Annotated in this window: 47 protein-coding genes (1 of these 47 cut by a window edge); 24 read left to right on the top strand and 23 right to left on the bottom strand. The window is 71.0% G+C overall.

Features of this window, described 5'->3' with window-relative positions; translation table 11 throughout:
• Positions 1 to 138: 138 nt before the first annotated feature.
• The 3 genes from IM778_RS00750 to IM778_RS00740 all read left to right on the top strand — a co-directional run bounded on the left by IM778_RS00750 (position 139) and on the right by IM778_RS00740 (position 5783).
• Positions 139 to 4380, top strand: a complete 4242-nt coding sequence (locus IM778_RS00750; RefSeq protein ID WP_228484668.1) for an Ig-like domain-containing protein — start codon at positions 139 to 141, stop codon at positions 4378 to 4380.
• Positions 4381 to 4456: 76 nt separating this feature from the next.
• Entirely contained in the window at positions 4457 to 5065 is a 609-nt protein-coding gene (locus IM778_RS00745) for an SGNH/GDSL hydrolase family protein (protein ID WP_194410207.1), read from the top strand.
• 31 nt (positions 5066 to 5096) lie between these two features.
• Positions 5097 to 5783, top strand: a complete 687-nt coding sequence (locus IM778_RS00740; RefSeq protein WP_194410206.1) for a GntR family transcriptional regulator — start codon at positions 5097 to 5099, stop codon at positions 5781 to 5783.
• On the opposite strand, the gene IM778_RS00735 is transcribed toward IM778_RS00740, so the two are convergent.
• The 7 genes from IM778_RS00735 to IM778_RS00705 form a co-directional block, all read right to left on the bottom strand.
• Positions 5764 to 6603 carry an amidohydrolase family protein gene (locus IM778_RS00735; RefSeq protein ID WP_194410205.1) on the bottom strand — a complete coding sequence of 280 codons (840 nt, stop codon included), beginning with the start codon at positions 6601 to 6603 and terminating at the stop codon, positions 5764 to 5766. The genes IM778_RS00740 and IM778_RS00735 overlap by 20 nt on opposite strands.
• Before the next feature lies 1 nt (position 6604).
• Positions 6605 to 7552 (bottom strand): aldo/keto reductase, encoded by a 948-nt coding sequence (locus tag IM778_RS00730; protein WP_194410204.1) that lies wholly within the window; start codon positions 7550 to 7552, stop codon positions 6605 to 6607.
• Positions 7522 to 8313 carry an RraA family protein gene (locus IM778_RS00725; protein ID WP_194410203.1) on the bottom strand — a complete coding sequence of 264 codons (792 nt, stop codon included), beginning with the start codon at positions 8311 to 8313 and terminating at the stop codon, positions 7522 to 7524. The genes IM778_RS00730 and IM778_RS00725 overlap by 31 nt, the downstream gene beginning before the upstream one ends.
• Positions 8314 to 8360: 47 nt before the next feature.
• Positions 8361 to 10295: a DUF8034 domain-containing protein gene (locus tag IM778_RS00720; RefSeq protein ID WP_194410202.1), complete on the bottom strand. Its 1935-nt coding sequence runs from the start codon at positions 10293 to 10295 to the stop codon at positions 8361 to 8363.
• Position 10296: 1 nt separating this feature from the next.
• Positions 10297 to 11244 (bottom strand): carbohydrate ABC transporter permease, encoded by a 948-nt coding sequence (locus tag IM778_RS00715; RefSeq protein ID WP_194410201.1) that lies wholly within the window; start codon positions 11242 to 11244, stop codon positions 10297 to 10299.
• Positions 11244 to 12185 carry a carbohydrate ABC transporter permease gene (locus IM778_RS00710; RefSeq protein WP_194410200.1) on the bottom strand — a complete coding sequence of 314 codons (942 nt, stop codon included), beginning with the start codon at positions 12183 to 12185 and terminating at the stop codon, positions 11244 to 11246. The genes IM778_RS00715 and IM778_RS00710 overlap by 1 nt, the downstream gene beginning before the upstream one ends.
• Positions 12186 to 12261: 76 nt before the next feature.
• Entirely contained in the window at positions 12262 to 13521 is a 1260-nt protein-coding gene (locus IM778_RS00705) for an ABC transporter substrate-binding protein (protein WP_228484667.1), read from the bottom strand.
• Between the two features lie 91 nt (positions 13522 to 13612).
• Here IM778_RS00705 and IM778_RS00700 point away from each other — a divergent pair, with 91 nt between their 5' ends.
• Positions 13613 to 16036, top strand: a complete 2424-nt coding sequence (locus IM778_RS00700) for a glycoside hydrolase family 95 protein (protein ID WP_194410198.1) — start codon at positions 13613 to 13615, stop codon at positions 16034 to 16036.
• A 54-nt stretch (positions 16037 to 16090) separates the two neighbouring features.
• Entirely contained in the window at positions 16091 to 16702 is a 612-nt protein-coding gene (locus tag IM778_RS00695) for a zinc-binding alcohol dehydrogenase (protein ID WP_194410197.1), read from the top strand.
• Here the strand turns inward: IM778_RS00695 and IM778_RS00690 are convergent.
• Positions 16588 to 17100 (bottom strand): hypothetical protein, encoded by a 513-nt coding sequence (locus IM778_RS00690; RefSeq protein WP_228484666.1) that lies wholly within the window; start codon positions 17098 to 17100, stop codon positions 16588 to 16590. The two genes, IM778_RS00695 and IM778_RS00690, sit on opposite strands and share 115 nt — an antisense overlap.
• Before the next feature lie 87 nt (positions 17101 to 17187).
• Positions 17188 to 20331, bottom strand: a complete 3144-nt coding sequence (locus tag IM778_RS00685; protein ID WP_194410196.1) for an HtaA domain-containing protein — start codon at positions 20329 to 20331, stop codon at positions 17188 to 17190.
• A gap of 144 nt (positions 20332 to 20475) precedes the next feature.
• On the opposite strand from IM778_RS00685, the gene IM778_RS00680 reads away from it, so the two are divergent.
• From IM778_RS00680 to IM778_RS17660, 3 genes are read left to right on the top strand one after another with little or no spacing between them, the layout of a single operon-like run.
• Positions 20476 to 21657 carry a heme/hemin ABC transporter substrate-binding protein gene (locus IM778_RS00680; RefSeq protein ID WP_194410195.1) on the top strand — a complete coding sequence of 394 codons (1182 nt, stop codon included), beginning with the start codon at positions 20476 to 20478 and terminating at the stop codon, positions 21655 to 21657.
• Positions 21654 to 22727 carry a FecCD family ABC transporter permease gene (locus IM778_RS17665; RefSeq protein WP_228484665.1) on the top strand — a complete coding sequence of 358 codons (1074 nt, stop codon included), beginning with the start codon at positions 21654 to 21656 and terminating at the stop codon, positions 22725 to 22727. The genes IM778_RS00680 and IM778_RS17665 overlap by 4 nt, the downstream gene beginning before the upstream one ends.
• Entirely contained in the window at positions 22724 to 23527 is an 804-nt protein-coding gene (locus IM778_RS17660) for a heme ABC transporter ATP-binding protein (protein ID WP_337905416.1), read from the top strand. The genes IM778_RS17665 and IM778_RS17660 overlap by 4 nt, the downstream gene beginning before the upstream one ends.
• A gap of 52 nt (positions 23528 to 23579) precedes the next feature.
• On the opposite strand, the gene IM778_RS00670 is transcribed toward IM778_RS17660, so the two are convergent.
• On the bottom strand, positions 23580 to 23948 hold the full coding sequence (locus IM778_RS00670) for a sterol carrier family protein (RefSeq protein ID WP_194410194.1): 369 nt from the start codon (positions 23946 to 23948) through the stop codon (positions 23580 to 23582).
• 81 nt (positions 23949 to 24029) lie between these two features.
• Here IM778_RS00670 and purD point away from each other — a divergent pair, with 81 nt between their 5' ends.
• On the top strand, positions 24030 to 25304 hold the full coding sequence (gene purD / locus IM778_RS00665; protein ID WP_194410193.1) for a phosphoribosylamine--glycine ligase: 1275 nt from the start codon (positions 24030 to 24032) through the stop codon (positions 25302 to 25304).
• A 195-nt stretch (positions 25305 to 25499) separates the two neighbouring features.
• Here purD and IM778_RS00660 read toward each other — a convergent pair whose 3' ends face one another.
• The gene (locus IM778_RS00660) at positions 25500 to 26402 is read right to left on the bottom strand and encodes a LysR family transcriptional regulator (RefSeq protein ID WP_194410192.1); all 903 of its coding nucleotides are present in this window, start codon (positions 26400 to 26402) and stop codon (positions 25500 to 25502) included.
• 178 nt (positions 26403 to 26580) lie between these two features.
• On the opposite strand from IM778_RS00660, the gene IM778_RS00655 reads away from it, so the two are divergent.
• Positions 26581 to 30096 (top strand): bifunctional proline dehydrogenase/L-glutamate gamma-semialdehyde dehydrogenase, encoded by a 3516-nt coding sequence (locus tag IM778_RS00655; protein ID WP_194410191.1) that lies wholly within the window; start codon positions 26581 to 26583, stop codon positions 30094 to 30096.
• An 84-nt stretch (positions 30097 to 30180) separates the two neighbouring features.
• Here IM778_RS00655 and IM778_RS00650 read toward each other — a convergent pair whose 3' ends face one another.
• Together IM778_RS00650 and IM778_RS00645 are read right to left on the bottom strand one after the other, a co-directional pair.
• Positions 30181 to 31278, bottom strand: coding sequence for a fatty acid desaturase family protein (locus tag IM778_RS00650; protein ID WP_194410190.1), 1098 nt, complete (start codon positions 31276 to 31278; stop codon positions 30181 to 30183).
• A gap of 133 nt (positions 31279 to 31411) precedes the next feature.
• Positions 31412 to 31570: a hypothetical protein gene (locus IM778_RS00645; RefSeq protein ID WP_194410189.1), complete on the bottom strand. Its 159-nt coding sequence runs from the start codon at positions 31568 to 31570 to the stop codon at positions 31412 to 31414.
• A 120-nt stretch (positions 31571 to 31690) separates the two neighbouring features.
• Here IM778_RS00645 and IM778_RS00640 point away from each other — a divergent pair, with 120 nt between their 5' ends.
• Both IM778_RS00640 and IM778_RS00635 read left to right on the top strand, forming a co-directional pair.
• Positions 31691 to 32029, top strand: coding sequence for an MmcQ/YjbR family DNA-binding protein (locus IM778_RS00640; protein ID WP_194410188.1), 339 nt, complete (start codon positions 31691 to 31693; stop codon positions 32027 to 32029).
• A gap of 217 nt (positions 32030 to 32246) precedes the next feature.
• Entirely contained in the window at positions 32247 to 33221 is a 975-nt protein-coding gene (locus tag IM778_RS00635; RefSeq protein ID WP_194410187.1) for a phosphoribosylaminoimidazolesuccinocarboxamide synthase, read from the top strand.
• Between the two features lie 14 nt (positions 33222 to 33235).
• On the opposite strand, the gene IM778_RS00630 is transcribed toward IM778_RS00635, so the two are convergent.
• Both IM778_RS00630 and IM778_RS00625 read right to left on the bottom strand, forming a co-directional pair.
• Complete coding sequence (locus IM778_RS00630; RefSeq protein WP_194410186.1) at positions 33236 to 33985, bottom strand: cytochrome c biogenesis protein CcdA; 750 nt, start codon at positions 33983 to 33985, stop codon at positions 33236 to 33238.
• Positions 33985 to 34530: a thioredoxin family protein gene (locus IM778_RS00625; RefSeq protein ID WP_228484664.1), complete on the bottom strand. Its 546-nt coding sequence runs from the start codon at positions 34528 to 34530 to the stop codon at positions 33985 to 33987. Before IM778_RS00625 ends, IM778_RS00630 begins: the two co-directional genes overlap by 1 nt.
• 175 nt (positions 34531 to 34705) lie before the next feature.
• On the opposite strand from IM778_RS00625, the gene IM778_RS00620 reads away from it, so the two are divergent.
• Positions 34706 to 36052: a uracil-xanthine permease family protein gene (locus IM778_RS00620; protein ID WP_194410185.1), complete on the top strand. Its 1347-nt coding sequence runs from the start codon at positions 34706 to 34708 to the stop codon at positions 36050 to 36052.
• A 97-nt stretch (positions 36053 to 36149) separates the two neighbouring features.
• Entirely contained in the window at positions 36150 to 36989 is an 840-nt protein-coding gene (locus IM778_RS00615; protein ID WP_194411655.1) for a VOC family protein, read from the top strand.
• A 15-nt stretch (positions 36990 to 37004) separates the two neighbouring features.
• Here IM778_RS00615 and IM778_RS00610 read toward each other — a convergent pair whose 3' ends face one another.
• The 5 genes from IM778_RS00610 to IM778_RS00590 form a co-directional block, all read right to left on the bottom strand.
• Entirely contained in the window at positions 37005 to 38018 is a 1014-nt protein-coding gene (locus tag IM778_RS00610) for a LacI family DNA-binding transcriptional regulator (protein ID WP_194410184.1), read from the bottom strand.
• A gap of 68 nt (positions 38019 to 38086) precedes the next feature.
• Complete coding sequence (locus IM778_RS00605) at positions 38087 to 39556, bottom strand: glycoside hydrolase family 1 protein (RefSeq protein WP_228484663.1); 1470 nt, start codon at positions 39554 to 39556, stop codon at positions 38087 to 38089.
• A gap of 40 nt (positions 39557 to 39596) precedes the next feature.
• Positions 39597 to 40517, bottom strand: coding sequence for a carbohydrate ABC transporter permease (locus IM778_RS00600; RefSeq protein WP_194410182.1), 921 nt, complete (start codon positions 40515 to 40517; stop codon positions 39597 to 39599).
• On the bottom strand, positions 40514 to 41545 hold the full coding sequence (locus tag IM778_RS00595; RefSeq protein ID WP_194410181.1) for a carbohydrate ABC transporter permease: 1032 nt from the start codon (positions 41543 to 41545) through the stop codon (positions 40514 to 40516). Before IM778_RS00595 ends, IM778_RS00600 begins: the two co-directional genes overlap by 4 nt.
• A 93-nt stretch (positions 41546 to 41638) precedes the next feature.
• The gene (locus IM778_RS00590; RefSeq protein ID WP_194410180.1) at positions 41639 to 42916 is read right to left on the bottom strand and encodes an ABC transporter substrate-binding protein; all 1278 of its coding nucleotides are present in this window, start codon (positions 42914 to 42916) and stop codon (positions 41639 to 41641) included.
• Positions 42917 to 43246: 330 nt separating this feature from the next.
• Here IM778_RS00590 and purS point away from each other — a divergent pair, with 330 nt between their 5' ends.
• Both purS and purQ read left to right on the top strand, forming a co-directional pair.
• On the top strand, positions 43247 to 43495 hold the full coding sequence (purS, locus tag IM778_RS00585; RefSeq protein ID WP_194410179.1) for a phosphoribosylformylglycinamidine synthase subunit PurS: 249 nt from the start codon (positions 43247 to 43249) through the stop codon (positions 43493 to 43495).
• Positions 43492 to 44199, top strand: a complete 708-nt coding sequence (gene purQ / locus IM778_RS00580; protein ID WP_194410178.1) for a phosphoribosylformylglycinamidine synthase subunit PurQ — start codon at positions 43492 to 43494, stop codon at positions 44197 to 44199. Before purS ends, purQ begins: the two co-directional genes overlap by 4 nt.
• Positions 44200 to 44301: 102 nt before the next feature.
• Here purQ and IM778_RS00575 read toward each other — a convergent pair whose 3' ends face one another.
• On the bottom strand, positions 44302 to 44733 hold the full coding sequence (locus tag IM778_RS00575) for a DUF1761 domain-containing protein (RefSeq protein ID WP_194410177.1): 432 nt from the start codon (positions 44731 to 44733) through the stop codon (positions 44302 to 44304).
• Between the two features lie 62 nt (positions 44734 to 44795).
• On the opposite strand from IM778_RS00575, the gene IM778_RS00570 reads away from it, so the two are divergent.
• From IM778_RS00570 to IM778_RS00560, 3 genes are all read left to right on the top strand, one after another.
• Positions 44796 to 45728, top strand: coding sequence for a 2-hydroxyacid dehydrogenase (locus IM778_RS00570; RefSeq protein WP_194410176.1), 933 nt, complete (start codon positions 44796 to 44798; stop codon positions 45726 to 45728).
• A 302-nt stretch (positions 45729 to 46030) separates the two neighbouring features.
• Positions 46031 to 47191, top strand: coding sequence for a sugar phosphate isomerase/epimerase family protein (locus IM778_RS00565; RefSeq protein WP_194410175.1), 1161 nt, complete (start codon positions 46031 to 46033; stop codon positions 47189 to 47191).
• A gap of 175 nt (positions 47192 to 47366) precedes the next feature.
• A complete protein-coding gene (locus IM778_RS00560) occupies positions 47367 to 50138 on the top strand; it encodes a PQQ-dependent sugar dehydrogenase (protein WP_194410174.1) in 2772 nt (923 codons plus the stop codon).
• Between the two features lie 131 nt (positions 50139 to 50269).
• Here the strand turns inward: IM778_RS00560 and IM778_RS00555 are convergent, their stop codons facing one another.
• Positions 50270 to 50788: an adenine phosphoribosyltransferase gene (locus IM778_RS00555; RefSeq protein WP_194410173.1), complete on the bottom strand. Its 519-nt coding sequence runs from the start codon at positions 50786 to 50788 to the stop codon at positions 50270 to 50272.
• Between the two features lie 94 nt (positions 50789 to 50882).
• Between IM778_RS00555 and IM778_RS00550 the strand changes: the two genes are divergently transcribed.
• From IM778_RS00550 to IM778_RS00540, 3 genes are all read left to right on the top strand, one after another.
• Complete coding sequence (locus tag IM778_RS00550) at positions 50883 to 52565, top strand: glycoside hydrolase family 13 protein (protein WP_194410172.1); 1683 nt, start codon at positions 50883 to 50885, stop codon at positions 52563 to 52565.
• Positions 52566 to 52639: 74 nt separating this feature from the next.
• Positions 52640 to 53659: a LacI family DNA-binding transcriptional regulator gene (locus tag IM778_RS00545; protein ID WP_194410171.1), complete on the top strand. Its 1020-nt coding sequence runs from the start codon at positions 52640 to 52642 to the stop codon at positions 53657 to 53659.
• Positions 53660 to 53797: 138 nt separating this feature from the next.
• On the top strand, positions 53798 to 55027 hold the full coding sequence (locus IM778_RS00540) for an amidohydrolase (RefSeq protein WP_194410170.1): 1230 nt from the start codon (positions 53798 to 53800) through the stop codon (positions 55025 to 55027).
• Between the two features lie 37 nt (positions 55028 to 55064).
• On the opposite strand, the gene IM778_RS00535 is transcribed toward IM778_RS00540, so the two are convergent.
• Positions 55065 to 56129 (bottom strand): VanZ family protein, encoded by a 1065-nt coding sequence (locus tag IM778_RS00535; protein ID WP_194410169.1) that lies wholly within the window; start codon positions 56127 to 56129, stop codon positions 55065 to 55067.
• A gap of 64 nt (positions 56130 to 56193) precedes the next feature.
• Between IM778_RS00535 and IM778_RS00530 the strand changes: the two genes are divergently transcribed.
• Both IM778_RS00530 and sufU read left to right on the top strand, forming a co-directional pair.
• Positions 56194 to 57546 carry an aminotransferase class V-fold PLP-dependent enzyme gene (locus IM778_RS00530; protein WP_194411654.1) on the top strand — a complete coding sequence of 451 codons (1353 nt, stop codon included), beginning with the start codon at positions 56194 to 56196 and terminating at the stop codon, positions 57544 to 57546.
• Positions 57543 to 57671, top strand: the 5' end (the start) of a protein-coding gene (gene sufU / locus IM778_RS00525; protein WP_194410168.1) for a Fe-S cluster assembly sulfur transfer protein SufU. 324 nt of this gene lie beyond the right edge of the window; only the first 129 of its 453 coding nucleotides appear in the window; the start codon lies at positions 57543 to 57545; its stop codon lies beyond the right edge, outside the window. The genes IM778_RS00530 and sufU overlap by 4 nt, the downstream gene beginning before the upstream one ends.

Here is a 57671-nt window from a genome sequence, read left to right as displayed (position 1 = left end):
TCGATTATAGTAGCGTCGCGACCGTCCCCCTCCGTCCGCGTGCACAGACGCGCGACGGGAATCGCCCATCAGGCCGCGATGTCGCGGCCGACGAGAAAGGTCGGAACGCTCGCAATGAAGCGAATACTCGCCACACTGATGGCTGTCGCCCTGCTGTCGATCGGAGTCCCCGTCGCAGCCCACGCCGCCCCTCTCGCCGAGACGGCGCTGTACGTCTCGCCGAGCGGATCCGACAGCGGCTCGGGCACGCTCGAAGATCCCCTCCTCACACTGGAAGGCGCCCGCGACGCCATCCGCGAGCTCGGAGGAGCCGGCGCGCTGCCCGCTGGCGGCGTCACCGTGTACCTGCGTGAGGGGACGTACCCGCGGACGTCGTCCTTCGAGCTCGGCGCCCAGGACTCCGGCACGGCCGACTCGCCCATCACCTATCGCTCCTATCCCGGCGAGACGGCGCGGCTGAGCGGCGGGGTGGAGCTCGAGCGGTCCGGTTTCGCGCCGGTCACCGACGACGCGATGCTCTCTCGCATCATCGACGACTCGGCCCACGGGCGCGTGCTCCAGTTCGACCTCGCCGCCCACGGCATCACCGACTACGGCGCCGTGAGTCGCCACGGCTACTGGAAGGCCAACGACGTCAGCGACGTGCCTCCCATGCAGCTCTATGTCGCCGGCGAGGGAATGACCCTCGCACGCTGGCCCAACAACGGGACGGTGCAGATGGGCGAGATCATCGATGTCGGACCCACCGTGAAGGACGCCGACCTCCAGGAGCGCGGCGGCACGTTCAGCTACGCCTACGACCGCCCCCAGTACTGGACCGAGGCGGAGGACGTGTGGCTCGACGGCATCTTCGGGTACAGCTGGGAGTGGTCGTACAACCGCATCGAGTCGATCGACACCGCCGCGAAGACCATCACGCTGGCGTACGGCGAGATGTCGGGCCTCATGAAGACGTGGTTCGAGGACTTCCACTTCGCCGAGAACCTGCTCGAGGAGCTCGATGCCCCGGCCGAGTACTACATCGACCGCGAGAGCGGCATCCTCTACTTCCTGCCGAATGCCGCGTTCGAGACGACGGAGGCGCCGGTCACCGTCACCATGCTCGACGAGCCGATGATCCGCACCGACGGCGCATCGCACGTCCTCTTCGACGAACTCGTCCTGGAGTACGGGCGCGCCACGGCAGCCGTCATCCTGGGCGGATCCAACGTGCAGATCGCGCACAGCGACATCCAGAACTTCACCGACGGGGGCGTGTACATCAACTCCCCCGGCCGCTACACCTATGACGGAATCCCTGTGAACCGGGGCGGCGTGGATCACGCCGTGGTGTCATCTCATCTTCGGCACATCGGCGGTGTGGGAGTCGTGCTGCAGGGTGGAGACAAGGACACGCTCGCCCGCGGCGACAACCGGGCCGAGAACTCCCACATCCACGATTTCGCGTACTACCACAAGGCCTACAACCCGGGTGTGATGCTCGACGGGGTCGGGAACATCGCGCGCGGCAATGAGATCCACGATGCGCCGCACCCGGGTCTCATCGTGCACGGCAACGATCATCTGATCGAGTACAACGAGATCTACGACATCTGCAAGACGTTCCAGGACCTCGGCGCGATCTACATGAATGCCGGAGCGACGCCGCAGCAACGGGGCACGGAGATCAGCCGCAACTACTTCCACGACACCGGCATCGGCCGCCTCGGCGTCGAAGGGATCTATCCCGACAACCTCACGATGGGACTCACCATCGAGGAGAACGTCTTCTACCGGATGGGCAACGACGCGATCAAGAACGGTTCGGGAGACCGCATCGACGCGCGCAACAACGTCTTCGTCGACACGCACATCCCGTACGACAACTACGAGATGTGGATGGGAGACCAGCCCGGCAACAAGGTCGACACCGACTACATGCCGAAATGGATCGAGCTGTTCGAGGCGAACAACGGCTTCGTCGACACGCCCTACGGCGAGAGGTACCCCGAGCTGCTCACGTTCTTCGACGAGAACCACTACTACCCCGAGAACAACCACTTCGAGCGGAACGTGGTGTGGAACCCGGGGCTCTCGCGCGCCGGCGACGTCAACGAGCACGGTGCCCGCGATGTGCACGGCCTCCTGAACTACGCCGACAACTGGGTGGCCGATCAGGATCCCGGCTTCGTCGACTGGCGCGCCGGCGACTTCCGGTTCGCCGAGGACGCGGCGGTGTTCGATCGCATCCCGGGCTTCACCGCCGTGCCGTTCGACCAGATGGGCACGCAGGGCGTCATCGGCCACCCGATCACCCCCGCGCACATCGCGGTGGACGCCGTCCATCTGCCCTCGGAGCAGCTCGTCGTGGAGCTCGGCGACACGGTCTCGTTCGCGGCGGAGGTCGTGCCGTGGAACGCGTCCAACGCCGCCGTCACCTACGCGAGCAGCGATCCCGCTGTGGCGTCTGTGGACGCCGCCGGCCAGATCACGGCACTCGCGCCCGGCCAAGCGGTGGTGACCGCGACATCGGTTGCAGACGCCGCGATCACCGACGAGGCGACGGTCGTGGTGCTCGACGGTGACGGCGTGCTGCACTTCACCGACTTCGAGTCGGGCGGCAACGGCTGGCCGGTCGACGGGAACCGCTCGATCGTCAAGGACGCCGACGGTGACCACTGGTACCACATCCTGGGAGGGGCCAACGGTCAACTGCCACGCGACTTCGGCGAATACGTCCTCGAGTTCGAGGTGCGCACACCTGCCGAGGTGCCGGAGGGCGGCGTGTTGCTCGTCTATGACCGCAGCGGCGCCACGCCCGGTGGCTATGTGCGCTACCAGCACCTGGCGACAGGTCCGAAGTGGACGATCTACGACTCGGCATGGGCGACCGTCGAAGAGGTCGTGCTCCCCGCCGCCTCGGGCTTCACGCCCGACACCGTCTACGGCATCCGCATGGTCGTCAGCCGCTCCGGCATCCAGGTGAGCGTCGACGGCGAGGTGGTGATCGAGGGCACCAACCCGGCACCGGATGCCGCGGGCAAGGTGGGCTTCTACGTCGAGAAGTTCGCGTATCTCGACGTGGACGACGTCACGATCTCGCTGGTGCCGGTGGACGTCTCGGGCATCTCACTGTCGCCCGGTGAGCTGCTACTCGCCACCGGTGAGCGGGGCGTGATCGCCGCGACGGTGACTCCGGCCGAGGCGAGCAACGCGGGGGTGGACTGGTCGACGAGCGATCCCGGAGTGGCGACGGTCGGCACCGACGGCACCGTCCGCGGCGTCGCGGCCGGAACCGCGACGATCACCGCGACGTCACAGGCGGATCCAGGCATCAGCGCCGCTGCGACGGTCCAGGTGCAGGACGTGGACTACCCGGTGATCGAGCTCGGCGACCAGCTCTCCGACGCGGCGAACTGGACCGGTTCGGGGGCGGTCGACTTCGAGGAGGGGACGATCGGCATCAGTGGCGAGGGTGTCGTCGGATACAGCGGCGAGACATTCGGTGACGGACTGCTGCGCTTCTCGTCCGAAGTGGACGGATTCGACGGCGGCTGGTTCGGCTTCGCGGTGCGCTCCGATCGTGCGGGGGACCCCGCGTGGGTCGGCGGGAACAAGGGGTACCTCGTCGTCATCAAGGAGGACGTGATCGAGGTGCAGAGCTGGAAGCCGGGCCAGACGATGATGGACGTGATTCCCAACACCGCGGTGCTGGCCGGCACCGAGCACACGATCGAGTTCGGCGCCGTGGCCGCCGCCGAAGCGGCTCCGGCGGCCGCGGCGGCGGCGGCAGCGGGCACGCAGGTGGCGCTGCGCGTCGATGGGCGCACCATCTGGAGTGCAGTGGACATGGATGCCGCGAGCCCCATCGCCGACGCCGGGTACTTGAACGTCTACCACTATGCCGAGCAGAACGCGCTGCGCCTGAAGCCCGCGGCGGCGGAGGAGCCGGTCGTCACCGGCATCGCTGCAGGCGCCGGCGAGTTCAAGGAGGTCTACCGCGTGGGCGACGAGCTCGACGTCAGTGGGATGACGCTCGCGGTGAGCTGGAGCGACGACTCCACGTCCGAGGTCCCGGTGACGCCGGCGATGGTGAGCGGTTTCGATTCCACCGCGCCGGCGGAGCGTCAGGAGCTGGTCGTGACGTATGCCGGCTTCACGGCGACGTTCGTGATCGCCGTGATCCCGGCCGCCGACCCCGGTGAGGACCCCGGCGCCGGTCCCGCGCCCGGTGACGGCGCCTCCGGCGACGGGTCCGGCGATCTCGCGAGCACCGGCGGCGGCGGCGCGTGGGCGATCGCGGCGATGCTCGCGGCCGGGCTTCTGATCGCAGGAGCCGTGTTCGCCGTCACCGGCGCACGCCGACGGCGCGTCGGATCAGCGCACCCGGTTCGCGACTGAACCACAATCGGGGTGGAGCCCATCGCGATGGGCTCCACCCCGGTCCCCTCACCCGATCACCTCCGGAAGGAACGGCATGACCGCCGCCACCCGATACGTCTTCTACGGCGACTCCATCACCGACGCCGGCCGCGACCGCGCGGACGACTCCTCGCTGGGCGACGGCTACGTGTCGCTCCTCGACGCGCGGCTGCGTCAGCGGGACGAGGCGGCGACCGTCCGCAATCTCGGTATCAGCGGGAACCGCGCCAAAGACCTGGAGGCGCGGATCGCCGACGACCTGGTCCCCGCGGGGGCAGATGTGCTGACCGTGTTCGTCGGGATCAACGACACCTGGCGACGGTTCGACTCCGCCGATCCCACCGACGACGTCGAGTTCGAGCGCTCGTACCGCGCCGTGCTGGACGCCGTACCGGCTCGCACCGTGCTCATCGAGCCGTTCCTGCTGCCGGTCCGTGGCGAACAGGAGACGTGGCTCGAGGACCTCGCCGGGAAGCGGGCGGTCGTGAGGCGGCTCGCGGACGAGTACGGGGCGGTGTTCGTCCCGCTGCACTCGCACCTCACGGCGGTGGCGTCGAGCCACTCCGGCGGCCCGGCGGCTCTGGCTCCCGACGGGGTGCACCCCACGCCTCTCGGCGCAGCGACCATCGCCGACGCGTGGACCGCTGCTGTCGGCATCCATTAACGATTGTCGATTATCGGGTAATCTGATGCCCATGACTGACGCCCTGAGCTCGATGAAGGGCCTCCAGCACGGCCTTCTGTCCGACCAGATCTACTCCCTCATCAAGACGATGATCAAGGACACGAGCCTGGCTCCCGGTGAGCAGCTGGTCGAATCCCAGCTCGCCCGCCAGCTGCAGGTGAGTCAGGCGCCCGTGCGCGACGCGCTGAAGCGACTCGCGCACGAAGGGCTGGTGACGCACGTGCGGCACCAGGGCAACTTCGTCGCGCAGTACACCGACGAGGAGGCGGAGCAGGCCAAGGTGGCACGCGCCGCACTCGAGGAGCTGGCCGGCCGGCTCGCCTGCGGACGACTCGACGATGCGACGACGCAGCGCCTCACCGACCTGATCGGCGAGATGCGCGAGGCAGCCGGCGCCCGGGAGCTGGGGAAGTTCCGCGAGCTCGACTTCGTCTTCCACCGCACGGTCATCGAAGCGAGCGGCAACGCCTACCTCCCGCGGATGTGGGACATCATCGAACCCAGCCTGCGATCGATGCACGTCCTGGGGGACCCCGAGTTCCCCGGCGACTGGACACTCGTCGCAGAGTGGCACCGCGGGCTGCTGGATGTGCTCCTCGCCGGCGACGAGACCGCCGCGGGAGAGCTGTTCCGCGCTCACGCGGCGGGTACGCTCCTCGGCGACGACGGCGACGCGCTCACCGCGCGCCGGGACTGAGCTCGATGCGATAGAGCCGCTCGGCGGTACGACGCCAGAGGCTCCGCGTGTCGGCGGCCGACAGCCCCGGCAGCGCGGCCGCCGTGCGCTCGACCACCTCGGCATAGCCGAGGGACCGCGCCGAGATCGGCCAGTCGCTCCCGAACAGCAGACGGTCCGGACCCAGGGCGTCCACCGCAGCGCCGACGACCTCTCTGAGCGCTGCGGCGTCGCGCCCGGCGACGACGCCCGAGAGCTTGGCTGCGACGTTCGGCACGCGCGCCAGTCGGGACAGGTCCCGCCGCCATGCACTGTCGGGCTGGGCGCTGCCGAGCCCCAGGTGGCAGACGACGACCGCGAGACTCGGATGCCGGCGCGCGAGCTCTGCGGTCGCTCCGAGTTGCTCCGGACGCACCAGCAGTTCGAGCACGCGGGACGAATGCGCGAGCCTCGCCGCCAGCCGATCGAGCCACCGGACATCCGAGAGGTCGGCCGCGCCCGACGGTGTCGACACACGGATGCCGCCGACGCGCGGCATCCGTGTGTCGGTCGCTTCGAGGGCGTCCTGCATGACGCCGGCCCATCTGCCTTTCGCGGCCTCGTACTGCAGCACCGCGACCGACCCCACCCCGACCCGTGTGGTCTCGTCGAGCAGCCACCGCGCCTCGCCGAGCGTGTCCCCCGCCTGAACCGTCACGGCCGTGGCGGGTGCCACGTCGCCCGCGGCGGCCGCGAAGTCGGCCGCGGTCGCGCTGCGCGCGAGACCGAGTTCGTCGCGGAACCATGACAGGTGCACGACGCCGGTGTCCCACAGGTGCACGTGGGCGTCGACGATACCCACGTCAGAGGAGGCCAAGGGGCTCCAGCTCGTGCCACAGCGCGTCGGGTATCGGCGTATCGAACCCGTCGTGGAAGGCGGCCACCTCGGCCTCGGTGCGAGCACCGATGACGACGGCGTCGACCGCCGGCTCTCGCAGCGGCCACCGGGTGGCCGCGTCGGAGAGCCGCACGCCGTGCCGCTCGCAGGCGGCCTCCAGTTCGAGAGCTCGCGCGACGACGGCCGGCTCGGCCGGTCGGTAGTCGAAGTAGGGCGCGCCCCGCGGATCGACGAGGATCCCGGAGTTGTACACGCCGGCCGCCACGAGACCCACACCGCGCTGCCGCGCCGCAGGAACCAGGGCGCCTCGAGCCGAACGGTCGAGGAGGGTGAGCCGCCCCGCCGGCATCACGACGTCGATGGGCGCCTCGCACACGTATCGATGCAGCGGTTTGGTGTGCACCATGCCGACCCCGACGGCACGCACGACGCCTTCGTCTCGCAGCTCGATCAGTGCCGGCAGTGCTCCGGCGAGCGCCTCGTCCACGTCCGCGGGGTCATGCAGGTAGAGCAGGTCGACTCTGTCGGTGTCGAGCCGCCGAAGGCTTCCCTCGAGACTGCGCAGCACGCCGTCCCTGCTGAGATCGCCGACGGTGTCGGCACCCGTCCCGCCTGCCGGGACGGTCCTGCCGTCGGTGTCGACGATGCGCCGGCCGATCTTGGTGGCGATGGACACGGTGTCGCGGTCCACGCCCGCCAGAGCGCGCCCCAATCGGACCTCGCTCACCCCGGCGCCGTAGTGGGGTGCGGTGTCGAAGAAGCGGATGCCGCGTCCGTAGGCCTCCTCGACCGTGGCTTCGGCCGCCCGTTCCGACACGGGCGCGTACAGGTTGCCGATCGGGGCGCATCCCAGTCCGAGAGAGGGATGCGCGCCTTCCGGCGTCAGCGGTCGGATCGTTTCGCGGAGCGCCACGCCTCATACTCCTCGCGTGTGTCGGGGGTCAGGGGGTAGTAGTCGCTCAGACGCGCGCCGGAGTCGAGCCGCTCGCGGCTGAAGACCTCCCACTGCTCGTGGTCCTGGGCCGCCGAGACGACCTCTCCCGCCATCGAGCGCGGGACCACTACCGGTCCGTCGTCGTCCGCGACCACGAGGTCGCCGGGCATGCACAGCGCGCCCCCCACGGCCACGGGCACGTCGTAGGCCCACGGGAAGAGCTCGGACTGCGACGCGTAGTGGGGCGTCGTGCCCGTCGACCAGACCGGGATGCCGAGCTCGCGGATGCGGCCCGAGTCGCGGATGCGTCCGTCGACGATGATGCCGGCCCCGCCCTTGCGTGCGAAGTAGCGTGCGAGGATGTCGCCGATGCACCCCGAGAACCGGCTCCCGTAGGCCTGGATCACGAGCACGTCTCCCGGCTGCACCGTCTCGAGCACCGCCCACAGGGCGGTGTGACGCTCGACGTACTCCTGCCCGAGGCCGGACGCGACGTCTTCTCGCTGCGGCATGAACTGCAGCGTGAGCGCCGAACCGACCACGCGCTGCCCCGGCGTCAGGGGACGCGGCCCTTCGACGAACGACCGCGAGATGCCGAGCCCGTGCAGCTTCGCGCACGCGGTCGCCGACGACACCCGCTCGAGCCCGCGGATCTCTTCCGCGGTGGCGCGCTCGAACGCGTCACCACGGACGGGAAGTGTGAAGGCAGGGCGCTCGAGCGCGGCAGTGGTCGGGGGCATGGGTGCTCCTTGTTCGGCAGGGGAGGGTGTCGGGGTGAGATCGACGGTCATCGGAAGGCTCCGTCGTAGGCGCCGACGGCGGGGCGATGCGCGGGGCGCGCCGTCGCCGCCGTCGTCCGGAGTGTCAGTCGCGCGCGGTGCGACGGCTCGAGGTCGACCAGCACGGCTCCGTCGTCGGCGGCACCGACGGACTCGCCGAACGGCGTTCCCGGGGTGTCGGCGTACGCGGTCGACGGGCCGGGGTGGATGCCGCCGCGTTCGCCCGCCGTCTGGATGCCGGTGAGGCGTCGTTCACCGAACCGCGACGCGCTGACGAGGACGCGCCGACGTCGCGTCATCGACAGGTTGACGAGTTCGAGGTCGATGCGGTCGTCCTCGAGGGCGGTCACGAGCGCCGCGACATCGGCGGGAAGCCCCGGCCGGTCGCGATCGGCGTCGCGATACGACACCGCCGAGAACGGCAGGCCGCCGTTGTAGAGCACCTGCGGGGTTCCCGTGATCAGCTGGCTCAGCACTTCGGTGACGACCGGGTTGACACGCTGCCAGAAGTGCAGATGGACGGTGGCGAGGTCGGGATGCTCCGACTCCATGATCGCGACGCGCCGCGCCACCTGACCGAGCGCCATCGACAGCGCGCGCTCGGGGTAGCCGGGGAGCGCACCGGCGAGGTACTCGAGCCACGGCGCCTCGTGCCCCGCCTCGGTCTTGTCGCGGAAGGGCATGACCGGTTCGGGGGTCGCCGGATGACCGGCGCGCACGCGGTCGAGGCGATCGCGGTCGGAGGAATCCCGCGTCCACCACCAGAGCCATGTGGGCAGATCCAGCTGCAGCGGCCCGAAGTCGAACCAGCCGTCACGGCCGTAGCGGTACGGGACGAGGGTCATCGGCTCAGCCGCCGCACTCCCCAGACGCGCGCGCCAGCCGCCGCTCAGACTGAACGTCCTGCTCAGGGGCGCGGTGACGGCGTTGTCGAGCGCCGTGTCGAGCACCGCGCGGATCATGTCGAGCGGCGCGTCGTCGCCGGTCACCAGCGACGCGTTGATCCCACCGATCAGCGTGCCCATGCCGACCGAGTGCAGACCGTGCGGCCACGCCCAGCCGTAATGGCCGCCGTACCACCGCCCGTCGTGAAGCCCGCCGGGGCGACCGTCCGGGGCGACGTTGTCGGGAACGAGGCCGCCGTTCGCGGACGCGCGTTCGCGCCAGCCGTCGACGTAGCGTGCGACCCAGTCAGCGGACCGCTCGTCGCCGTCGTAGAGCCAGCGGTTCACGACCAGGCTCGTCGCCGCGAGATTCACCGGCACGTCTCCCACGGCGAGGGCCTGCATCGCCTGGCCCATCGCGTCGGCGTTCGCCGCGTCGGCCAGGTCGTCCCACGCCTCGATGCCGGGCAGGTGGTGCAGCGGGAGCCCGTACGCTCGCATCTCGTGCTGGGCGGCCGAGTATGCCTGCCATTGGTCGCCGAGCCCGACCAGCGGCCCACGGGCGCCGGTGTGCGGCGCGGCGATGATGTTGCGATGCGCGTCGTAGTTGCGGTGGGCGGGGTCGGTGTACAGCTCGGCGAACCGCCGCGCCCGCTCCGCGAACCGCTCGTCGGCGGGGTCGGCGGCGCACAGCCCGTAGAAGAAGAGCAGCGATTCGCCCTGGTGGAACCAGTCGTAGCCGTTCTCGTACTCATCGGTGAGCATGCCCGCCTCGGACAGCTGCGCCGTGATCCCCTCCCAGTGCCGCTTGGACGCTGCGAGGATCTCGTCGCTTCCGCCGAGCGCATAGAACGCGGGCCAGTTGAAGAACGCCTCGTAGAAGTCGTCGACGCCGTCTCGGGAGTCGAACTCGCCGTGGAACCGGAGCCGGCCGTCCTCCTCGGCGTAGAGCTCCGAGAACCGGCGCCACGCCGACTCGATCTCGTCGAAGAGCCGCCGTTCGAGCACGGCCCAGGCCGGGAAGTCCCGAAGCGGTGTGGTGTGGATGCGCGGATTCATGTCAGCCCTTCGTCGCTCCGGCGACGAGGCCGCCGATGATGTGTCGCTGCATCACGATGAAGAAGATGATCGCGGGCGCCACCGCCAGCAGCAGCGTGGGGAACACCGTCGTGTAGCTGGTCTGGAACTCGCCCACGGCGGCGTAGACGCCGGTCGTCACGGTGTAGATCCCGGAGCTCGGTCCGAGGATGATCTGCGGACTGACGAAGTCGTTCCAGACGCTGATCGAGTTGAGCACGACGATCGTCGCGACCACCGGCTTCATGATCGGGAAGATGCACGACCAGAACGCCCGCACGCGGCCGGCGCCGTCCAGCGCGGCGGCCTCGTCGATGTCTCGCGGCACCGTGCGCAGATACGCCGCGAACAGGAAGATCGTCACGGGAAGCGTCGCCGCCGTCTCGAACAGGATGAATCCCGGGATGGTGTTGATGAGGCCGAGGAGCCGGAGCACGAAGACCACGGGGATCAGCGTGACCTGCCCCGGGATGAACAGGCCCGACACGAACACCAGCAGCAGGCCGATGTGCCACTTCGACCGACCGCGCGCGATGACGTAGGCGACGGGTGCCGACAGCGCGATGCCGAAGACGTTGACGAGCGCGACGAACAGGAGGGTGATGCCGTACGCGCCGATGACGTTGAACTTCTCGCTGGTGACGGCATCCGCGAGGTACTCGAGGGTGAACATCTCGGGAGTGATCGCGAGAGGCTGCCGGATGATGGCTTCCTGCGGCTTGAACGCGCTGATCAGCATGATGTACAGCGGCACGAGCATGATGAGGGCGCCGGCCCCGAGCAGGGTCCATTTGGCGACGGCGCCCATCGCCGTGACGCGGGACGGGCGGGGGCGCTGCCGTCGCCGGCGGCTCGATCTCGTGGCCGGCATCTCTGCGAGGAGCATCTCGGCGGCAGGAGCGGGAGTGGCTTGCGCGGTCGTGGTCGTCATCAGTCGGTCACCTTCTTCTCCGAGCCCCTCCGGGCGAGCGTGACGCCGAGCCCCAGCACGGCGGTGACGATCAGCAGGATCACGGACTGCGCGGCGCCGAGGCCCAGCTGAGCCGTCGAGAACGATCCCTTGAGCACCTGATAGACGATGGTCTGGGTCGACCCCGCGGGTCCGCCGTCGGTCAGCGCCAGGACGATGTCGTAGACCTTGAGCAGCCCGACCAGGGTGAGCACGAGGTTCACCGTCACCACGGGCGCGATGAGCGGCAGCGTGACGTTGCGGAACTGTTGCCAGCGCGACGCGCCGTCCACCGTGGCGGCCTCGTAGTACTCGACGGGCACGGATTTGATCCCGGCGATGTAGAGGATCATGTTGAAGCCGAAGCTCGACCACACGATGGTGCCGATCACTGCCGCCTTCGCCCAGCCGGCGTCGGTCAGGAAGGGCAGCGCCGCGACTCCGAACTGGTTCAGGAAGCCGTTGACGACGCCGGTGGGCGCGAGCATCGCGGACCACAGGAACCCGATGATGAGCGAGCTGATGATGTACGGGTAGAAGAAGATCGTGCGCATCGCCGTGTTGGCGCGACCCGGGCGGGCGATCAGCACCGCGACGAGCAGCCCGAGGCTGTTGCAGAGAGCGGTGCCGACGACCGCGATGACGGCGGTGAAGACGGCGGCGTCGACCGTGCGGGGATTGCGGAACGCGTACTGGTAGTTCTCGAGCCCGACGAAGTCGAGGTCGAGCGAGTACCCGTTCCAGTCGGTGAAGCTGAGCACGAACGCGAGGATCATCGGCACGATGAACATCGCCGTGAACACCAGCAGTGCCGGGCCGCCCATGATCAGGCCGGGAAGCCGGTCGCGCCACACCCGCAGCGAGCGTCGGCGGCCGCTCTCCGGCGGGGTGCCGCGCACGTGGGTCGCGGTGTCAGCCGTCATGGGTGGACCTCCGTCGGGTCGGTCCGGCCGGGTGCGGCGCTCGGTGGCGCCGCTCCCGGCCGGGTGGTCGTTCGGATCAGCGGATGTTGGCTGTGAACCACTCGTCCATGGCCTGGAGCACCTCGGCCGCGGAAGCGCCGCCGATGAGCGCCTGCGTCTGCGCGTTGATCTCCGTCGAGTAGCCGGTGGGCAGCTTGCGCTCACCGTAGCCCTCACCCGTCGGGGTGTAGTCGCTCGCGGGGGTCGCCGCGACGATCGCAAGGAGCTCCTGGCCCAGCTCGGTCATCTCGTACTCGTAGCCGTCCCGGAAGTTGCCGTCCACCTCGAGCTGGTTCTGGACGGCGGCGTCATCGGTCGTGAGGTACTCCAGCAGGTCGGCCGCGGCATCCTGGTGCTTCGAGGCCTTCATGATGACGTACGGGCTCGCGATGTTGGCGCCCATCGCCGGATTGTCGACTCCCTCGGCCGCCGGTGCGCGGAAGACGCCGATCTCAGCGGCGTCAGGGGTCTTCGCCTCCGTTCCGGCGAACCAGCTCCCCATCGGGTAGATGGCGGCGCCGCCGGCGAGGAAGTTCTGTTCGGCGTCGGGGTACTTCACCCCGAGCGCATCCTGCGGGATGTAACCTGCCGCGACCCAGTCCGCGTACCGCTCGACGGCGTCGCCATAGGTCTCGCTGAAGGTCAGCTCACCGGAGCTCATCTCGGCGAACCAGTCGGGGTACTCGGCGATGACCGTGGGAAGGCCGACGGCCTGCAGCGCGTGGCTCGACATCCAGTCGCCACCGGTCTGGATCGGAAGCCACCCCGCGTCCTTCAGCTTCGCCAGCGCGTCGTCCAGCTCGTCGAGCGTCGTGGGAACCGACTCGATGCCCGCCTCCTCGAACGCCGTCTTGTTGTAGAACATGAGGCTCTGCAGCTGCACCCCGATGCCGGCCATGTACTGCTTGCCGTCGATCGAGTACTGGTCGGCGAGCGGCCCCTCGACCGCCCACTCGTACCCGGACAGGTCGACGAGCTCGGGCGCGAGCTCGGGCGACGGCGGGATGCTCTGCACGACGTCGGGCACGTCGCCGGAGGCGAGCAGGCGCGGGACGGCAGCGGCCACGCCTTCGGCGCCGGGGTTCTGGATGACGACGTCGACGCCCGGGTTCGCTTCTTCGAACGGCTTTACGAGTTCGTTCCACCATTCCTCGGTGAGGTTGGGGGTGACATTGACCAGCATGCGGAGCTGGATGTCGTCCCCGCTTTCACCCGAGGCTCCGCTTGCGGCGCAGCCGGTGAAGGCGAGGGCGGCGGCAGACAGGACTGCGACCGCGGGTAGGCGTCTGTTGATCATCATCGATCCTCTCGTGAGTGCACGGCATCGGGCGAGCCAGGTTCAACATACACTAATCGATAATCGTTTGTCGACCGATCGAAGGAGCTCCATGTCCGATCCGCTGAGCGCGGCATCCGTCCACGAACTCCGCTACGACTCCCCCGCTTCGGAGTGGAACGAAGCCCTGCCCCTGGGCAACGGCAGCCTGGGGGCGATGTGCTTCGGAGACCTCACGGCTGCCCGCCTGCAGATCAACGACGAGACGGCGTGGTCGGGAAGCCCGGCGTCGGAGTACGACGAGCCGCGGATCAGCGCCGGCGAGGCGCGTCGCACGCTCGACGAGTCCCGCCGTGCGGTGGCAGAGGGGCGGTACACGGATGCCGAGACCGCCGTGAAGCGCCTCCAGCACCGGCACAGCCAGGCGTACCAGCCGTTCGTCGATCTCGTCGTGCGCGTGACCACCCACGACGGCACCTCCGCGACGGGGTACCGCCGCCGGCTGGATCTTCGCACCGCCACGCACACGGCGAGCGGTCGGGTGGGGGAGGTCCACATCGCCCACGAGACCTGGGTGAGTGCCGCGCACGGCGTGCTCGTCCACCGCGTCACCGCATCGACGCATGTGGACGTCTCGATCGACCTCGCCACTCCGCTGCGCGAACTCGGAAGAGAGGTGCTCGTCGACGGCGCCGCGGAGTCGAGCGTGCACGTGCTCCTGCCCCGCGACGTCGCGCCGCCGCACGAGGCCGCCGCCGATCCCGTGGTGTACTCCGACGACCCCGCGGCGGCACTCAGGGGTGCGGCGGTCGTCGGTGTCGCCGCCGACGGAGGGCACCCGACCCATGCCGGCGGCCGGCTCGCCGTGGAACGGACCCGCGACGTCGTCGTCGTGCTCGCGACCGCCACGACGTTCACCGGGCTGGGGCGGATGCCCGCAGGGGACGCGCTCAGCGCAGGGGAGGATGCGCGCCGTCGCGTGCGCGAAGCGCTCGCCACGGGCATCGGCTCCGTGAGGGAACGCCACCTCCGCGACCACGCGGCGCTCTACGATCGCGCGTCGATGGAGTCCGCCGACGCGCCCGGAGACGACGACACCGCGCGACGACTGACGTCGATCGCCGAGGAGGACGGCATCCATCCGGAGCGGGACCCGGCGCTGAGTGCACTGCTCTTCAACTACGGCAGGTACCTGCTGATCAGCTCGTCACGCGGCTCGCTCCCGGCGACGCTGCAGGGGATCTGGAACGCCGAGACACGCCCGCCGTGGAGCTCCAACTACACGACGAACATCAACCTCCAGATGAACTACTGGCCCGTCGACGTCGCCAACCTGGCCGAGACCGGCCGCCCGTACGCCGACCTGATCGCGCATCTGGCCGAGAAGGGTCGCGAGACCGCCGCTCGCGTGTACGGAGCGCCGGGGTGGGTCGCCCACCACAACACCGACGCGTGGGGCTACACGCAGTCGGTCGGAGGGGGAACCCACGACGCCAAGAGCGCCTTCTGGCCGCTGGGCGGCCTCTGGCTCGTTCGACAGCTCGTGGACCGGGCGGAATTCGGGGCGAGACGCCGCACGCTGACCGAGCTCTTCCCGCTTCTGCGGTCCTCGGCCGAGTTCGCGCTGAGCTGGCTGCAGCGCGGGGAAGACGGCCTGTGGGGCACGGCACCGTCGACGTCGCCCGAGAACGAGTTCGTCGCACCGGACGGCGACATCGCGTCCGTGGCGTCGACATCGACCATGGACCTCGTGCTGATCGGCGATCACCTGCGCGACCTGTGCGCGGCGGCCGAGGTCGCGGGCGAGGCCGACGACCCCGTCGTCGTGACCGCGCGGCAGGTGCTCGAGGAGCTTCCCGGCATCCCGATCGGCGCCGACGGAGCCATCACGGAGTGGCGGGGCGACCACCCGCAGGCGGATCGGCACCATCGACATCTCTCACCACTCGTGTTCCTCTACCCGGGCAGTCGCCCGATCCCCGCGCACCTCATCGAGCCGGCGCGCAGGCTGCTCGACAGCCGTGGTGACGACGGGACGGGCTGGTCGCTCGTGTGGAAGATGGCGCTTCGCGCCCGGCTGCGGGAGCCGGACGCGGTGGAGCGACTCGCACGGCTGATGTTCCGTCCCGTCACCGGCGGGCGCGGTCACTGGAGTGGCGGGGGGCTCTACCCGAACCTCCTCTGCGCCCATCCTCCATTTCAGATCGACGGGAACCTGGGATGGGTCGCCGCGGTCATCGAGTGCGTCGTGCAGTCGCACGACGGATTCCTCGACCTCCTCCCGGCCGTGCCCCGCAGCTTCGGCGACGCGCGGCTCCGCGGCGTCGTCGCGCGCCCGGGCATCGAGGTCGACCTGGAATGGCGCTTCTCCGGTGCCACGCCGGAGGTCCGAAGCGCCGGCTTTCGCGCTCTCTCACCCGACGCCCTGGGCCGCCATCGCGTGAGGACGCCTCACGGCGAGTGCGAGATCGACCTCCGCGAGGTCGCGGTGACGGTGGCGCTGCCCCGCGAAGCGCACCGCGTGCAGGACGCGTGAGGCGGCGGTCGGGACTCCGAGACCGGGTCAGGCCTCCGGACCTAGAATGGCGGCATGGGCAGCGCCGCCGCTCCGGAGTGGCTGATCCGCGAAGACGCCGGTCAGCCGGTGCTCCTTGCCCTCTATCTGCGCCAGGTGCTCGGCATCCGTTCACCCGAAGAGCTGCCGCATCTGCGCGGCATCCCACCGCGCGCGAACGACCGCGGCGAAGAGGCGCAGGCGCTGCTCGAGCGGCAGTGGCGAGAGTACTGGGCGATGACGGTCGAGCCGCAGGCGCACCCGTCTCCGGTTCCGCTCGATCTCGTCGACGGCTTCGAGACGCTGCTCGCTCTGCCGTCGGAGGGCGCCGACGAGCTGCGGGCGGCGGTGATCCCGCACGCCGCCGAGGCCCTCGCGTTCTCGCAGTCCGCGAACGCCCGCTACCGCCGCGACGCGTCGCACGGCACCGGCACGGCGTACCGCGCGTACGCGAGCGCGATCGCGGAATACGAACGGCAGGTCGGCAGACGCGCGCATTCGTTCGAGCTGAACGTGCAGGTGCTGCCGCTGACTCAGCGCGGCGTCTGGTGGATCGGCTCGCTCACCATCGCCGTCACCGACGGACTTCGGGGGGATGTCGTGGCCTTCGACGCGGCGATCCATCCGATCATCGCCGAGCTGGCCTGAGGGCCGGCGCCCGCGGGAGCGACGAGCGCGACGACGGATGCCGGGGTCAGTGGCCCGAGCCGTGGCCGTTCGCCGGGCTCGGGGTCGACGTGCACCGAGGCATGGTCGACCGCGATGTCGTGCGTGCGGCGGTGCGAGCGGCGGTCGAGGATGAGGGCCAGGACGCCCGCGAGCGCGATGCCGATCGGCGCGCAGACGAGCACGAGGAACCCGAACACCTGACCCTGCGAGTACTCGACGCCGGTGTTGGGGCTGGCCTCGGCGCTGCCGTTGAACGCGAACGTGAGGATCATCGCCACCAGCACGCCGAGCGCGGCGCCTGCGAGGAGGAACACCGAGATCTTCGGCGCCCGCCGCACGCGCGCCGTCTCGATGTGGTCCTGGCTGTGCTCGGGCATGGGTCCATTGTCGCACTCGAGAGCAGATGCGGAACCGCGGGTGCGCGGCGCCCGCCCCGAAGCCGGGGGGCGGGCGCCGCCGACGCCTCAGTCGGCGTCCGGACCCCCGCCACCGGCCGTCGCACGGCGGCGTGAGGCCACGATCCACACGACGGCGCCGATCCCCAGAGCCAGGGCGATCCCGCCGATCGCCCACGGCCACACCGGCGCCGTCGGCTCTGCGGTGGCGGCATCCGTCTCCGCTGCTTCGGCGACCGGCGCCTCGGCGTCGCCCGCGGCCGGTTCGACAGCGCACTCCGTCGCGATCGGGAGCACCGCCGACACCGGATCGAGGGATTCGCCCGCGGCGTACGTGCCGAACGCGGCCGCCCCCGCGTCGGTGAGGGTCGCGGGCAGAGCGTCGAGCACGAGGCCGTCGTCGGTCACCTCGAGGTCGGGCATCGCGAACTCGGCGAAACGCACGCCGGCGGCGGTCACGGGCTCGCCGGACTGCGTCGTGCCGGTCACGTCGACCACGACGTAGCCGGTGTTGCGGGCGAGCTCGATGCGCGCGTTCGACAGGGTCGTGTCGAGCGCGCCGCCGTGGCCGGTGAAGCGGATGCCGCCGCCGTAGGCGACGAGGCCGGTGCGGGTGGCGGTGTCCACGGTTCCGAGGCCGCCGCCCCAGGCGAAGTCCGGGTACTCGTACGCGACATCGGTCAGCTCCCACTCGCCGGCCGCGATGCCTTCGAGGTACGTGCGGAAGCTCTCCTTGAAGCCCCAGCGCAGACTCGCGGAGTCGACGACGCACCCTGCGGCAGCCGTGGAGCGCGCGAGGGTGAACCGGATGCCGCGGTCCACCGACCCCTGGAAGGTCAGCGTGTGCTCGCCGTCGGCGAGGGTGGCCGGGAGCGTCCCCGACCAGGTGGCGGTGCCGGAGGCGTCCGCGCTGACCTCGCCGAGCAGGGTGGGTGACGAGTACACGACGACCTGGATCGCGTCTTCGTGCGGCGCGAAGCCGGAGGCCCTCACGGTGACGGGCTCGCCGGCTTCGAGGGCGGCGAGCGTCACGTCGTCGAGTTCGATGCCGGTCGCCGTGGGCGGTGTCGCCGGGATGGTGCGCGCGGGCGCCTGGGGCGGTGCCGAGGCCACGGTCCCGGTCGCTCCCGCAGGCGCCGGCGCGGGGACGCCGATGGTGAAGGTCACCGGGTCGAGCGGCGTCGTGAAGCCCTGGAACACCTGGGTGCGTCCCGCCGCGGTGAGCGCAGCGGGCACCTTCGAGTACGTCACGGTCCCGCCCGTCGCGATACGCGCGGCGGCGGCGAGGTCGAGCGTCGCGAAGGCGACCTGCGATCCACCGCTCGTGACGAAGAGCGTCGCCGAGCCGGATGACGCGATCCGCACCTCCGGGTCGGCGATGGTGACGTCGAGGGCGCCGCCGTGCCCGGTGAAGCGCACCGCGCCGGTGTACGCGACGTTACCCGTGCCGCCGGTGGCGTCGTAGGTGCTGCCCGCGGCCTGGCCGAACTGGAAGACGCCTCCCGCGCGCGTCGCGCCGTCGGTCACCGCGATGCTGCCGTGCGCCGCGCCTTGCGTGATGTAGTTCGAGAAGCTGGTCGAGATCGCCCACCTCAACGAGCCTGTCCCCTGGGGCGCCGGCGGCGGGGCCGGCGCGCTCGGCAGGTTCGGCTCGTTCGGCACCGTCTGCGGGAAGAGCGTGTTCCAGTGGTGGGACGTGAACGGCACGTCGGCACGCGCGTAGATCGTGCCGGCGACCGGAGTGGTGTGCATCCGCCATGCGATCACCTCGTACTGCTTCGTGCGGTCGAGCTTCGCGGTGGGGGCGACGAGCGTCCGCTCGAGCGCGCCGTCGACGATCGCGCCGGCCCAGTACGCGAACACGACGTATCCGCCTCCTGAGGTGACCGCGGACTCGGTGCCCTTCTCGATCACCGCCGCGTATGCGCCGGTCGCATCGCCGAAGCCGGTGCCCGTGACCTCGAGCGTTGCGCCGGCGGATGCCGCGGCATCCGTCACGACCACGTCGAGGGTCGGCGCGGGCGCGGCGAAGGCGATGGGGACGGCGTGCTCGGCCGCGGCCTGCACGACTCCGCCGGCGCCGGTCGTGAAGACGGCGAGCGTGCCCTCGGGGAGTTCCTTGGCGTCGAGCGCCGCCTTGCTCACTTCCACCGTCCAGGTCGCGTCGACGGTGCCGTCGGCGTTCTCGGTCCACTTCGTCGGCGCGGACGTGTTGACGGCGTCGGCGACCCAGGTGCTGAACGCGTTCGTCCGGGCGGACGACGCGGCGCCCTCGGAAGGCCGCCATGTCGGGGCCAGCCAGCCCACCTGGATGTAGAAGCCCGCCTTGCCCGGCGTGTACCGCGACGCGGCGGAGCCGTCGTAGTCCTCGGCCGTGATCGTGAGGATCTGGCCGTCGGGGTCGAGGCCCGCGGTCTGCGAGACCGTGAGTTTCGGCGCGGCGGGCTCGGGCTCGGGCAGCGGTGCGGTGATCTCGTACGCGACCGTCGCGGAGGTCGATCCGGCGAACGCCGCCGGATCAGCCGGCGTGAAGACGGCCGTGAGCTGCGCGATTCCCGCTGTCGCGATACGGGCCGTGAGCGGCGCGCCGGCCGGCGCCTGTCCGAGCAGCGTGGTGCCGTCGAAGTACGCGACGACTCCGGATGCCGCGGGTTCGACCACCGCGCCGAGCTCGAAGTCGGCGCCCGCCACGGCCGAGCCGGCCGGGTCGACGGTCAGCCTCGTCGTGGTCGCCACGGCGGGGGCGGGCTCCCACTCGAGCGCGGTGACGGTGTTCTGGCTCGGGTCTGCGAACCCCTGACCGTGTGCTTTGGAGGTGTAGATCGCGTACTGCGCGCCGTCGGAGTGTGCCGGCACGCTCACCTGCACCGTGAACGCGCCGTCCGCGGTCATCGGCGCGGTGCGACCCTGATCCGACGGTTCGTCGATGTTGCCCGGCGCGATCCACACGACGTCGGTGATCTGCGACGAGCCCTGGTAGAAGCCGGCGAGGCCCGCCGGCCCGACGCCCAGGTAGATGCCGGGCGAGGTGCCCGAGAAGCCGCTGCCGGTGACCGTGACCGCGCCGCCGGCCCGCGGCGCATGCGGCGCCGACAGCGCAGGGCCGGCCGCGAAGGCGGGGGTGGCGGTCACTGCTCCCGCGAGGACCAGGACGAGGGCGAGGATCGCGGCGAGGAGCGCTCTCGTGCGATCGAGGATCGGGTGCGTGTTCACGGGTTCTCCGACACCGGACGCCGAAGCGTTCCGATGCTTCAGTGCAGTTCGGGTGGATTGGAAAGTTAGGTAAGCCTGACCTAATATCGACACGAACGTACGGCACCCTCACAGCCTCCGTCAAGCTCCGAATAGGGCCCACCCATGTTGCACGCGCCACCGCCCCGCCGCCGTCTCGCCCGGCTGCTGGGGGCCCTCACCCTCGCGCTGGGCGCCGCACTCGCGGCCTCCGGCTGCGCGGCGGCCGAGGCATCCGTCGCCGTCGATGCGCCGTGCGCCGACGCCTCGACCCCGCTCGCCGAGCTCGACCTCGCCGACGACCCTCGCACCGCCACCGGACCCTCGACGGCGTGCCTCGCGTCGCGGGCGATCACGCCCGTCGGCGGCGACAGCGCGCCGGAACTGCCCGTGACGGTGACGGATGCCGAGGGCCGCGCCGTCGAGGTCACCGATGTCAGCCGCATCCTGCCCGTCGACATCTCGGGCACGATCGCAGCGACCGTGTTCGGCCTGGGCCTCGGCGAGAACGTCGTGGGGCGCGACTCGTCCACCTCGTTCGAGGGCACCGACGACCTTCCCGTCGTGACCAGGTCGGGGCACACACTCAACGCCGAGGCGATCCTCGAGCTCGCACCGACGGTGATGCTCACCGACACCACGATCGGCCCCAAGGAGGTGCGGCAGCAGCTGCGCGACGCGGGGATCGCGGTCGTGGTCGTCTCGGGCGAGCGCCGCATCGACACCACGAGCGACCTGGTCGACGAGATCGCCGCGGCGCTCGGCGTGCCCGGGCGCGGAGACCTGCTCGCCGAGCGCCTCCGCGCCGACATCGAAGCCGCGATCGCCGAGGCGGGCGAGGTGGCGCCGTCCGCGGCATCCGACCGCCCGCGCATGCTCTTCCTCTACGTCCGCGGCAGCGCGAACGTGTACTACATCTTCGGCCGCGACTCGGGGGCCGATTCGCTCATCGGCGCCGTCGGCGGCGTCGATGTCGCGAGCGAGATCGGCTGGGAGGGGATGAAGCCGATGAGCGCCGAGGCGCTCGTCGCGGCGCAGCCCGATGTGCTCGTGATGATGACCGACGGACTCGCCTCGGTCGGCGGCGTCGACGGGCTCGTCGAGCGCATCCCCGCGCTCGCGCAGACCCCGGCGGGCGCGAATCGGCGCGTGGTCGACATGGCCGACGCCGAGGTCCTGAGCTTCGGGCCGCGCACGGCCGAGGTCATACGGGCGCTCGCCCGTGCGGTCTACGCGCCGGAATCGTCCCCGGCGCCCCACGCGTCGGCTGCGGCAGGCGCATCGCGCGCGGCCATCCCGGCGCCGTGACGAGCGAGGTCGTCACCGCAGTCCCCGCCGGGAACCGCGGATCGCGGTTCGCGGTGGTCGTCGTCGCGCTCCTCATCGCGCTCGCGGCGACCGTGGTCGTCTCGCTCGGACTCGGGCAGTACGCGCTGTCGCCGACCGACGTCATCGGCGTGCTGCTCGAGGCCCTCGGCCTTCCGACGGCATGGGCTCCGGATGCCGCGACCGCCGCAGGCGTGATCCTCGACATCCGCCTTCCCCGCATCGTGCTGGGGCTGCTGGTCGGTGCGGCGCTCGCGGTGTCGGGCGTGCTGATGCAGGCGATCTTCGGCAATCCGCTCGCCGATGCCGCCGTGGTGGGCGTCTCGTCCGGCGCCGCGCTCGGCGCCGCCGCGAGCCTGACCTTCGGCCTCACCGCGTTCGGCCTCTGGACGACGCCGGGCTTCGCGTTCGCCGGCGGCCTCGTGGCGGTGTTCTCGGTGTACCTCGTCAGCCGGTCGGGCGGACGCACCGAGGTCGTGACGCTGCTGCTCACCGGCATCGCCGTCAACGCGATCGCCGGGGCGGGCCTGGCGTACCTCACCTTCATCGGCACGACCTCGACCCGCGAGCAGATCGTGTTCTGGCAGCTGGGCAGCCTCAACGGCGCACTGTGGCAGAACATCGCGCTGGTCGCGCCGCTGGTCGCGGCCGGGGTCGCGGCATCGCTCCTGGTCGCACGGCGGCTCGACCTCTTCGCCCTCGGCGAGCGCACCGCACGCCACCTGGGCATGCGGGTCGAGCTGCTGCGGGTCACGGTGATCGTGATGGTCGCGCTGCTCGTGTGCGCGGCGGTGTCGTTCGCCGGCATCATCGGCTTCGTCGGACTCGTCGTCCCCCACCTCATGCGCATGGCGGCCGGGCCGGCCCACCTCCCGCTCGTCCTCTCGAGCGCGCTCGGCGGCGCGCTGCTGATCGCCGTCGCCGACCTCGTCGCCCGCACCGCGGTGCCGCTCGCCGACCTGCCGATCGGCATGATCACGTCGCTCGTGGGCGGTCCGTTCTTCCTGTGGCTGCTGGTGCGCACGCGCCGTCGAGCGGGGGGCTGGGCGTGAGCGTCGTCGCGAGCACGGCCGCCGGAGCCGTGCGGCTGGAGGCGAGGAACGTGACGGTGACCCCGGCGGGCTCGCCGGCGCCGGTGCTGACGGATGCCTCGATCCAGGTCCACGCCGGAGAGCTGCACGCCCTGATCGGGCCGAACGGCGCCGGCAAGTCGACGCTGTTCGGCGTGCTCGCCGGCGACACGACGCCGGATGCCGGAACCGTGGAACTGGACGGCGCCGCACTGCGCGGCATCCCGCCCCGCGCTCTCGCGCGCCTGCGCGCCGTGCTGCTGCAGCAGAACACGGTGTCGTTCCCGTTCACGGTGGCGGAGGTCGTGCGGATGGGGCGCGCGCCGTGGGCGCGGACGCCGGCCGAGGACGATGACGACGCGGCCGTCACCCAGGCCCTCGCGCTCACCGATCTCACCGCGTTCGCCGATCGCGGCGTGACGTCGCTGTCGGGCGGCGAGCGGGCACGCGCCGCCCTTGCGAGGGTGCTCGCGCAGGCCTGCGACGTGCTTCTGCTCGACGAGCCCACGGCCGCTCTGGACCTCCGGCACCAGGAGGATGTGCTGCGTATCGCGCGGGCCCGCGCCCGCGAGGGTGCCGCGGTGGCGGTCGTGCTGCACGACCTCAACGCCGCACTCCGCGTCGCCGACCGCGTCACGCTGCTCGCGCACGGGCGCGTCGTGGCGTCAGGCGCGCCGGCGGCGGTGCTCACCGGCGCCGCGATCGAGGAGGTGTACGGCCAGCCGGTCGACGTCTTCCCTCACCCGGCGACCGGCGTTCCCGTGGTGACTCCGCGCTCGTGAGGGTGCGCCCGTGCCATCGAGGTGTGGGGGATCGACGTCAGGGGCGGCCCGGTCAGGGGCGCAGCGGGAGGAGGTGCGAGATGTCGGCGCGCGTGCCGGAGGCGCTGATGCGGCCGGCGGCTGCGGCATCCGTCCACTGCTCCGCACCCGTGGCGAGCGCGATCCAGGTCGCGGGGTCGGTCTCGACGACGTTCGGGGGCGTGCCGCGCGTATGCCGCGGTCCCTCGATCACCTGCACGGCGCCGAACGGCGGCACGCGCACCTCGACCGAGTTGCCCGGCGCCTTCTCGGCCAGCAGCTGCAGCAGGTAGCGCACGGCCGTCGCGTGGTCGGTGCGCGCCGGGGCGGCGGATGCCCCGGCCGCCGCTGCGACGGCGTCGAGGGCCGCCCGGCCGTCGACGGTCGAGATCCTGCGGGCCATGCCTCCACGGTACGCCTGCGCCCGGTTCACGCCGGCACGCGTACCGAAACGCGACCGCGGGCGCTCGGTAGGCTGGGGCGCGTGAAGATCCTGGTCCTCGGCTCGGGCGCGCGCGAGCACGCCATCATCCTCGCGCTGCGGTCGGAGGAGGCCGAGCACGAGATCTTCGCGGCTCCGGGCAACGCCGGCATCGCGCACGACGCGCAGCTCGTCGCCCTCGACGCGAACGACCCCGCCGCCGTCACCGCCTTCGCGAACGAGTACCAGGTCGATCTCGTCGTGGTCGGTCCCGAGGCGCCCCTGGTGGCGGGTGTCGCCGACGCGGTGCGCGAGCGCGGCATCCCGGTGTTCGGACCGGGAAGGGCGGCCGCACAGCTGGAGGGGTCCAAGGCTTTCGCGAAGCGCATCATGGATGCCGCGGGCGTGCCGACCGGCCGGGCGGTCCGGGCATCGAGCCGCGCCGAGGTCGAGGCGGCGTTCGACGAGCTGGGCGCCCCGCATGTCGTCAAGGCCGACGGCCTCGCCGCGGGCAAGGGCGTGATCGTGACGGCGGACCGCGAAGCGGCCCTCGCGCACGCCGACGCGTACCTTCCGTTCGGACCGGTGCTCGTCGAGGAGTTCCTCGACGGCCCCGAGGTGTCGCTCTTCTTCCTGAGCGACGGCGACCACGTGCTGCCGCTGAGCCCGGCTCAGGACTACAAGCGCCTCGGCGACGGCGACGAGGGGCCCAACACCGGAGGCATGGGCGCGTACTCGCCGCTGCCGTGGCTCGACGGCCGCTTCGGCAGCGAGCAGGAGTTCGTCGATCTGGTGACGCACGAGATCGCCGAGCCGGTCATCCGCCAGCTGGACGCCGAGGGCGCCCCCTTCATCGGGCTGCTGTACGCGGGGCTCATCCTCACCGACGGCGGCGTCAAGGTCATCGAGTTCAACGCCCGCTTCGGCGACCCCGAGACCCAGGTGGTGCTGCCCCGGCTCGTCGATCCGCTGTCGGAGCTGCTGCTGGCCGCGGCATCCGGTCATCTCGAAGACCACCCGCGCCCGGCGTTCGCCGACACCGTCGCGGTGACGGTGGTGCTCGCGAGCGAGGGGTACCCCGCCGCGCCGGTGACCGGGCGGCCGCTCACCGGGCTTCGCGCGGCCGACGCGGTCGAGGGCGTGCACCTGGCGCACGCGGCGACGGCGGAGTCCGACGGCGGGCTCGTGGCGACCGGCGGCCGCGTGCTGAACGTGGTCGGCGTGGGCACGACGTTCGTCGAAGCACGCGACCGCGTGTACCGTGCCGTCGGCGAGATCGGGCTCGAGGGCGGGCAGCACCGCACCGACATCGCGCTGCGCGTCGCCGAAGGGCTCTGACCGGCGCCACCGGTGCGCCCCGCCCGGCGAAGGTGCCGGCATCCGTCGTCTTTGAACGACCCTGAACGACCCGGACGCCCTGACGTCCCGAGCGAAAACCCCGGTCCGTGACGCCGACACGCCGACGACGGATGCCGCAGCACGGCGTGTCGCGTCACCGACTGGTGTTTTCGCAGCGCGGGGGCAAGGCGGCCGTCAGTCCGCGGCGAGGTCGGCGGCGACCTGTGCGAGCACATCGCGGAACACCGCCACCGCGGGGACCTCTCCGCCGGCGCTGCGGACCGACGTGAACACCGTCCGCCGCGGGCTTCCGGGCAGCTCCACCAAGCGGCATCCCGTCGCGTCGACGCCCGACCAGATGAGGTCGGGGAGGAACGCGACCGCGTTGCCCGTCGCGATCAGCCGCACGTGCGCCTGGAGGTCGGCCGTCTCGTACCGCACGTCGGGTTCGAAGCCGGCGACGCGGCACTGCTGCTCGGCGAAGTGACGTGACGCCGCGCCGCGCGGCTCCATGACCCACGGCAGGTCGCGCGCTGCGGCGACCGAGACGAGGCCGGAGTGCTCGTGCGCCGAGACGGCGAGCCGGATGGCGTCCGACATGAGCGACCGGCGGTCCAGACCCGGATGATGCGGCGCGGCGTGGGCGGGGTAGTGCTCGGCGACGACGAGGTCGAAGTCCCGCATCCACGTCTCGTGAAGCGCGGTCTCGGGCTCGCGCTGGACGAGTTCGACCCGGACGTCGGGAGCGACCTCGCGCATCGCCTCGAGCGCGGCCGGCATGAGCGCGAGCATCGCGGACTGGAACACCGCCGCGCGCACCGTGCCGGCGACATCCTCGCCCGAGGTGCGCAGCTCCGACTCGGCGCGCTCCATGACGTCGAGCAGCTCGGCCGTGCGGGCGACGAGCCGCTCGGCGGCCGGGGTCAGCCGCAGTCCGCGGCCCGACTTCTGCAGCAGCTCGACGCCGGCTTCGCGTTCGAGCTGGGCGAGGTGCTGCGACACCGCGGACGGACTGTACGACGCGGCCTCGGCGACGGCGGCGATGGTGCCGCGCAGCTGCAGTTCCCGCAGCAGCCGGAGCTTCTTGAGGTCGAGCATCGCGCACTCCCAACATAATGAAGGCCATTCACTATGTACCACGCACACAATGAGCCCTGGACCGACCCCAGACGGCCAACCATGAAGTGATACTGAAGAGAATACTGAAGAAAGCATCGCTTTTCTTTCACGGATGCCGCGCCGACACTGAGATCACCGCACAACTTCTGGAGCATCCGTGACCACTCCCGTCCTTCCCGGCAGCGCCGCCGCGTCCGACCGCACCCCGCACCTCGCCGCAGAGACCAGCGCCCTCGTCGATCGCTGGCTGGCCGAGGCATCCGCGATCCCGGCGAGCGCCGCCGCGCAGCGGCTCGCGGGCGTCCTGAGCGACCCGAGCGGCCTGGAGTTCACGACCGGATTCGTCGACGGCGTGGTGCGCCCCGAAGACACCCGGGTCGCGGCCCGCGCGCTGGCGCGCGTGGCACCCCTCGTGCCCGGATTCCTCCCCGCGCCGCTGCGTGGGGCGGTACGGCTCGGCGGCGCCCTCGCGCCGGTCGCCCCCGGCGTCGTCGTGCCGATCGCGCGCGCCGTCCTGCGCCGCATGGTCGGGCATCTCATCGCCGACGCGCGCGACCACAAGCTCGGCAAGACCATCCGCACCCTCACGCGCGACGGCGTCCGCCTCAACGTCAACCTCCTGGGCGAAGCCGTGCTCGGCACCGGCGAAGCGCAGCGGCGCCTCGACGGCACGATGCGGCTCCTCGCCCGCGACGACGTCGACTACGTGTCGATCAAGGTGTCGTCGATCGTCGGACCGCATTCGCCGTGGGGCTTCGACGAGGCGGTCGACCTCATCGTCGATCGCCTCCGTCCGCTGTACCGTCTCGCGGCGGGATCGCCGACCCGCAAGTTCATCAACCTCGACATGGAGGAGTACCGCGACCTCGACCTCACGACGGCGGTGTTCACGCGCCTCCTCGACGAGCCCGAGTTCACCGGGCTCGAGGCCGGCATCGTGCTGCAGGCGTACCTGCCCGACGCGTTCGCGGCGATGATGCGCCTGCAGGAGTGGTCCGCGGCCCGTCGCGCGCGCGGCGGCGCGGGCATCAAGGTCCGCCTCGTGAAGGGCGCGAACCTCTCGATGGAGCGGGTGGATGCCGAGATCCACGGCTGGCCGCTCGCCACCTGGAGCACCAAGCAGCAGAGCGACACGCACTACAAGCGCATCCTCGACTGGTCGCTCACGCCCGACCGCATCGCCAACGTGCGGGTGGGCATCGCGGGGCACAACCTCTTCGACATCGCGCACTCGTGGCTGCTCGCGACCGAGCGCGGGGTCACCGACGGCGTCGAGTACGAGATGCTCCTCGGCATGGCCGAGAGCCTCGCCGAGGTCGTCCGCCGTGACGTCGGCGGCCTCCTGCTCTACACGCCGGTCGTGCACCCGCACGAGTTCGACGTGGCGATCGCGTATCTCATCCGGCGGCTCGAGGAGGGCGCCTCGAGCGACAACTTCATGTCGGCGCTGTTCGAGCTCGACTCGAACCCGGCGATGCTGCGTCGCGAGACCGAGAGGTTCGTCGACTCGCTGCGCGAGGTCGACGACAGCGTTCCCGCACCGAACCGTGTGCAGGACCGCTCCGCCACTGCGACCCCCGTCGCCTCGACCGGCTTCGCGAACACGCCCGACACCGACCCGGCGGTGGCCGCCAATCGCGCGTGGGGTCGCGGCATCCTGTCTCGCGTTCCGTCGTCACGGCTCGGCATCGACACGGCGGAGGCGGCGGTGCTGACGGATGCCGCAGCCGTCGATGCGACGCTGGCCCGCGGCCGCGCCGCCGCCGTCGGCTGGCGTGCGCTCGGTGCCGCGGAGCGCGCGCGGATCCTGCACCGTGCCGGCGACGTGCTCGAGGCGCGACGCGCCGACCTGCTCGAGGTGATGGCGTCCGAAGCCGGCAAGACGCTCGACCAGGGCGACCCCGAGGTGTCGGAGGCGATCGACTTCGCGCACTACTACGCCGAGCGCGGGCTCGACCTGGAGCGCGTCGACGGCGCCCGGTTCACGCCGGCCGACCTCACGCTCGTGACGCCGCCGTGGAACTTCCCCGTCGCGATCCCGGCCGGTTCGACGCTCGCGGCGCTCGCGGCGGGCTCGGCCGTCGTCATCAAGCCGGCTCGGCAGACGCGGCGGAGCGGCTCGGTCATGATCGAAGCGCTGTGGGAGGCCGGCGTCCCGAAGGACGTGCTGCAGCTCGTCCAGCTCGCCGACTCGTCGCTCGGCGAGAAGCTGGTCGCCTCACCGGCCGTTGACCAGGTGATCCTCACCGGCGGGTACGAGACCGCCGAGCTGTTCCGCGGCTTCCGGCAGGATCTGCGCCTCCTCGGCGAGACGAGCGGCAAGAACGCGATCATCGTGACCCCGAGCGCCGATCTCGACCTCGCCGTCAGGGACGTGGTGTCGAGTGCGTTCGGGCATGCCGGGCAGAAGTGCTCCGCGGCATCCCTCGTCATCCTCGTGGGGTCGGTCGCCCGCTCACGGCGCTTCCGGGCGCAGCTCGTCGACGCGGTGCGGTCGTTGCACGTGGCGATGCCCACCGACCCGACCGCCCAGGTCGGGCCCGTGATCGCGCCGCCGGCCGGCAAACTCGCCGAGGCGCTCGTCTCGCTCGGCGAGGGCGAGTCGTGGCTCGTCGGGCCGGCGCCGCTGCCCGGCGACGGGCGCCTGTGGACCTCGGGAGTCCGTGACGGCGTGCGGCCGGGCTCGGAGTACCACCTCACCGAGTACTTCGGCCCCCTGCTCGGCATCATGACGGCGGGCACGCTCGACGAGGCCACCGAGCTCCAGAACCAGGTGGACTACGGCCTCACCGCCGGGCTGCACTCGCTCGACGCCGCCGAGATACGCCGGTGGCTCGCGACCGTGCAGGCGGGCAACCTCTACGTCAACCGGGGCATCACGGGCGCCATCGTGCAGCGCCAGCCGTTCGGCGGCTGGAAGAAGTCCGTCGTCGGCGCGGGCTTCAAGGCCGGCGGCCCGAACTACCTCGTGGGCCTCGGCCGCTGGACCGACGCCGAGACGACGGATGATCTCGATACGCCTCCTTCGTCGGCACTCGATCCGGCGGCCGCGGCCCGCGGCTCTGCCGGGAGCACGACGTCATCGAACACCGGCTCGCCGGCAGGCCGCCTGATCGCCGCCGCGGGTGCCGTGCTCGACGCCGCCGAGCGCACGTGGCTCGCGGAGGCGGTGGCCTCCGACACCGTCGCGTGGGACGAGGAGTTCGGCGCGCTGCGCGACCGTTCCGGCCTCGCGTGCGAGCGGAACGTGTTCCGCTACGTGCCCGCCGCGGCCGAGGTCCGCGCGGAGGCCGGCGTGCCGCTCGTCGAGCTCGTGCGCGTCGCGGCGGCCGCCCTTCGCACGGGCGCGGCGGTACGCATCTCGGTCGCGGACCCGCTCCCGCCCGCCATCGCGGACGCGCTCGGCGGCAGCGGAATCGAGGTCGAGGTCGAGGATGCGGCGGCCGCCCATGCCCGCCTGGCCGCCCAGCCGCGCCCGCGCGTGCGCCTGCTGGGAGCCCCGGCGGCCGTGCTCGACCGCGCCGCGGAGGGCCGGCCCGACATCGCCGTGTTCGATGGAGCCGTCACGCGCGCCGGCCGCGTCGAGCTGCTCCCGTTCCTGCACGAGCAGGCCGTGAGCATCACGGCGCACCGCTTCGGCACGCCCTCGCCGCTGGCGCACGAGGTGCTCTGAGCCGCGGCCGCCGGATCGAGTGCCGACGAAGGAGGCGTATCGAGGTCATCCGTTCGCGTCGTCGAAGCCACGGCCGCTCGCGGATCACACCGCCTGACGCTGCTGCAGCAGCGGGCAGTCGAACGGATCCCGCTCGCCGAGCCCGACGCGGTTGATGTAGCGCGTCACGATCCGGTACGAGTCCCACAGTCCGGTCTCGGTGTACCGCACGTCGTGCGCGATGCAGTACGCCCGGATCATGCCGGAGGCCTTGCGCAGGTGCGGGCGGGGCATCGACGGGAACAGGTGATGCTCGATCTGATAGTTGAGCCCGCCCATCACGACGTCGAGGAACCGCGTGCCGCGAACATTGCGGCTCATGAGCACCTGCCGGCGCAGGAAGTCGACCTTCACGTCGGCCGGCACGAGCGGCATCCCCTTGTGGTTGGGGGCGAAGACCATGCCCATGTAGACCCCGAAGAGGCCGAGCTGCACCGCGAGGAAGACCGCCGCGATGCCCGGCGACAGCACGATGAAGACGAGGGCCAGGTAGCCGCCGATGCGCACCGCGAGGAACGAGATCTCGACGGCCCGACGCCGGAGCGGCTCGGGCGAGACCACGCGCCGCACGCTCGAGGCGTGCAGCGACAGGCCCTCCAGGAGCAGGATCGGGAAGAAGAAGACCCCCTGGTGCGCGAGGATCCATCCGATGACCGGGCCGTACCGGCCCGCGCGGCGATCGACCTGGTCGGGCGTGACCGACACGACCGGAAGTTCGATGTCGGGATCCGACCCGATCTTGTTCGGGTTGGCGTGGTGGCGCGTGTGCTTGTGCTGCCACCACCCGTAGCTCATGCCGACGAGCAGGTTGCCGAGGACCATCGAGGTCCAGTCGTTCCAGCGGCCCGAGACGAAGATCTGCCGGTGTGCGGCATCGTGGCCGAGCATCGCGATCTGCGTGAACACGATCGCCAGGACGACGGCGGTGAAGATCTGCCACCAGGTGTCGCCGATGAGGACGAACGCGGCGAGCCCTGCGGCCATCACGACGACCGCTCCGACCAGCTTCGTCCAGTAGTACCCGTAGCGCCTCCGCAGCAGCCCGGTCGACTGGACGGATCTGGCGAGTTCGGTGAAGTCGTTCTGCGTCCGCGCGGTGCGCGGCAGCGTGGTGCGGACGGCGCCCGCCTGGTTGTCGGTCATGTCTTCGGCCCCGATCCTCCGCCCGCACGCTTGTGCGGGCCGCGGATGTCGGGGTCCCGGACATCCCTTTCGTTCAGGTTACGTCTGCGCCGGACGCCGCGATACGGCTTCCGGCGACTTCACAGCCCGGCGCTCACGTCTGACGCCGGATGAAGCGCATCAGCCAGGCGATCACCGCGATGATGATGATCACGAGCCCGATCCACAGCAGGAACTTCGCCGCCTCGATGAACACACCGAGCAGCAAGAGCACGATTCCGATGATGAGCAGGGTCACTGCGAGTGCGGTCATGACGACATCGTGACCGGATGCCGCGCCTCGCGCCACCGGGTTGACACGTCGCGCGATCCGCGCAAGCAAGCGGGGCCTGCGCTCTTCCGCGTGTCGGCGGCGGGCCGTATCGTGCTCGGCATGACGGACGCCGCAGCGGTTGCACGGGCGCACGAGATCTTCGATCCGATCGCGGCCGAGTACCTCGGTCGCCCGGGTGTCGACATCGGCCCGATGTTCGGCAGTGAGGGTGTCCGTGTGCGCGGCAAGGTGTTCGCGTTCGTCGGCTATCGCGGCAGCCTCGTGGTGAAGGTGCCCGCCGAGCGCGCCGACGCGCTCGAAGCCACCGGCGACGGCGAGCGCATGCACATGCGCGGACGCACGATGCGCGAGTGGGTCGTGCTCGACCCCGACCATGCGGACCTCTGGCCATCGGCCACCGCTGAGGCGTTCGCCTACGTCGACGAGATCACCCCCTGACCCCCGGTCGTGCGGCCCGGCCACACCCCGGTCGTTGAGCGAGGGAGCGCAGCGACCGAGACGAAACGCCCCGAGCCAGCGGTCAACCGACGGTACAGGCGTTTCGTCTCGCTCCGCTCGCTCAACGACCGACACCCCCGTCTCGTCTCGCTCCGCTCGCTCAACGACCGACACAGTCCCGGAGGGCTCGGGGGCCCGCGGCCGGGATAATGGACGCGTGACGGCTACCCCCACCCCCTCGACCGAGCTTCCCGGCTGGCGCCATGTCTACTCGGGCAAGGTGCGCGACCTCTACGTCCCGGCCGACGCGGGCACCGAGGCGGGGGCGGCGTCCGCGGACCGCATGCTCGTCGTGGCGAGCGACCGCGTCAGCGCCTTCGACCACGTGCTCTCCCCCGGCATCCCCGGCAAGGGCGTGCTGCTGACGACCCTCAGCCTGTGGTGGTTCGACCGGCTCGCCGGCGCCGACGGCGGTCGCGGCATCCCGAACCATCTCGCGGCGTCGCACGTGCTCACGCTCGGCGACGACGGCGAGGCGAACACCCCCGACGATGTGAAGGCGCTGATCCCGGATGCCGTCACCGGCCGCGCGATGGTCGTGAAGAGCCTCGAGATGCTGCCGATCGAGTGTGTCGTGCGCGGATACCTCACCGGGTCGGGATGGGCCGAGTACCGCGAGAGCGGCACGGTGTGCGGCATCCCGCTGCCGGACGGCCTGTCGAACGGCGACCGGCTGCCCGAGCCGATCTACACGCCGGCGTACAAGGCGCCCCTGGGCGAGCACGACGAGAACATCTCGTTCGAGCGCACGGTCGAACTCGTCGGCCGCGAGCGCGCCGAAGAACTGCGCGACCTCTCGCTCGAGATCTACGCCCGCGCATCGCGTACGGCCGAGGCTCGCGGGGTGATCCTCGCCGACACGAAGTTCGAGTTCGGACTCGACGAGAACGGCGTGATGACGCTCGCCGACGAGGTGCTCACCAGCGACTCGTCGCGCTACTGGGATGCCGAGACGTGGGCCGCGGGCACCACCTCCGAGGAGCGCATGGCCAGCTTCGACAAGCAGATCGTGCGCGACTGGCTCGCCGCGAACTGGGACCGGACGGGCGATCCGCCGGCCCTCCCCGCCGACATCGTCGAACGCACGGTCGCACGGTACCGCGAGCTGCTCGACCGCCTCACCTCCGCCTGACGGGCGGCCGCGGTTCAGCCCAGCAGCAGCCGTTCCAGGTTCTCGATCGGCGCGTACCATCCCTGCTCGAGCACCCACGCCTGGGCGAGGCGGTCCCAGCCGAGCGCGACCGCGACGCCCACCACCACGAGCAGGCCTCCCATCACGCGCCGGAAGACGCCGTGCGGGTCGGCGAGCCAGCCCAGCCGCCGCACCAGTGCCGTGCCGGCCAGCGCGATGCCGAGCAGCGCCAGCGCCAGCCCTGCCGCGTAGGCCGAGATGTAGACCACGCCGGCCGCGAAGGTCGCCGGAAGCACCGTCGCCACGATGAGGGCGTACGTGGGGCTGCAGCTGCTGAAGGCCGGACCGAGCGCGGCGCCCAGGGCGATGTCGCCGCCGACGCCGCCGACGCGGTAGCCGCGATCGAGGAGCCGGCCGCCGGCGGCCTGCCACCCCGCCGACACGGTGATCCGCTCCCACACCGCGGGGAACAGCATCGTGAGCCCGAGGGTCGCGACGATCACGCCGGACGCCACCTGCCACACCCACGCGGGCACCCCCAGCAGTGCGCTGGACGCCTTCAGCAGCAGTGTGAAGACGACGACCGAGACGGCGAGGGATGCCGCGATCACGAGCGGTCGGAACCACTGGCGTTCGGCCACCGCGTCGGTCGACGCAGATCGGGCCGCCGTACCGCCGACGATCACCGGCAGCAGCGGCAGCACGCACGGGGCGAGGACGGTGAGCACACCGGCGGCGAACGACACCAGCGTGAGGGCGAGCATCAGTCGCCCAAGCCGAGCCCGGTCAGCGCGGCGCCGAGGGTCGGCTCGTCGTAGGCGACGAACGTGCTGGTGGCGGCACCCGCCTCGTCGAGCGAGACCACGGTGGTCTGCAGAGTGACGCCGTACTGCTGCCGCAGGGCCTGGTTCGAGTCGTAGTCCACCTTCACCACCGTGATGCCCTCCGGCACCCCGGATGCCAGGATGTCGGCCTCCAGCGAGCGGCATTGCGGGCACCACGGCGCGTGGAAGAACAGCACGCGCGTGCCCTCCGCCGCCGCGAGCGCGGCTTCGCTGTACTCGATGTACGCGCCGGGCGAAGCCTCGGGCGCGGCGGACTCGTCGGACTCGCCGCGGGCGGCGTCGTCGGGAGTGGGCGTGTCGTCGGGGACCGGGCTCGGATCGCCAGGCTCCGGCGACACCGAAGCCGAGGGCGTCGACGCCCCGACCGGTTCGGTCCCGCCGCCCAGAGACAGCGCGACCGCACCGGCCACGCCGACGACCACCACTGCTCCGACGACGATTCCCACGATGGCTGCGCGCTTCACGGGTCCCATCCTCCCCTGCCGCGTTGCCACGCGGCAGCGGTCAGCCATGACAATCCGGTGACAGCGCGCACTCCTGTGGCCGCGGCATCCCTGCGGTGCCGGGGGCGACTTCGGTGCCCGTCGCCGACCGCTATCGTGAGCCCAGCACAATCCCCTCCGAGCGCAAGGAGCGCGCATGGCCCTGTGGACACTGCACGGCAACGGCCGGACCGTCGAACCCGGCAAGGTGGTGAAACCCGACGAGCGCCTCAACTGGCCCGCGACGATCGCGATCGGCGCTCAGCACGTCATCGCGATGTTCGGCGCCACCTTCCTCGTCCCGATCATCACCGGATTCCCCGTCTCGACGACGCTGCTGTTCTCGGGCATCGGAACGCTGCTGTTCCTGATCATCACGCGCAACAAGCTGCCCAGCTACCTCGGCTCGTCGTTCGCGTTCATCGCGCCGGTCACCGCGGCGACCGCGTCGCAGGGCATGGGCTCGGCGCTCGCCGGCATCGTCGCGGTCGGCGTGCTGCTGGCCGTGGTCGGCTTCATCGTGCAGTTCGCCGGCCTCGGCTGGGTCGAGAGGCTCATGCCCCCGGTCGTCGCCGGCGCGATCGTGGCGCTCATCGGCTTCAACCTCGCGCCCGTCGCATGGAACAGCTACCAGCAGGCGCCCTTCACGGCGACCGTCACGCTCGTCGCCGTCGTGCTGTTCAGCGTGCTGTTCCGCGGGTTCCTCGGCCGCATCTCGATCTTCCTCGGCGTGATCGTCGGCTACATCGTCGCTCTGATCGTCGGCGAGGTCGACTTCACCGCCGTGAACGAGCTCGTCGCGAACGGCCAATGGGTCGGCCTGCCGACCTTCCACCTGCCCGACTTCGTGTCGCCCGGCACCTGGAGCGTGATCGCGATGTTTCTGCCCGTCGTGCTCGTGCTCGTCGCCGAGAACGTCGGACACGTGCGCGGCGTCGCGACCATGACCGAGGCATCCGTCAACCAGCAGACCGGCCGGGCGCTCATCGCCGACGGCGCGGCCACGACCCTCGCGGGCTTCTTCGGCGGCTCGGGCACCACGACGTACGGCGAGAACATCGGCGTCATGGCGGCGACCCGCGTCTATTCGACCGCGGCGTACTGGGTCGCCGGCATCTTCGCGATCCTGCTGTCGCTGTCGCCGGTCGTCGGTGCGGTGTTCAACTCGATCCCCGCGGGCGTGCTCGGCGGCGTGACCACCGCCCTGTACGGACTCATCGGCATCATCGGCATCAAGATCTGGGTCGACAACCGCGTCGACTTCTCGCGTCCGGTCAACCAGTACACCGCGGCCGTCGCCCTCGTGATCGGGATCGCCGGGTTCACGATGCAGTGGGGCGACTTCCAGCTCGGCGCGATCGTGATCGGCGCGGCCGCCGCGCTGCTGATCTACCACCTCGGCAACCTCATCGCCCGCTGGCGCAAGACGGGGGCCGACGACGGGGGCCCGCTGCCGGTGGTGGGTCAGCTCGGCGGCGACCCGCAGGACGTCGAGGTGCGCTGACCCGACCCGGTCGGGGAATGGACGACGCGTGCCGGGGGTTCACATTCACGTGAATGCAGAATCCCCGGCAGTCGACCGTCTCGCCGCCGACACCGCGATGGGGGCCGTGACCCTCCTCGTCGGCGACCTCGATGCCATGACCGCGTTCTACCGCGACGTCGTCACCCTCGAGGTGCTCGCCGCGGACGGCGACCAGGTCGTCCTCGGGCGGGCCGGACGCGCGATCGTGACACTGCGGCACGACCCCGCCCTGCGTCACGCGGCGCCGGGATCGGCGGGCCTGTTCCACACCGCGATCCTGTTCGAGTCGCAGGAGGCGCTCGCCGCCGCGCTCTACAGCGTCGCGTCCCGCGCGCCCCACACGTTCACGGGGTCGGCCGACCATCTCGTGAGCCAGGCGTTCTACTTCACCGATCCCGAGGGCAACGGCATCGAGCTGTACTGGGACCGCGCCCGCACCGAGTGGTCGTGGGTGCACGGGCAGATCGAGATGGCCACCCTGTACCTCGACCCGAACGCGTACCTGCGCGAGCACCTGACCGAGCGGGCCGCGAGCGGTGCGACGACGCGGGACGCGGCATCCGTCGGTCACGTGCATCTGTCGGTCGGCGATGTCGCCACCGCACGGGCGTTCTACGTCGACGCGCTCGGGTTCGACGAGACGGCCGCGCTCGGCGACCAGGCCGTGTTCGTGAGCGCCGGCGGCTACCACCACCACATGGCGATGAACACGTGGAACTCGCGGGGCGCGGGGCCCCGCATGCCCGCACTCGGACTCGGCCGCGTCGACCTCGAGCTGCCCGGCGCCGACGCGCTGGGCGAACTCTCCGAGCGGCTGCGCCACCACGGGTTCGAGGTGCGCGACGACGGCCGCACCGTCTCGTTCGACGATCCGTGGCGCAACGTGCTGCACGCGACCGTGCCCGGTCGGGCCTGAGCGCCGGTCGAGCCGTCAGACGGAGTCGCGGATCACGAGCTCGGTCTCGAGGATCGTGACGTGACGCGGATGCCGCCCCGCGAGCAGGTCGATCAGCACCGTGGCCATGCGCTCGCCCTGCTGGAACGACGGCTGACGCACCGTGGTCAGCTGCGGGACGACGGATGTCGCGACCGGCGAGTCGTCGAAGCCCATCAGTGCGACATCGTCGGGCACCCGCAGGCCCTCCGCCGCGAGGACGGTCAGCACCCCGCGCGCCATGAGGTCGCTCGCCACGAAGACGGCGTCGGGCGGCGGACCGGCGGCGAGGATGCGCCGCATCGCGTCGGCGCCGCCGTCGGCGGTGAAGTTGCCGTCCTCGATCGCGTACTCGTCGAGCTGGAACGCCGCGAGGGCGTCGCGGTATCCCTGCAGCCGGTCGATGCCGGCGGGCATGTCGAGCGGACCCGCGATGGTCGCGATGCGGCGGCGGCCGCTCTCGATGAGGTACACGGTGGCGTCGTACGCGCCCCGGACGTTGTCGACATCGACGTAGTAGTCGCGCTCGCGCTCGCGCACCGGGCGGCCGCCGTACACGACCGGCACGACGCTCGCGATGCGCTCGATGAACGTGTCGCTGGTGTGGTGCGAGACCACGATCGCCCCGTCGACGGCGCCGCTGCGCACGTAGCTCGTGGTCTTGTCACCCGGGTCGTCGCTCGCGATGAACAGGTTGAGCACGTAGTCCGAGCGGCTGAGCCGCGAGTTGATGCCCGACACGATCGCCGCGAAGAACGGATCGCCGAAGAACCGTGTGGTGTCCTCGGGCACGATCAGCGCGACCGCGTGCGTCTTCTGGCTGGCCAGCGACCGGGCCGCGCGGTTGGGGACGTAGTTGAGCTCGGAGATCGCGCGCTTGACCGCCTCGAGCGCCTCGGGGCTCACCGCTGTGGAGCCGTTGACGACGCGCGAGACCGTCGAACGCGAGACCCCCGCGGCCGCGGCGACCTCCTCGATCGTCACGGCATGACGCATCGCATCGGTGCTCATCGCGATGCCCCTCCCCTCACGTCGGTGCTCATGTCGATATCCTCCCCCGTCCGGCGGGGGTCCCGCCGCTATGCGTCGACCGGCGCTCGGGTGCCGGTGAGCGCGCGGGCGGCGATGATCCGACGGTAGTCGCGGGCGCTGTCCTTGAGGGACCGCTCCTGCGTGTCGTAGTCGACTCGCACGATACCGAACCGCTTCTCGTACCCCCACGCCCACTCGAAGTTGTCGAGCAGCGACCAGTAGAAGTAGCCGCGCACGTCGACGCCGGCCTCGGCCGCGTCGAGCGTCGCCGCCAGGTGCGCGCGCAGGAAGTCGGCGCGCTCGTCGTCGTGCACGCGCACCTCGCCGTCCTCGACGACGCGGACGTCGTCGTAGGCGGCACCGTTCTCGGTGACGTACAGCACCGACCCGGCCGGCTCGGCGTACTCGTGCCACACGCGCTCGAGCAGGCGCGTCAGCCCCTCGGGCTGCACCTCCCAGTTCATGGGGGTGCGGTCGAGACCCCGCTCGTGCCAGAAGATGCCCTCGTGCGACGGGAACGGCGAGCGTCCCGGCCGGTCGGTCGGCGCATCGCCCGGCTTCGGCGGATCCGCCGGCGCGTGCCCTCCGACGTACTCGCCGTGGTAGTAGTTCACCCCGAGCGTGTCGAGGCGCGTCGAGATGGCCTCGAGGTCGCCCGGCCGGACCGCGGACTCCCACGCGGCGACGGCCTCGGCATCCACCTTCCGGAAGTCCTCGACGATGTCGGCCGGGTAGGCGCCCCGGAAGATCGGATCGAGGAACCAGCGGTTGAACTGACCGTCGATGCGGCGTGCGGCGTCGAGGTCGGCCGGGTCCGATGCGTCGACCGGGTCGGCCACCGTGAGGTTCAGCGTGATGCCGAGGGTCAGCGACTCGTCGCGTGCGCGCAGCTCGCGCACGGCCTGACCGTGACCGAGCATCAGGTGGTGCGCCGCCAGCACACCCTCGGCCACGCTGTAGTGGCCCGGCGCGTGAAGGCCCGCGGTGTAGCTGAGGAACGACGAGCACCACGGCTCGTTGAGCGTCGTCCAGACGTTCACGCGGTCGCCGAGCGCATCGTGCATGTCGAGCGCGTACTCGGTGAACTTCTCGGCGGTGTCGCGGTGGGCCCAGCCGCCCTTCTCCTGGAGCGCCTGCGGCAGGTCCCAGTGGTAGAGCGTGAGCCAGGGCAGGATGCCGGCATCGAGCAGTTCGTCGACCAGCCGCTTGTAGAAGTCGACGCCCTGCTCGTTGACCGCGCCGCCGTCGGGCCGGACGCGCGACCAGGACGTCGAGAAGCGGTACGTCTGCAGGCCCATGTCCTTCATGAGCGCGACGTCGTCGCGGTACCGGTGGTAGTGGTCGCACGCGACGTCGCCGTTGTCGCCGTTGATCACGGCGCCGGGCACGCGGCAGAACGCGTCCCAGATCGAGTCGCGGCGGCCGTCCTCGTGGGCGGCACCTTCGATCTGGAAGGCGGCGGTCGCCGCACCGAACAGGAAGTTCGACGGGAACGGACGCGAAGTCGCGGTCGTCATGAGGGCAGAGTCCTCTCTGGATGCGGTGGTCATGTCTCTCTCAACCCTTGACGGCGCCGGCCATGATGCCGCTGACGAGCTGACGGCCGGCGACGGCGAACAGCAGCAGCAGCGGAACCGTCGCCAGGAGCACCCCGGCGAGCACCACCGAGTAGTCCACGAAGTAGTTCGACTGCAGCAGCGACAGTGCGACGGGCAGCGTCGGGTCGCGGCGGTCGAGCACGATGAACGGCCAGAAGAAGTTGTTCCAGGCGCCGACGAAGGTGAACAGGAACAGCATCGCCGCCGCCGGGCGCGCAGCGGGGACCGCGATGGTCCAGAACGTGCGCATCATCGTCGCGCCGTCCACCCGGGCGGCCTCGATCAGCTCGTCGGGCACCGTCTGCTGCAGGTACTGCGTCATCCAGAACACGCCGAACGCGCTCGTGAGCGCCGGGATGATGATCGCGCCGACGTTGCCCGTCCAGCCGAGGTCGGCGAAGAGGATGTACAGCGGCACGACACCCAGTTGCGTCGGCACCGCCATCGTGGCGACGACGAAGACGAGCAGCCCCTTGCTCCCGCGGAAGCGGAGCTTCGCGAAGGCCCAGCCTGCGAGCGTGGAGGTGGCCACGACGGATGCCGCGATCAGCGTCGAGCTGTAGATCGAGTTCCACAGCGCGGGCCAGAAGTTGACCGCGGGGTCGTTCACGACCGAGGCGGCGTTGCGGAGGAAGTTGCCGCCGGGGATCCACGACATGTCGGGATCGCTGATGGTCGAGGCATCGCCCGACCCGATCAGGAACGACCAGTAGTAGGGGAAGACGGCCGACAGCACGACGACGCCCAGGCCCGCGTACACCCAGAACCCGGCCCGGAAGCCGCGGATCTTGGTGGTCTTGTTCCCGCGGCCGCGTCCGCGTCCGAGCCCGGCGGTGGCGATGGGCTGCTCGACCATCGCGATCGGAGGCGTGGTGCTCATCGGGCGTCCTCCTTGCGGTTCATGCGACGCAGGACCCCGGCAGCGCCGCGGCTGCTCTCATCCCGGACGAGGCGTCGCGTGATCATGAGATTGATGAGGCCGATGACGAGGATGAGAAGGAACAGGATCCACGCCAGCGCCGCGGCTCGGCCGAAGTTCCACTCGCGCCAGCCGATGTTGTAGAGGAAGAGGGTGACGGTGAGCCACTGGCCGGCGGCGCCGCCCTGGCCGGTGTTGTCGAACTGGCTCGGCTCGTCGAAGATCTGCAGTCCGCCGATCGTCGAGGTGATGATGACGAAGATGAGCGTCGGACGCAGCGACGGGAGCGTGATGCTCCAGAACTGGCGGAACGCGCCGGCGCCGTCGACGGTCGCCGCCTCGTAGTAGTCGCGTGGCACGGCCTGCATCGCGGCCAGGAGGATCAGCGCGTTGTAGCCGGTCCAGCGGAAGTTCACCATCGTGGCGATCGCGACGTGGCTCCAGAACGGGTCCTTGTGCCACGGGATCGCGGGCAGGCCGAGGTCGGTGAGGATGTTGTTCACCAGGCCGTGGTTGTCGCCGAACATGTTGCTGAAGATCAGGGCGACGGCGACCGGCGCCATCACGTACGGCAGCAGGACGCTGGTGCGCCAGAACGTCTTGGCGCGGATGTTCTTGTCGAGCATCGCGGCGATGAAGATCGCGAGCGCGATCTGAGGGACGCTGGAGAGCAGGAAGATGCTGAAGGTGTTGCGCAGCGCCGTCCAGAACTGCGGGTTCTGCAGGATCCAGATGTACTGGTCGAATCCGATGAACTCGCCCGAGTTGCGGACGAGGTCCCACTGCATGAACGAGATGACCGCGGTGTACGCGATGGGGAAGAGTCCCACGATCGCGAACATGATGAAGAACGGCGAGATGTAGAGATACGGCGAGACCTTGAGGTCCCAGCGGCTCGCCTGCTGGCTGAAGGACAGCACGCGCACGCGCTTCTGGGTCAGCTTCGGCGGCGCCTCAGGCGCATCAGGGCGCACTTGGGTGGCAGTCACGATGGCTCCGGTGAGGTCGGGGTCGGGCAGACCGAGTGCGCGCGGGCGTCGGGTTCGCCCGCGCGCACTCGATCATGTTTCGGATCTACAGGCTCAGAAAGCCTGCACCTCGGCGACCCAGGTGTTCCACGAGGTCTGCTCGTCTTCGACGCCGTCGAAGACTCGCGTGACCGCGTTCTGGAGCGCGTCGTGGTACTTGAAGTAGCTCGCGTCCTTGTAGGGCGCGACCGTGACCGCCTCGGCGCGGGTCGAGAGGATCTCGCCCACCGGTGCGTCCTGGAAGTACGCGTTGGTCGCCTCGGCGAGCTCCGTGCTCTCGAGGGCCTCGATCTGGCTCGGGAAGGTTCCCGCGGCCGCGAACGCCTTCATCTGCTGCTCGGGAGCGGTGAGCCAGTCGGCCAGCGCGAGCGCCGCCTCGACGTTGTCGCCATCAGCCGGAACGGTCAGGTACGAGCCGCCCCAGTTGCCGCCGCCGTTCGGGAACACGTCGGCGATGTCCCAGTCGGTGGTGTCGGGTGCGTTGCCCTCGATGATGCCGAGCATCCAGCCCGGGCACAGCATGGCGGCGAACTCGCCGTTGGCCATCGACGCGAACCAGTCGTCCGACCACTGACCGGCGTAGGCCGCGTTGGGCACGGCGCGCTCGGTGACGAGCTCGTACGCCGCCTGGATCTCGGGGTTCTCGGTGGCGATGACCGCGCCGTCGGGCTCGGTGTAGGTGTACTCGATCTGGTTCACGATGCCCTGGAGCACCGAGTTGGCCGAGTCGATCATCGGCTTGCCGGTCGCCGCCTTGTACTGGTCGGCGACGTCGAGGAAGTTCTCCCAGTCGCCGTCGAACAGGTCGGCCACGCCGTCGCGGTCGCTGGGCAGGCCCGCTGCGGCGAACAGCTCGCCGCGGTAGCAGATGCCCTGCGGTCCGATGTCGGTGCCGAAGCCCACGAGGCGGCCGTCGCCGTCGGTCGCGGCGGCTTCCTTCCAGTCGAGCCAGCGGCCCTTCACCGAGTCGGGTGCCTCGGCGAGCAGGTCGGAGTACTGCATGGCTTCGGCGAACCAGTCGATCTCGACGGCTTCGATGTCGGCGAGGCCGCCCTTGCCGAGCTTGGCGAAGTAGTTCGAGCGGGCGTCGCCGGACTCGGCGGCACGGGTGTGCTCGATCGTGATGTTCGGGTTCTCGTCCATGTACTCCTGGAGGAGTTCCTCGGTGTATCCGAAGTCGTTGAAGGTGGCGACCGTCAGCGTGATCTCCTCGTCGGCGTTGCCGCCGTCACCGGTGTCGCCGCTGCTGCCGGCGCAGCCGGCGAGGACGATGGCCGAGGCCGAGAAGGCGGCGACGGCCACAGCGCTTCTGCGGAAGGCGCGTGCGTTCACTGTCACTCCTTTGTGTTGTCAGGGTTGGTGTGTGTTGCAGGACCTGGCCTGGATGGGTTCCGGGGCCATGGTGTCGTGGGAGCGTTCCCAACGATTGAGACGCAACGTTATGGGACCGCTCTCACGAATGTCAAGGGAGCGCTCCCACGAGCGGGTCACGATTGCATCACGGAGCGTGATCGCGCGGTCACGACGGCGGAGACGTCACGGGATGCCGAGGCCCGTAGACTGGGACGGACCCCTGCCCGCGACATCCGGCGTTTCGACTCCTCGCTGCGCTCGTCGCTCAACGACCGATAGCTGCGGCCTCCGGCCGCCAGGAGGATCCTGATGCCCACCATCGTCGTCGACGTCATGCCCAAGGCCGAGCTGCTGGATCCGCAGGGGAAGGCCGTCTCGGGCGCGTTCGCTCGGCTGGGCGTGTCGGAGTTCAGCGCTGTCCGGATCGGCAAGCGCTTCGAGCTCACCGTCGAGGGCGAGGTGACCGACGACGTGCTGACCGAGGCGAAGCGGGTCGCCGCCGAGATCCTCTCGAACTCCGTGATCGAGGACGTGGTCGGAGTCGAGGTGGTCGAATGACCGCACGCATCGGGGTCATCACCTTCCCGGGCTCGCTCGACGACCGCGACGCGCAGCGCGCGATCCGCATCGCCGGCGCCGAGCCCGTCGCCTTGTGGCACGGCTCGCACGACCTCGAAGGGGTCGACGCCCTCGTGCTGCCGGGCGGCTTCAGCTACGGCGACTACCTGCGTGCGGGCGCCATCGCTGCACTCGCCCCGATCATGGCGGAGGTGAAGGATGCCGCGGCCAAGGGCATGCCCGTGCTCGGCATCTGCAACGGCTTCCAGATGCTGGTCGAGGCGCACCTGCTTCCCGGCGGACTGATCCGCAACGCGCACCAGCAGTTCATCCGGCGCGACCAGCGGCTGCGCGTCGAGAACGCCGACACCGCCTGGACCGCCGACTTCACGGCCGGCCAGGAGATCGTCATCCCCCTGAAGAACGCCGACGGCGGCTACATCGCGTCGGACTCCGAGCTCGACCGCCTCGAGGGCGAGGGGCTCGTGGCGTTCCGCTACCTCGGGGTGAACCCGAACGGGTCGCTGCGCGACATCGCCGGCATCACGAACGAACGCGGCAATGTGGTGGGTCTCATGCCACACCCCGAGCACGCCGTCGAGCCGGGCTTCGGTCCCGACACGTCCGCCGCGATGCGCTCGGGTGAAGACGGCCTGCCGTTCTTCAGCTCCGCGATCGCCGCCGTGGTGGCCCAGGCCGCCTGACGCGTTACGTCTCGCTTCGCTCGCTCAACGACCGATGTCCGGTCGTTGAGCGAGCGAGGAACGAGCGAGACGAAACGCCTCGAGTCGAGGCATCCGTCTCTCTCAGACCGTGCCGGCGGGCGGCCACACGCCGATGATGAGCGCCATCACGACGAGCGTCACGAGCTCGTGCGCGATGTTGAGCACCGTCAGCGACGTCGGGCGTCCCTCGAAGGCGTCGTGGGTGATGAACCGGGCGGCGGTGAATCCCGCCCACAGGATCACCGCGGTCAGGAGCGCCGCCCACAGGTAGCTGCCGGCGTAGAAGTGCCAGGCGATCGACGAGGCACCGGCGAGGACCCAGGCCGTGATGAAGCTCACGATGAGCGTCACCACGATCGGCACGACCGCGCTGGCGCCGGGCCGGTCCATGTCGACGTTCGCGAGCTTCGCCCACCTCGTGCCGAACACCTTCGGCGTGTACCAGATCGCGCCGACGAGCATGCTCGACGCCGTCGCGAGCAGCACCGCCCAGTAGTTGATCTCGGGAACCATCCTTGCCTCCCCTGTCCGGTTGCTCGAACTCTAGCCGGTGCGGCCGCGGGTAGCGTGGAGTCGTGAGCGACAGCCACCGGAATCTCATCGTCAGCGTCCCCACCGAGCAGCTCGCCGCCGACCTCGGCGCGCTTTCCGAGGGGGTCGAGATCGTCGTGTGGCCGATGGATGCCGCGGCCCCGCGCGAGCGATTCGACATGGTCGTGCCGCCCTACATGTCGATGGCACGCGTGCTGTCGCGCCTCGAGGGCGTCGAGGTCGGGCTGGTGCAGAGCCAGTCGATCGGATACGACGGCGTGGAGGCGATCCTGCCGCCCGGCCTCGTGTTCGCCAATGCCGCATCGGTGCACGAGACGTCGACGGCCGAACTCGCGGTGGCGCTCGCACTCGCGGCGCAGCGCCGCCTCGACGCGTTCGCCGTCGACACTGCCGCAGGGCGCTGGTCGCCCGTGTTCACCGAGAGCCTCGCCGACCGCCGCGTGCTCCTGCTGGGCTACGGCGGCGTCGGCAAGGCCGTGGCCGCGCGCCTCGAGCCGTTCGAGGTGCGGCTGACGGCGGTCGCCTCCCGCGCTCGAGACGAGGACGGCATCTCGGTACACGGCGTCGACGAGCTCGGCGAGCTTCTGCCCGACGCCGAGATCGTGATCGTCACGCTCCCCGGCGGGGCCGCGACGCGTGGCCTCGTCGACGACGCGTTCCTGTCGGCGCTCCCGGACGGCGCGCTGCTGATCAACGTCGGCCGCGGCACCCTCGTCGACACCGACGCACTCGTGGACCACGTGCGCCGCGGTCGCGTGCGCGCTGCGCTGGACGTGACCGACCCCGAGCCGCTCCCCGAGGAGCACCCGCTGTGGGGCCTGCCCGGCGTGCTGATCTCCCCCCACGTCGGCGGGGCATCCAGCGCGATGCGTCCGCGGGTCGCCCGGCTCGTGCGCGCGCAGATCGAGCGGCTCGCCGCGGGCGAGCCGCCGCTGAACGTCGTCCTCGGCGGCTGACGCCCGCCCCGCTCGCTCCTACTCCCCCTTGTTCCCGGTGGGCGCCCGGGCTGTTCGGCGTGCGCCCGCCGTTGAAACGGTCGCGGAACTTTTGTCGACGATTGGTGAAAGTTGCGTGAGAACGACTTTTCTTTTGCTTGACGCCAGTTTGGCAAATGCTCTAGTGTCCGAGAAAAGTCCTCCGAAGATCAGAGAAGTATCGGGGCGCCGCCAACATCGAGTCGGCGCCCGATGGCGGGAGCAGGGACGCCCCGCCGGGCGAAGTCGACCATCAACTCGAACGATCCGTGCAAGGGAGCATCATGGATGATCTGACCTACCAGGCCCAGGAGGACGCCCGCGTCCTCGGGAGCAGGCTCGGTCTCAGCAGGCGGCAGCTTCTGGCGGCCACCACGGGCCTCGCCGCAGCCGCGGTCGTCGGCCTCGGCGGCGGCAGTGCGCACGCCCATTCGGGCGTGGCGACCGGTGCGGCCGCCGCCCAGTCCAACGGCAACGGCGTGCTGGTGCCGCCCGGCAAGCGCGGCATCATCCTCTACACGGTGCGGGACGCCATCGGCCGCGACCCGAACACGACCGACCTGCCGTCGGGGTTCAAGGAGGTCCTCCAGGAGCTCGCGCGGATCGGCTACAAGCAGATCGAGTTCGCCGGATACAACCAGCACGCGAACGCCGAGGGCGGCAACGTCAACTCGATCGCCGGCGCACAGCAGCTGCGCCAGTGGCTCGACGACAACGGGCTCGAAGCCGAGGGCAACCACGGCAGCATTCCGGGTCAGATCACCGACGCCACGCTCGCCCAGTTCGACGCGGCGTGCGAGATCGCCAACATCCTCGGATTCGGCCACATCGGCACGGGCAACGACCCCACCAGCAGCGCGTACCTCGCCGACTGGCAGGCCGCAGCAGACCGCTGGAACATCCTCGGCGAGCGCGCCGCGACCCACGGCCTGAAGCTGTACACGCACAACCACGACGCGGCCTACAGCTTCCTGCTCGACAGCGGACCGCTCGACTCGCAGGGACGGCCCACCCGCTCGAGCGGTGTGCGGCGACTGGAGTGGTTCCTGCAGAACACCGATCCGAACTACGTGTACCTCGAGATGGACGTCTACTGGGCGCACGTCGCGCAGTACCGATTCCAGAGCTTCACGGCTCCCGACGGCACCGTGGTGGCCGACATGTTCGACCCGGCGGGTCTGGTCGCCGAGCAGACGATACGATTCCCGCTGTTCCACGCGAAGGACGGCGCTTCGCGGCCGGACCTCGCCGCGGGGTACAGCATCGTCCCGTTCGGGCAGGGCGACATCGACTACACCGCGTTCTTCCGGCGCATCGGCGCGAAGGGCTACCACAACGCGATGTACGAGCAGGACAACGCCGCGTCGGTCCCCGCCGCGTCGCCGGGCATGTCGCTCCAGAACGCCGCGACGTCGTACCGGAGCCTGGCCGCACTGCGCGGCTGAGTCATCCCGCGAGAGGGCGGACGGCGCACTCCGCCCGCCCTCTCGCCTCCTCCGCTGCCCTTCCCCGCAGCAGCCGCCGGGTCACGCGCGTGACCCGGCGCACCGGTCCCCCGGCTCGCTCGGGACCGGCTCCAGCAACGGATCCCGCCACCCTCCCATCCGACTGGAGCACGACATGCGCAATGCCGCGCCACGACTTGTGGCACTCGCGACGGGCCTTCTCGCCGCAGCATCCGTCCTCGTCGCCACCCCCGCGGCCGCTCACCCCGGCCACGACCACGGCGACGAGATCTCAGCCACCACCTGGGCCAACTACGAACGCGTGACCCTCTCGAAGGACGTCGGCGAGCCCATCGACCTCGCCGTCCTCCCCGACTCGCGCGTGCTGCACACCACCCGCAACGGGCAGGTGCGCCTGACCGACCCCGCGCAGGGCACGACCACGGTCGTCAACACCATCGATGTCTACTCGAACTCCGAGGACGGGCTGCAGACGGTCACCCTCGACCCCGACTTCGCGAACAACAAGTGGGTGTACCTCTACTACGCGCCCCGCGTGATGGCGGCCCCCTACCCGACCACGACGGCTGCAGGATCGGCGCCCAACACGCTTCCGGCCGGTGCCGACACGTCGTACTGGGAGCAGTGGAAGGGCTACAACCAGCTCAGCCGCTTCAAGTGGGACGACGCGACGGACTCGCTGGACCTGTCGACGCAGCAGGACATCATCCGCGTCGAGGTGCAGCGCGGCCAGTGCTGCCACGTGGCCGGCGACGTCGCCTTCGACAAGGACGGCAACCTGCTCCTCGCCACCGGCGACAACACCCCCGCCGGCACACCCGGCGCGAACGGCATGGCGCCGATGAACGACCGGGTCGGGTACAACCCCGGCCTCGACGCACGCCGCGGCGCCGGCAACACCAACGACCTGCGCGGCAAGATCCTGCGGATCGACGTGCAGGAGGACGGCAGCTACACGATCCCCGCCGGCAACCTGTTCGCGCCGGGAACCGCCGGGGCGCGCGCCGAGATCTTCGCGATGGGCCTGCGCAACCCGTTCCGCATCGACGCCGACCCGGTGACGGGCGCGATCACGTGGGGCGACTACGGTCCCGACGCCGGCACCGCCAACCCGCAGCGCGGGCCGATGGGCTACGTCGAGTGGCAGTCCACGACGGTGGCCCTCAACGGCGGCTGGCCGTTCTGCCACGGGCCGAACGCGAACTACAACGACTGGGACTACGAGCTGCTCGTGCCCGGCGACTGGTACGACTGCGACGGCACGCTGGTCAACGACAGCCCGTACAACACCGGCCTGTCGACGCTTCCGAGCGCGACGGCGCCGCAGCTGTACTACGGCGACCAGCCGACGCACCAGCCGTGGCCGGAGTTCGGCTCGGGCGGCCAGGGACCCATGGGCGGCCCGACCTACCGCTACGACGAGGAGAACCCGGCGACCACGAAGTTCCCGCAGTACTGGGACGGCAAGTCGTTCATGGGCGAGTTCTCGCGCGATCGCGTGTTCGTCTACACCCAGGACGACCCCGACGGCGCGGTGACCCGCATCCAGGACTTCCTGCCCAACGCCGCGCTGAACGCATCGGGGATGCCCCCGTGGGACAACCCCATGGACCTGGAGTTCGGCGCCGACGGCTCGCTCTACGTGCTCGACTACGGCGACGGCTTCTTCCGCCCGAACCCCGATGCGGGGCTGTACCGCGTCGACTACGTCGAGGGCACCAAGGGCCCCCGCGTCGATCTGACCGCGTCGGTCACCTCGGGCCAAGGTCCGCTGTCGGTCGAGTTCTCGGCGGCCGGCTCGACGCACCCCGACGGGCTCGCGCTGACCTTCGCGTGGGATGTCGAGGGCGACGGCACCTTCACCCCCGGCACGGCGACCACGTCGCACACCTACACCGGCGACGGCCAGTACGCGGCACGCGTGCAGGTGACCGACTCCGCCGGCCGCGTGAGCCTCGCCTCGGTCACGATCACGGTGGGCAACACCGCACCGGTCGTCGAGATCGTCACTCCCGTCAACGGCTCGTTCACGGACTGGGGCGACATCGTCCAGTTCGAGGTGCGCGTGACCGACCCCGAGGAGACGATCGACTGCAGCCGCGTGCTGTGGAGCTACGGCCTCGGCCACGACAACACCCACACGCACCCCCTGTTCACGGGGTCGGGCTGCACCGCGTCGATCGAGACCGCACTCGAGGCGGGGCACGGCGAGACCGAGAACATCTACGGTCAGATCGGGGCCTCGTACACCGACGCGGGCGGCGCGACCGCACCCGCGCTGACCGGCGATGACGTGACTCTCCTCAACCCGCGCGAGCTGCAGGCCGAGCACGCCGACGCCCGCACCGGCGGGACGACGGTGGTCGACGACGAGAGCGCATCGGGCTTCCGCAAGCTCACCGGCCTCGGGTCGGGCGAGTCCCTCACCTACGACCCGATCGAGTTCGGCGGCATCACCGGCGTCGAGCTGCGCGCGGCCGGCGCCGGCGAGGTGTCGCTGCACTGGGGCGACGCGGGCGCCACCCCGTTCGCGACGTTCGCGGTGGACTCCGCGGGCTGGTCGCTCGTCTCGGTGCCGCTGATCAAGGTGCCCGAGGGCACCGGTCAGGTCGTCGTGACCTCGACGGGAGGGGTCGAGCTCGACCGCTTCCTGTTCACGACCTCGGTACCGGACGTGAAGGCGACGCTGGCGGCGCTGCGGTCACAGGGCACCGTGACCAACGGCGCGATGGTGTCGCTCCGCCTCCGTCTCGATCGCGCCATCGCGGCGCTCGACGCGGGTGACGTGCCGGCCGCGCTCACCGAGCTGCGGTTCGTGCGGACGCAGCTGCCCGAGCGGGTCGAGAACCTCGACGCGCGCGCGGTGCTGCAGCGGGCCGTCGACGCCGTGATCGCCGATCTCGAGCAGCCGAGAGCACAGGAGTAACCCGAAGAGAGACCGGTGCGGCCGGAGCACTCAGACCTTGGCGGGATCCGCCGGCCGCACCCCCGCTCACCGACCGGGCCGTGTCCTTGCGACACGGCCCGGTCCGCGTCGATGGACCGATGCCGCCCCGGCTATGCGGTGAAGACCGTGTGCACGTCGCCGACGACGTCGCGGCCGCCGAGGGCCGTCAGCTCCATGAGCACGGCCGTGCCGACGACGTCGCCGCCCAGGGTCTGGACGAGCTCGCGCGCCGCGACCAGGGTGCCGCCGGTGGCGAGCACGTCGTCGACGAGCAGCACGCGCATGCCGGCCGTGATGTCGTCGTGCGCCTCGATGGCGGCGGTGCCGTACTCGAGGGAATAGGCGACGGATGCCGCGGGCCGCGGCAGCTTGCCCGCCTTGCGGATCGGCACGAGGCCGGCACCGGCCTCCATGGCCGCGGCGCCCGCGAGCAGGAACCCGCGCGCCTCCACCCCGGCGACGACGTCGAACGACCCCTCGAACGGGGCGATCATGGCGTGGATGACCGTGCGGAGGGCACGGGCATCCGCCAGCAAGGGCGTGATGTCGCGGAACAGCACCCCCGGCTCGGGGTAGTCGGGGATCGTCCGGATGAGGGACTCGGCGCGCGTCAGGGCCTCGGAGAGCACCCGCCCACCCTACGCCCGCCCGGAGGAGCGGGCCCGCGAGGAGCGGGATGTGGCGGCGACTGGCGTGTGTAAGCGCTTGCAGTAGACTGGCGCGATGACCTCCGCAGAGACCGCAGAGCGCACGGACGCGTTTCTCACCACCGTCGGTGGCGAGTGGTGGCGCACCGCAGTGATCTATCAGATCTACCCCCGTTCCTTCGCGGACGCCTCCGGCGACGGCATCGGCGACCTCCCGGGCATCACGTCGCACCTCGACGACCTGGCCCGGCTCGGCGTCGACGCGATCTGGCTGAGCCCGTTCCAGCGCTCGCCGCAGAAGGACGCCGGCTACGACGTCAGCGACTACTGCGACGTCGACCCGCTCTTCGGCACCCTCGCCGACTTCGACGCGATGCTCGCCGCAGCGCACGAGCGCGGCATCCGGGTCATCGTCGATCTGGTCCCGAACCACTCGTCCGACCAGCACGAGTGGTTCCAGCAGGCGCTGGCCGCCCGCCCCGGGAGCCCCGAGCGCGCGCGGTACATGTTCCGCGACGGCAAGGGCGAGCACGGCGAACTGCCGCCCAACAACTGGGACTCGGTCTTCGGCGGTCCCGCCTGGACGCGCGTGACCGAAGCCGACGGCACGCCCGGCCAGTGGTACCTGCACCTGTTCGACTCGTCGCAGCCCGACTTCGACTGGTCCAACGAAGAGGTCCGCGAGGAGTTCCGCCGCATCCTGCGCTTCTGGCTCGACCGTCACGTCGACGGATTCCGCGTCGACGTCGCCCACGGCCTGGTGAAGGCCGAGGGCCTGCCCGACTACATCCCGACGCCCGAGGCCGGCTCGATGGGCGGCGAAGAGGAGAACGTCCCGTACTGGGGTCAGGAGGGCGTGCACGAGGTCTATCGGGACTGGCGCCGGATCCTGGCCGAGTACGAGGGCGACCGTGCTCTCGCCGCCGAGGCGTGGCTGCCCACGGCCGACCGGACGGCGCTGTGGGTGCGCTCCGACGAGATGCACCAGGCGTTCAACTTCCCCTACCTGCAGACCGAATGGGACGCGGCCGAGCTGCGCGAGGTGATCTCCGAGTCGCTGCGGGCGTTCCCGGGCGTCGGCGCCCCCAGCACGTGGGTGCTGTCGAACCACGACGTGGTGCGCCACGCGTCGCGCCTCGCGCTCACGGCCGAGAACCCGCAGGGTCACGGCATCGGTCCCGACTCGCCCGGCAAGCCGATGCCCGAGGTCGGCCTGCGGCGCGCCCGCGCCGCCACGGCGCTCATGCTCGCCCTCCCCGGGTCGGCCTACCTCTACCAGGGCGAGGAGCTCGGGCTTCCCGAGGTCATCGACATCCCCGGCGAGGCTCGCCAGGACCCGACGTGGTTCCGCACGAACGGCGAACGCTACGGCCGCGACGGCTGCCGCGTGCCGATCCCGTGGCACGCGGATGCGCCGGCGTACGGCTTCAGCCCGACGGGTGCGTCGTGGCTGCCCCAGCCGGCCGAGTGGGCCGAGCTCGCGCGCGACCGTCAGGCCGGTGTCGAGGGCTCGACGCTCGAGCTGTACCGCCTGCTTCTCGCCGAGCGCCGCGCTCGCGACCTCGGGGCGGGCACGCTCGAATGGGTCGACGGATTCGGAACGGATGCCGTGGCATTCCGCAACGGGAATGTGACCGTGGTGGCGAACACCGGCTCGGCGCCGATCCCGGTGCCGGACGGTATCGTGATCGCAGCGAGCGGACCGCTCACCGACGGCGAGGTGCCGGCCGACACGACGGTCTGGGTGGCGATCGGCTGAGCCCACGACGGGATGCCGGGCTCGGCATCCCGTCAGTCGACCGGGTGGCGGTCGCGCTAAGGAGAGGTGACGACGTGGTCAGCATCGACGAGGTCGCTCGCGCGGCGGGCGTCTCGACCGCGACCGTGTCGCGCGCCCTCAGCGGACGCGGTCACGTCTCGGCCGGCGCCAAGGCCAAGGTCGAGGCCGCGGCGAAGAGCCTCGGGTACGTCGTCTCGGCGTCGGCGTCGAGCCTCGCCTCGGGCCGCACGCGCAACATCGGGGTGCTCGTGCCGTTCCTCGACCGCTGGTTCTTCTCGACGGTGCTGAGCGGCATCGCGTCGGCGCTCATGCGCCGCGGGTACGACATCACCCTCTACAGCCTCACCGCCGACCGGGCCGAGCGCCGCGACATCTTCGACACGTTCCTGCGGCGCCAGCGCGTGGACGGCGTGATCGCGATCGCGATCGAGCTCGGCCAGGAAGAGACCGAGCACCTGCTGGAGCTCGACCTGCCGGTGATCGCGATCGGCGGTCCGAACCCGAGGCTAACCACCCTGACCGTCGACGACGTCGCGGTGGCGCGCCTGGCGACCGAGCACCTGCTCGCCCTCGGCCATCGCGAGATCGCCCACATCGGCGCGAGCCCCGAGTTCGACATCGACTTCCACATCCCGACGCATCGCCGGCAGGGATTCGAGCAGGCGTTGGCGGATGCCGGGATCCCGGTGAAGCCGTCGCTGTACGAGCCCGCCGACTTTACGATCGAAGGCGGGTTCCGGGCGGCCAAGCAGCTGCTCGGCCAGCCCGGGGGCCGTCCGACCGCGATCTTCGCGGCATCCGACGAGATGGCCATCGGTGCCCTCCTCGCCGCCCGCGAGCTCGGCTACCGCGTGCCCGAGGACCTCTCGGTCATCGGCATCGACGGCCACGAGCTGGGCGAGTTCTTCCGCCTGACCACCGTCGACCAGTTCCCGCTCGGCCAGGGTGAGCGCGCCGCCGACGCGATCCTCGCCGCGCTCGAGCCCACGCCCGGCGAGACCCCCGCGCACCGGCCCGGCGACCTGCCGTTCGAGCTCATCGTGCGCGGCTCCACTGCCCGCCTGGTCTCGTGACCGGTCGTTGAGCGAGGGAGCGCCAGCGACCGAGACGAAACGCCCCGGACCGCCCGACGACGGAGAGCCGATGCGTTTCGTCTCGCTCGTTCCTCGCTCGCTCAACGACCGGCTCGGGCCGCGGATAGGCTCGACCGCATGACGATCGACCTCGAGGCCCTCTACATCGACCTGCACCGGCATCCGGAGCTGTCCTTCCAGGAGACGCGGACGGCCGGAGTCGTCACGAAGCATCTGACGGACCTCGGCATCGAGTTCGAAGAGGGCATCGGCAAGACCGGGGTCGCGGCCGTCGTGCGCAACGGCGAGGGGCCCGTGGTGTGGCTGCGCGCCGACATGGACGCGCTGCCGGTTCCCGAGCAGACCGGACTCGAGTACGCGAGCACGGCCCGCGGCACCGATCCGGCGGGAACGGATGTTCCGGTGATGCACGCGTGCGGCCACGACATGCACGTCACGGCGCTGATCGGCGCTCTCGAGCGCCTGGTCGCCACGAAGGAGGAGTGGTCGGGCACGATCGTCGCCGTCTTCCAGCCCGCCGAGGAGTACGGGGCCGGCTCGCAGGCGATGATCGCCGACGGCGTGCTCGAGCGCTTCCCCCGGCCCGACATCGTGCTCGGCCAGCACGTCACACCGCTGCCCGCGGGCACCATCGGCGTGCGCAGCGGCACCCAGATGGCGGCATCCGACGGCCTCAGCATCACGCTGCTGGGTCGCGGCGGCCACGGCTCGCGCCCCCAGGCGACGATCGACCCGGTGGTCATGGCGGCGGCCACCGTGATGCGGCTGCAGACGATCGTGTCGCGCGAGGTCGACCCGCGCGATGTGGCGGTCGTCACGGTCGGATCGATCCACGCCGGGCTGAAGAACAACATCATCCCCGCCGAGGCACGGCTCGAGCTCAGCCTGCGATATCCCGACGACGAGGCGCGCACCGCCGTGCTCGAGAAGGTGGAGCGGATCGTCCGCGCCGAGGCGCAGGCGTCCGGCGCCGAAGAGCCGCCGGTGATCGTCACCGACCACACCCTGCCGCCGACGATCAACGACGTCCACGCCACCGCCCGGCTCGTGCTGGCCTTCGACGCGGCGTTCGGCGAGGGCACCGTCATCGACCCCGGCATGTTCACCGGCAGCGAGGACGTCTCGTGGTTCGCGCGCGAAGCCGACGTGCCGCTGGTGTTCTGGTTCTGGGGCGGTGTCGACCCGGAGGCGTTCGCGGCGGCACAGGCGGCCGGGACGATCGAGCGCGACATCCCGACCAACCACTCGCCGTTCTTCGCGCCCGTGCTGCAGCCGACGCTCTCGCGCGGCGTCGACGCGCTCGTGGTCGCTGCGCGCGAGTTCCTCGCCCAGCCCGCCGAGGCCTGAGCACGACCGCGGGCCCACGCGTCCCGGAGCCCCGCGCTCAGGGCGAGTCGGCAGCGGCGCGCGCGTCGACCAGCCGCTGACCCGACACGATGCCGGGAAGACCGCGACGGTCGGGAGTGGTCAGCACGAGCGTGACCGACGCGACGGCGAACACTCCGGCGACGAGCCCCCAGGCACCGGGCAGCGCGAGCAGCACGAGATACCCGCCGATGCCGCCGGCGAACCGCAGGAACCGCGCGAGCCCGACAGGCAGCGGCCCGCCGGCGTAGCGCAGCTGCACCGCGAGATCGCCGACGGTGCGGCCGGTCGCCATCACGACGACGAGCCACACGAGCACCGGCGCGGCCCGGCCCACGAGGCCCGCGGCGGATCCGTCCTGCAGCGCGGCGTGGGCGCCGAGCGCCCACAGCGCCAGCTGGAAGACGACCGACACCGCGAGCGCGGTCAGCCACGCCCCGAGCACGTCGCACAGCATCGCCAGGAACCGCCGCGCGCGCGTCACCGGCCGCGGCGCCTCCGCATCGGGGAAGCGCGGCGTCCCCCAGAGCCGTCGCGGCACCAGCAGCGCCAGCAGCGACCCGGCCAGGGCCCCGCACGTGTTGGCGAGCAGGTCGTCGACGTCGAACACGCGGTACGCGCACGGGTATAGACCCCAGACCGCGGTGAGCTGGGTGGTCTCGACGAGCGCCGAGACCGCGAGCCCGGCGACGAGGGCGGTGGGGATGCCGCGGCCGGCGAGGACCCGCACGAAGAAGCCGAGCGGCACGAACAGCAGCACGTTCAGCAGCACCTGCAGGACGGCGGGATCGGTGAGCGCGTCGCCGCCGCGGCGCGAGAGCGCGTCCCGGATCCCGCCGGCGAACGCCCCGAGGTCGAGGTTGACCCCGGCGCAGCGGAGGACATCCGGGTCGGGGAGCGGCAGGAGCGTGTAGATCCAGACCGCCATGAGGTACACCAGCGCCGCGCCCCACACCACGAAGCGACCGACGCCGAACCCGCCGCGGCGGCGATAGCTCAGCGCCACGAACGGCACGAACAGCAGCACGGCCAGCGCCACCCCTGCGGTGACGGCGAGCCCGCCCAGAAGGACCTGTTCGTGCACGTCGGTAGTCTCCCAGAGCGCCCGCCCGGCACCCAGGCATCCCGCGTAGCCTTGAGGTGTGAGCCTGACCACCCCCGCATCGTCTCTCCACGCGCCGCTGGATGCCGCCGCGCTGCGCGCGGACTTCCCGCTGCTCGCCGAGCGCGTCAACGGGCAGCCGCTCGTCTACCTCGACTCGGGAGCGACGAGCCAGAAGCCGCAGGCGGTCATCGACGCCGAGGTCGCGTTCCTCACGCGCGCGAACTCCGCCGTGCACCGGGGCGCGCACACGCTCGCCGCCGAGGCGACGGAGCTGTTCGAAGACGCCCGGGCAGCCGTGGCCGGCTTCGTCGGCGCCCAGCCCGAGCAGCTCGTCTGGACGAGCGGCGCGACAGCGGGCCTGAACCTCGTCGCATACTCGATCGGCAACGCGTCCGTCGGGCGCGGAGCCCCGGCATCCGCCCGCTTCGCACTGAAGCCGGGCGACGAGATCGTCGTCACCGAGGCCGAGCACCACGCGAACCTCGTCCCGTGGCAGGAGCTCGCCGCGCGCACCGGCGCCGTGCTGCGCCACGTCCCGGTCCGCGACGACGGGACCCTCGACACGGATGCCGCGGCCGAGCTCATCGGCGAGCGCACCAGGATCGTCGCGTTCACGCACGTCTCGAACGTCCTCGGCATCGTGAACCCGGTCGCGGACGTCGTCGCCCTGGCCCGTGCCGTCGGCGCCCTCACGGTGCTCGACGCGTGCCAGTCCGCACCGCACATGCCGCTCGACCTCCCCGCGCTCGATGTCGACCTCGCGGTGTTCTCGGGCCACAAGATGCTCGGGCCGTACGGCATCGGAGGTCTCTACGGTCGCGCCGACGTGCTCGAGGCGCTGCCCCCGTTCCTCACCGGCGGGTCGATGATCACCACCGTGACCCTCGACGAGGCGGCGTACCTCCCGCCGCCGCAGCGGTTCGAGGCCGGCACGCAGCCGGTCTCGCAGGCTATCGGCCTCGCGGCCGCCGTCCGCTACCTCGACGGCGTCGGGATGGATGCCGTGCACGCGCACGAGAAGACGCTCGAGGCACGCATGGCCGCGGGACTGCGTGAGATCCCGGGCGTGCGGATGCTCGGCGATGCCTCGACGGGCTCGGCAACCGGGGGGCGCTCGGCAACCGGGGGCGGCTCGGCAACCGGCGGGCCTGCGGAGCGCGTCGGCCTGTGGTCGTTCGAGGTCGAGGGCGTGCACGCACACGACGTGGGGCAGTTCCTCGATGCGCGCGGAGTCGCCGTGCGCGTCGGCCACCATTGCGCGCAGCCGCTGCATCGGCGCTTCGGCCTGACCGCGTCGGTGCGGGCGTCGACCGCGCTGTACAACACCCCCGACGACGTCGACATCTTCCTCGACGCCCTTTCCGGCGTGCGCTCGTTCTTCGGAGCGACGTCATGACCGGGCTCGACGCGCTCTACCAGGAGCTGATCCTCGACCACTCCAAGCGTCCGCACGGCAAGGGCCTCGGCGACGATGCCGGCCGCGCCGCTACCTCTCATCAGCGCAACCCGATCTGCGGCGAC

It is taken from the genome of Microbacterium cremeum (genome assembly GCF_015277855.1).
Taxonomy (GTDB): domain Bacteria; phylum Actinomycetota; class Actinomycetes; order Actinomycetales; family Microbacteriaceae; genus Microbacterium; species Microbacterium cremeum.
The sequence above is the reverse complement of the archived record's forward strand: the minus strand, read 5'-3'. Positions and strand labels throughout refer to the sequence as shown.

Excerpts from the sequence above, each read along its gene's own strand:
- IM778_RS00550 (WP_194410172.1), top strand. The coding sequence starts at position 50,883 with ATGACCTCCGCAGAGACCGCAGAGCGCACGGACGCGTTTCTCACCACC.
- IM778_RS00605 (WP_228484663.1), bottom strand. The coding sequence starts at position 39,556 with ATGACGACCGCGACTTCGCGTCCGTTCCCGTCGAACTTCCTGTTCGGT.
- IM778_RS00710 (WP_194410200.1), bottom strand. The coding sequence starts at position 12,185 with ATGACGGCTGACACCGCGACCCACGTGCGCGGCACCCCGCCGGAGAGC.
- purQ (WP_194410178.1), top strand. The coding sequence starts at position 43,492 with ATGACCGCACGCATCGGGGTCATCACCTTCCCGGGCTCGCTCGACGAC.
- IM778_RS00650 (WP_194410190.1), bottom strand. The coding sequence starts at position 31,278 with ATGACCGACAACCAGGCGGGCGCCGTCCGCACCACGCTGCCGCGCACC.
- IM778_RS00725 (WP_194410203.1), bottom strand. The coding sequence starts at position 8,313 with ATGCCCCCGACCACTGCCGCGCTCGAGCGCCCTGCCTTCACACTTCCC.
- IM778_RS00615 (WP_194411655.1), top strand. The coding sequence starts at position 36,150 with ATGGGGGCCGTGACCCTCCTCGTCGGCGACCTCGATGCCATGACCGCG.
- IM778_RS00690 (WP_228484666.1), bottom strand. The coding sequence starts at position 17,100 with ATGCCCGAGCACAGCCAGGACCACATCGAGACGGCGCGCGTGCGGCGG.
- IM778_RS00620 (WP_194410185.1), top strand. The coding sequence starts at position 34,706 with ATGGCCCTGTGGACACTGCACGGCAACGGCCGGACCGTCGAACCCGGC.
- IM778_RS00660 (WP_194410192.1), bottom strand. The coding sequence starts at position 26,402 with ATGCTCGACCTCAAGAAGCTCCGGCTGCTGCGGGAACTGCAGCTGCGC.
- IM778_RS00575 (WP_194410177.1), bottom strand. The coding sequence starts at position 44,733 with ATGGTTCCCGAGATCAACTACTGGGCGGTGCTGCTCGCGACGGCGTCG.
- IM778_RS00720 (WP_194410202.1), bottom strand. The coding sequence starts at position 10,295 with ATGAATCCGCGCATCCACACCACACCGCTTCGGGACTTCCCGGCCTGG.
- IM778_RS00640 (WP_194410188.1), top strand. The coding sequence starts at position 31,691 with ATGACGGACGCCGCAGCGGTTGCACGGGCGCACGAGATCTTCGATCCG.
- IM778_RS00715 (WP_194410201.1), bottom strand. The coding sequence starts at position 11,244 with ATGACGACCACGACCGCGCAAGCCACTCCCGCTCCTGCCGCCGAGATG.
- IM778_RS00645 (WP_194410189.1), bottom strand. The coding sequence starts at position 31,570 with ATGACCGCACTCGCAGTGACCCTGCTCATCATCGGAATCGTGCTCTTG.
- IM778_RS00540 (WP_194410170.1), top strand. The coding sequence starts at position 53,798 with ATGACGATCGACCTCGAGGCCCTCTACATCGACCTGCACCGGCATCCG.
- IM778_RS00695 (WP_194410197.1), top strand. The coding sequence starts at position 16,091 with ATGGGCAGCGCCGCCGCTCCGGAGTGGCTGATCCGCGAAGACGCCGGT.
- IM778_RS00745 (WP_194410207.1), top strand. The coding sequence starts at position 4,457 with ATGACCGCCGCCACCCGATACGTCTTCTACGGCGACTCCATCACCGAC.
- IM778_RS00705 (WP_228484667.1), bottom strand. The coding sequence starts at position 13,521 with ATGATCAACAGACGCCTACCCGCGGTCGCAGTCCTGTCTGCCGCCGCC.
- IM778_RS00565 (WP_194410175.1), top strand. The coding sequence starts at position 46,031 with ATGGATGATCTGACCTACCAGGCCCAGGAGGACGCCCGCGTCCTCGGG.
- purS (WP_194410179.1), top strand. The coding sequence starts at position 43,247 with ATGCCCACCATCGTCGTCGACGTCATGCCCAAGGCCGAGCTGCTGGAT.
- IM778_RS00740 (WP_194410206.1), top strand. The coding sequence starts at position 5,097 with ATGACTGACGCCCTGAGCTCGATGAAGGGCCTCCAGCACGGCCTTCTG.
- IM778_RS00700 (WP_194410198.1), top strand. The coding sequence starts at position 13,613 with ATGTCCGATCCGCTGAGCGCGGCATCCGTCCACGAACTCCGCTACGAC.
- IM778_RS00600 (WP_194410182.1), bottom strand. The coding sequence starts at position 40,517 with ATGAGCACCACGCCTCCGATCGCGATGGTCGAGCAGCCCATCGCCACC.
- IM778_RS00750 (WP_228484668.1), top strand. The coding sequence starts at position 139 with ATGGCTGTCGCCCTGCTGTCGATCGGAGTCCCCGTCGCAGCCCACGCC.
- IM778_RS00630 (WP_194410186.1), bottom strand. The coding sequence starts at position 33,985 with ATGCTCGCCCTCACGCTGGTGTCGTTCGCCGCCGGTGTGCTCACCGTC.
- IM778_RS00560 (WP_194410174.1), top strand. The coding sequence starts at position 47,367 with ATGCGCAATGCCGCGCCACGACTTGTGGCACTCGCGACGGGCCTTCTC.
- IM778_RS00610 (WP_194410184.1), bottom strand. The coding sequence starts at position 38,018 with ATGAGCACCGATGCGATGCGTCATGCCGTGACGATCGAGGAGGTCGCC.
- IM778_RS00670 (WP_194410194.1), bottom strand. The coding sequence starts at position 23,948 with ATGGCCCGCAGGATCTCGACCGTCGACGGCCGGGCGGCCCTCGACGCC.
- IM778_RS00680 (WP_194410195.1), top strand. The coding sequence starts at position 20,476 with ATGTTGCACGCGCCACCGCCCCGCCGCCGTCTCGCCCGGCTGCTGGGG.